Annotated in this window: 50 protein-coding genes and 1 riboswitch (2 of these 51 cut by a window edge); of the genes, 26 read left to right on the top strand and 24 right to left on the bottom strand. The window is 66.2% G+C overall.

Annotated elements, in window-relative coordinates; translation table 11 throughout:
• Positions 1 to 327: the final stretch of a cyclic peptide export ABC transporter gene (locus tag ACG0Z6_RS16360; RefSeq protein WP_394463365.1), read on the top strand. The gene continues 1284 nt to the left of window position 1, outside the view; 327 of the gene's 1611 nt are visible here — the last part of the coding sequence; its start codon lies beyond the left edge, outside the window; its stop codon occupies positions 325 to 327.
• A 59-nt stretch (positions 328 to 386) separates the two neighbouring features.
• Here the strand turns inward: ACG0Z6_RS16360 and ACG0Z6_RS16355 are convergent, their stop codons facing one another.
• Both ACG0Z6_RS16355 and ACG0Z6_RS16350 read right to left on the bottom strand, forming a co-directional pair.
• Positions 387 to 587, bottom strand: coding sequence for a hypothetical protein (locus ACG0Z6_RS16355; RefSeq protein WP_394463363.1), 201 nt, complete (start codon positions 585 to 587; stop codon positions 387 to 389).
• A gap of 417 nt (positions 588 to 1004) precedes the next feature.
• Complete coding sequence (locus ACG0Z6_RS16350; RefSeq protein ID WP_394463362.1) at positions 1005 to 2099, bottom strand: site-specific integrase; 1095 nt, start codon at positions 2097 to 2099, stop codon at positions 1005 to 1007.
• A 107-nt stretch (positions 2100 to 2206) separates the two neighbouring features.
• Between ACG0Z6_RS16350 and ACG0Z6_RS16345 the strand changes: the two genes are divergently transcribed.
• Entirely contained in the window at positions 2207 to 3181 is a 975-nt protein-coding gene (locus ACG0Z6_RS16345) for a DNA-binding protein (protein ID WP_394463360.1), read from the top strand.
• Between the two features lie 594 nt (positions 3182 to 3775).
• Here ACG0Z6_RS16345 and ACG0Z6_RS16340 read toward each other — a convergent pair.
• From ACG0Z6_RS16340 to ACG0Z6_RS16330, 3 genes are all read right to left on the bottom strand, one after another.
• Positions 3776 to 4411 carry a bifunctional 4-hydroxy-2-oxoglutarate aldolase/2-dehydro-3-deoxy-phosphogluconate aldolase gene (locus ACG0Z6_RS16340; protein WP_394463358.1) on the bottom strand — a complete coding sequence of 212 codons (636 nt, stop codon included), beginning with the start codon at positions 4409 to 4411 and terminating at the stop codon, positions 3776 to 3778.
• A 50-nt stretch (positions 4412 to 4461) separates the two neighbouring features.
• Entirely contained in the window at positions 4462 to 6282 is a 1821-nt protein-coding gene (gene edd, locus ACG0Z6_RS16335; protein WP_394463356.1) for a phosphogluconate dehydratase, read from the bottom strand.
• A 160-nt stretch (positions 6283 to 6442) separates the two neighbouring features.
• On the bottom strand, positions 6443 to 7132 hold the full coding sequence (locus tag ACG0Z6_RS16330) for a nucleotidyltransferase family protein (RefSeq protein WP_394463354.1): 690 nt from the start codon (positions 7130 to 7132) through the stop codon (positions 6443 to 6445).
• Between the two features lie 166 nt (positions 7133 to 7298).
• On the opposite strand from ACG0Z6_RS16330, the gene pdxH reads away from it, so the two are divergent.
• The gene (pdxH, locus tag ACG0Z6_RS16325; RefSeq protein ID WP_394463352.1) at positions 7299 to 7937 is read left to right on the top strand and encodes a pyridoxamine 5'-phosphate oxidase; all 639 of its coding nucleotides are present in this window, start codon (positions 7299 to 7301) and stop codon (positions 7935 to 7937) included.
• Between the two features lie 25 nt (positions 7938 to 7962).
• Here pdxH and ACG0Z6_RS16320 read toward each other — a convergent pair whose 3' ends face one another.
• From ACG0Z6_RS16320 to ubiD, 5 genes are all read right to left on the bottom strand, one after another.
• Positions 7963 to 8412: a DUF3299 domain-containing protein gene (locus tag ACG0Z6_RS16320; RefSeq protein ID WP_394463351.1), complete on the bottom strand. Its 450-nt coding sequence runs from the start codon at positions 8410 to 8412 to the stop codon at positions 7963 to 7965.
• Positions 8413 to 8578: 166 nt separating this feature from the next.
• Complete coding sequence (locus ACG0Z6_RS16315) at positions 8579 to 9799, bottom strand: ABC transporter permease (RefSeq protein ID WP_394463349.1); 1221 nt, start codon at positions 9797 to 9799, stop codon at positions 8579 to 8581.
• Positions 9796 to 10452 carry an ABC transporter ATP-binding protein gene (locus tag ACG0Z6_RS16310; RefSeq protein ID WP_394463347.1) on the bottom strand — a complete coding sequence of 219 codons (657 nt, stop codon included), beginning with the start codon at positions 10450 to 10452 and terminating at the stop codon, positions 9796 to 9798. The genes ACG0Z6_RS16315 and ACG0Z6_RS16310 overlap by 4 nt, the downstream gene beginning before the upstream one ends.
• Before the next feature lie 5 nt (positions 10453 to 10457).
• Positions 10458 to 11054: a peptide-methionine (S)-S-oxide reductase MsrA gene (gene msrA / locus ACG0Z6_RS16305; protein WP_394463345.1), complete on the bottom strand. Its 597-nt coding sequence runs from the start codon at positions 11052 to 11054 to the stop codon at positions 10458 to 10460.
• Between the two features lie 264 nt (positions 11055 to 11318).
• Positions 11319 to 12872, bottom strand: coding sequence for a 4-hydroxy-3-polyprenylbenzoate decarboxylase (gene ubiD, locus ACG0Z6_RS16300; RefSeq protein ID WP_394463343.1), 1554 nt, complete (start codon positions 12870 to 12872; stop codon positions 11319 to 11321).
• A gap of 317 nt (positions 12873 to 13189) precedes the next feature.
• Between ubiD and ACG0Z6_RS16295 the strand changes: the two genes are divergently transcribed.
• The 3 genes from ACG0Z6_RS16295 (at position 13190) to nrdR (ending at position 16064) form a co-directional block, all read left to right on the top strand.
• A complete protein-coding gene (locus ACG0Z6_RS16295; protein ID WP_394463341.1) occupies positions 13190 to 14110 on the top strand; it encodes a lytic transglycosylase domain-containing protein in 921 nt (306 codons plus the stop codon).
• A 57-nt stretch (positions 14111 to 14167) separates the two neighbouring features.
• A riboswitch (ZMP/ZTP riboswitch) is annotated at positions 14168 to 14289 on the top strand.
• 59 nt (positions 14290 to 14348) lie between these two features.
• Positions 14349 to 15599, top strand: coding sequence for a serine hydroxymethyltransferase (glyA, locus tag ACG0Z6_RS16290; protein ID WP_394463339.1), 1251 nt, complete (start codon positions 14349 to 14351; stop codon positions 15597 to 15599).
• 21 nt (positions 15600 to 15620) lie between these two features.
• A complete protein-coding gene (gene nrdR, locus ACG0Z6_RS16285; protein ID WP_394463337.1) occupies positions 15621 to 16064 on the top strand; it encodes a transcriptional regulator NrdR in 444 nt (147 codons plus the stop codon).
• Positions 16065 to 16081: 17 nt separating this feature from the next.
• On the opposite strand, the gene ACG0Z6_RS16280 is transcribed toward nrdR, so the two are convergent.
• From ACG0Z6_RS16280 to queG, 3 genes are read right to left on the bottom strand one after another with little or no spacing between them, the layout of a single operon-like run.
• Positions 16082 to 16681, bottom strand: coding sequence for a MarC family protein (locus ACG0Z6_RS16280; protein WP_394463335.1), 600 nt, complete (start codon positions 16679 to 16681; stop codon positions 16082 to 16084).
• Between the two features lie 24 nt (positions 16682 to 16705).
• Entirely contained in the window at positions 16706 to 17653 is a 948-nt protein-coding gene (xerD, locus tag ACG0Z6_RS16275; RefSeq protein ID WP_394463333.1) for a site-specific tyrosine recombinase XerD, read from the bottom strand.
• Positions 17654 to 17656: 3 nt separating this feature from the next.
• Positions 17657 to 18751, bottom strand: a complete 1095-nt coding sequence (gene queG / locus ACG0Z6_RS16270) for a tRNA epoxyqueuosine(34) reductase QueG (RefSeq protein WP_394463398.1) — start codon at positions 18749 to 18751, stop codon at positions 17657 to 17659.
• A 94-nt stretch (positions 18752 to 18845) separates the two neighbouring features.
• Here queG and tsaE point away from each other — a divergent pair, with 94 nt between their 5' ends.
• Entirely contained in the window at positions 18846 to 19382 is a 537-nt protein-coding gene (gene tsaE, locus ACG0Z6_RS16265; RefSeq protein ID WP_394463331.1) for a tRNA (adenosine(37)-N6)-threonylcarbamoyltransferase complex ATPase subunit type 1 TsaE, read from the top strand.
• Positions 19379 to 20821, top strand: a complete 1443-nt coding sequence (locus tag ACG0Z6_RS16260) for an N-acetylmuramoyl-L-alanine amidase (RefSeq protein ID WP_394463329.1) — start codon at positions 19379 to 19381, stop codon at positions 20819 to 20821. The genes tsaE and ACG0Z6_RS16260 overlap by 4 nt, the downstream gene beginning before the upstream one ends.
• 30 nt (positions 20822 to 20851) lie before the next feature.
• On the opposite strand, the gene ACG0Z6_RS16255 is transcribed toward ACG0Z6_RS16260, so the two are convergent.
• Positions 20852 to 21511 (bottom strand): DedA family protein, encoded by a 660-nt coding sequence (locus ACG0Z6_RS16255; protein WP_394463327.1) that lies wholly within the window; start codon positions 21509 to 21511, stop codon positions 20852 to 20854.
• A gap of 9 nt (positions 21512 to 21520) precedes the next feature.
• Complete coding sequence (locus ACG0Z6_RS16250) at positions 21521 to 22786, bottom strand: MFS transporter (protein WP_394463325.1); 1266 nt, start codon at positions 22784 to 22786, stop codon at positions 21521 to 21523.
• Positions 22787 to 22926: 140 nt separating this feature from the next.
• Between ACG0Z6_RS16250 and mutL the strand changes: the two genes are divergently transcribed.
• Genes mutL through miaA form a run of 3 tightly spaced genes read left to right on the top strand, consistent with a single transcriptional unit; the run spans position 22927 to position 27159 of the window.
• Positions 22927 to 24852 carry a DNA mismatch repair endonuclease MutL gene (mutL, locus tag ACG0Z6_RS16245; protein WP_394463324.1) on the top strand — a complete coding sequence of 642 codons (1926 nt, stop codon included), beginning with the start codon at positions 22927 to 22929 and terminating at the stop codon, positions 24850 to 24852.
• Between the two features lie 43 nt (positions 24853 to 24895).
• Positions 24896 to 26212: a pseudouridine synthase gene (locus tag ACG0Z6_RS16240; RefSeq protein WP_394463322.1), complete on the top strand. Its 1317-nt coding sequence runs from the start codon at positions 24896 to 24898 to the stop codon at positions 26210 to 26212.
• Positions 26209 to 27159 (top strand): tRNA (adenosine(37)-N6)-dimethylallyltransferase MiaA, encoded by a 951-nt coding sequence (gene miaA, locus ACG0Z6_RS16235; RefSeq protein WP_394463320.1) that lies wholly within the window; start codon positions 26209 to 26211, stop codon positions 27157 to 27159. Before ACG0Z6_RS16240 ends, miaA begins: the two co-directional genes overlap by 4 nt.
• 7 nt (positions 27160 to 27166) lie before the next feature.
• Here the strand turns inward: miaA and ACG0Z6_RS16230 are convergent, their stop codons facing one another.
• Positions 27167 to 27754 carry a nucleotidyl cyclase domain-containing protein gene (locus ACG0Z6_RS16230; protein WP_394463318.1) on the bottom strand — a complete coding sequence of 196 codons (588 nt, stop codon included), beginning with the start codon at positions 27752 to 27754 and terminating at the stop codon, positions 27167 to 27169.
• A gap of 497 nt (positions 27755 to 28251) precedes the next feature.
• On the opposite strand from ACG0Z6_RS16230, the gene ACG0Z6_RS16225 reads away from it, so the two are divergent.
• The 3 genes from ACG0Z6_RS16225 to ACG0Z6_RS16215 all read left to right on the top strand — a co-directional run bounded on the left by ACG0Z6_RS16225 (position 28252) and on the right by ACG0Z6_RS16215 (position 30706).
• Positions 28252 to 29070, top strand: a complete 819-nt coding sequence (locus ACG0Z6_RS16225; RefSeq protein WP_394463316.1) for a thymidylate synthase — start codon at positions 28252 to 28254, stop codon at positions 29068 to 29070.
• A gap of 10 nt (positions 29071 to 29080) precedes the next feature.
• Positions 29081 to 29587, top strand: coding sequence for a dihydrofolate reductase (locus ACG0Z6_RS16220; protein ID WP_394463315.1), 507 nt, complete (start codon positions 29081 to 29083; stop codon positions 29585 to 29587).
• Between the two features lie 168 nt (positions 29588 to 29755).
• Positions 29756 to 30706: a DUF2628 domain-containing protein gene (locus tag ACG0Z6_RS16215; protein WP_394463313.1), complete on the top strand. Its 951-nt coding sequence runs from the start codon at positions 29756 to 29758 to the stop codon at positions 30704 to 30706.
• Positions 30707 to 30713: 7 nt separating this feature from the next.
• On the opposite strand, the gene ACG0Z6_RS16210 is transcribed toward ACG0Z6_RS16215, so the two are convergent.
• From ACG0Z6_RS16210 to orn, 3 genes are all read right to left on the bottom strand, one after another.
• Positions 30714 to 33164, bottom strand: a complete 2451-nt coding sequence (locus ACG0Z6_RS16210; RefSeq protein WP_394463311.1) for a hypothetical protein — start codon at positions 33162 to 33164, stop codon at positions 30714 to 30716.
• Positions 33165 to 33257: 93 nt separating this feature from the next.
• Entirely contained in the window at positions 33258 to 35129 is a 1872-nt protein-coding gene (locus ACG0Z6_RS16205) for a chorismate-binding protein (protein ID WP_394463309.1), read from the bottom strand.
• Positions 35130 to 35144: 15 nt separating this feature from the next.
• Positions 35145 to 35726 (bottom strand): oligoribonuclease, encoded by a 582-nt coding sequence (gene orn, locus ACG0Z6_RS16200; RefSeq protein ID WP_394463306.1) that lies wholly within the window; start codon positions 35724 to 35726, stop codon positions 35145 to 35147.
• 92 nt (positions 35727 to 35818) lie between these two features.
• Here orn and ACG0Z6_RS16195 point away from each other — a divergent pair, with 92 nt between their 5' ends.
• Together ACG0Z6_RS16195 and rsgA are read left to right on the top strand one after the other, a co-directional pair.
• Positions 35819 to 37177 (top strand): M48 family metallopeptidase, encoded by a 1359-nt coding sequence (locus tag ACG0Z6_RS16195; RefSeq protein WP_394463304.1) that lies wholly within the window; start codon positions 35819 to 35821, stop codon positions 37175 to 37177.
• Positions 37178 to 37191: 14 nt separating this feature from the next.
• The gene (gene rsgA, locus ACG0Z6_RS16190) at positions 37192 to 38097 is read left to right on the top strand and encodes a ribosome small subunit-dependent GTPase A (RefSeq protein WP_394463302.1); all 906 of its coding nucleotides are present in this window, start codon (positions 37192 to 37194) and stop codon (positions 38095 to 38097) included.
• Between the two features lie 14 nt (positions 38098 to 38111).
• On the opposite strand, the gene ACG0Z6_RS16185 is transcribed toward rsgA, so the two are convergent.
• From ACG0Z6_RS16185 to ACG0Z6_RS16170, 4 genes are all read right to left on the bottom strand, one after another.
• On the bottom strand, positions 38112 to 38432 hold the full coding sequence (locus tag ACG0Z6_RS16185) for a hypothetical protein (protein WP_394463300.1): 321 nt from the start codon (positions 38430 to 38432) through the stop codon (positions 38112 to 38114).
• 106 nt (positions 38433 to 38538) lie between these two features.
• On the bottom strand, positions 38539 to 38892 hold the full coding sequence (locus tag ACG0Z6_RS16180; RefSeq protein WP_394463298.1) for a hypothetical protein: 354 nt from the start codon (positions 38890 to 38892) through the stop codon (positions 38539 to 38541).
• Between the two features lie 163 nt (positions 38893 to 39055).
• Positions 39056 to 41101 (bottom strand): M3 family metallopeptidase, encoded by a 2046-nt coding sequence (locus tag ACG0Z6_RS16175; RefSeq protein WP_394463296.1) that lies wholly within the window; start codon positions 41099 to 41101, stop codon positions 39056 to 39058.
• Between the two features lie 133 nt (positions 41102 to 41234).
• On the bottom strand, positions 41235 to 41909 hold the full coding sequence (locus ACG0Z6_RS16170) for a hypothetical protein (protein ID WP_394463293.1): 675 nt from the start codon (positions 41907 to 41909) through the stop codon (positions 41235 to 41237).
• A 140-nt stretch (positions 41910 to 42049) separates the two neighbouring features.
• On the opposite strand from ACG0Z6_RS16170, the gene ACG0Z6_RS16165 reads away from it, so the two are divergent.
• The 4 genes from ACG0Z6_RS16165 (at position 42050) to ACG0Z6_RS16150 (ending at position 49403) form a co-directional block, all read left to right on the top strand.
• On the top strand, positions 42050 to 42610 hold the full coding sequence (locus ACG0Z6_RS16165) for a YaeQ family protein (RefSeq protein WP_394463291.1): 561 nt from the start codon (positions 42050 to 42052) through the stop codon (positions 42608 to 42610).
• 86 nt (positions 42611 to 42696) lie between these two features.
• Positions 42697 to 44832, top strand: a complete 2136-nt coding sequence (locus ACG0Z6_RS16160) for a prolyl oligopeptidase family serine peptidase (protein ID WP_394463290.1) — start codon at positions 42697 to 42699, stop codon at positions 44830 to 44832.
• Between the two features lie 48 nt (positions 44833 to 44880).
• Positions 44881 to 48045 carry an amidohydrolase family protein gene (locus ACG0Z6_RS16155; RefSeq protein WP_394463288.1) on the top strand — a complete coding sequence of 1055 codons (3165 nt, stop codon included), beginning with the start codon at positions 44881 to 44883 and terminating at the stop codon, positions 48043 to 48045.
• Positions 48042 to 49403 (top strand): amidohydrolase family protein, encoded by a 1362-nt coding sequence (locus ACG0Z6_RS16150; RefSeq protein ID WP_394463286.1) that lies wholly within the window; start codon positions 48042 to 48044, stop codon positions 49401 to 49403. The genes ACG0Z6_RS16155 and ACG0Z6_RS16150 overlap by 4 nt, the downstream gene beginning before the upstream one ends.
• Before the next feature lie 21 nt (positions 49404 to 49424).
• Here ACG0Z6_RS16150 and murB read toward each other — a convergent pair whose 3' ends face one another.
• A complete protein-coding gene (gene murB / locus ACG0Z6_RS16145; protein WP_394463396.1) occupies positions 49425 to 50456 on the bottom strand; it encodes a UDP-N-acetylmuramate dehydrogenase in 1032 nt (343 codons plus the stop codon).
• A gap of 104 nt (positions 50457 to 50560) precedes the next feature.
• Between murB and ACG0Z6_RS16140 the strand changes: the two genes are divergently transcribed.
• The 6 genes from ACG0Z6_RS16140 to ileS all read left to right on the top strand — a co-directional run.
• Complete coding sequence (locus ACG0Z6_RS16140) at positions 50561 to 51055, top strand: YajQ family cyclic di-GMP-binding protein (RefSeq protein ID WP_394463284.1); 495 nt, start codon at positions 50561 to 50563, stop codon at positions 51053 to 51055.
• Positions 51052 to 51711, top strand: coding sequence for a retropepsin-like aspartic protease family protein (locus tag ACG0Z6_RS16135; RefSeq protein WP_394463282.1), 660 nt, complete (start codon positions 51052 to 51054; stop codon positions 51709 to 51711). Before ACG0Z6_RS16140 ends, ACG0Z6_RS16135 begins: the two co-directional genes overlap by 4 nt.
• A 6-nt stretch (positions 51712 to 51717) precedes the next feature.
• On the top strand, positions 51718 to 52455 hold the full coding sequence (locus ACG0Z6_RS16130; RefSeq protein WP_394463280.1) for a pseudouridine synthase: 738 nt from the start codon (positions 51718 to 51720) through the stop codon (positions 52453 to 52455).
• A 222-nt stretch (positions 52456 to 52677) separates the two neighbouring features.
• Positions 52678 to 54075, top strand: coding sequence for an ATP-binding protein (locus tag ACG0Z6_RS16125; protein WP_394463278.1), 1398 nt, complete (start codon positions 52678 to 52680; stop codon positions 54073 to 54075).
• 9 nt (positions 54076 to 54084) lie between these two features.
• Positions 54085 to 55119: a bifunctional riboflavin kinase/FAD synthetase gene (locus ACG0Z6_RS16120; protein ID WP_394463276.1), complete on the top strand. Its 1035-nt coding sequence runs from the start codon at positions 54085 to 54087 to the stop codon at positions 55117 to 55119.
• 118 nt (positions 55120 to 55237) lie between these two features.
• Positions 55238 to 56218 carry the 5' end (the start) of an isoleucine--tRNA ligase gene (gene ileS / locus ACG0Z6_RS16115; RefSeq protein WP_394463275.1) on the top strand. Its footprint extends 1869 nt past the window's final position, so 981 of the gene's 2850 nt are visible here — the first part of the coding sequence; its start codon is at positions 55238 to 55240; its stop codon lies beyond the right edge, outside the window.

Here is a 56218-nt window from a genome sequence, read left to right as displayed (position 1 = left end):
ATCGGCAATCGTCTGCTCGAGAAGCTGCACCTTCGGAACAAGGTCCAGGTGCGCGATGGTGCCTTCACGACGCGGGCGCTGTCGCAGGGGCAGCGCAAGCGCCTCGCGCTGGTGGTCTCGTATCTCGAGGACCGCCCATTCCTCGTGTTCGACGAATGGGCAGCGGACCAGGACCCAGTGTTCAAGGACGTTTTTTATCGGGAGCTATTACCCGAGCTCCGTGCGCAAGGGAAGACGGTACTCGTGATCAGCCATGATGATCGCTACTTCGATCTTGCCGACCAGGTGATCCGCATGGAGAACGGCAAGGTCGTGAATGTGGGGTAGAGGAGGGCGAGTTCGGTCGACGTCGGGCGGGCGACCTATGAGCATTCGAGCCTCGCCATTCACTCCGCGGAGAAGTCGCCGGGTGATGCTCGCGTCGCATCGGGCGAAAGTCGGAAGAGGCATTCGATGAATGGCCGGACCTCTTCCCACGGCGCCTGCCGGCCGTAGAACTCGGCCAGCGAACGACCGACCTCGACGGCCGTCGGTTTTCCCGAGGATCTCCGAAAGATGCTTTGCGAAGCACGCAGTACCGAGGCCATCGCGCTCGAATCCTTGGGGCAGTTACTGGAAGCGGTCAGGGAGCTCAACACTTTTGTCGAGCAAATGTCGATAGACACAAGCCACGAGACATCAGTTTGCCAACCGAGCCCGCCCGATATCCGCGCCGCATGATGTGCCGATGTGGTGATCCCTTGCGATCCGGCACTGGGCCTGTCTATCCCGGCACCGATAGGGCGCCACGGGAGTGGCTGGCCGCGTGGCCAACGAGGACCCGACGGGAGGTGGGCGAATTGGCCCCGTCGCCAATAACGCGTGAACGCGCGCCACTCCCCGAGATGTGATCCTGGCAACGCGCAGCCGGGGTACGAACTTGGACCGCGACATACTGACCAAGATCCAACGATTTCGTCAACATGTCGAGCTTGGTCTGCAGAGTGCGCACGGGAGGACAGCCATCACTCGAGAAGCCTGGCGCCTTTGGGCTCCGTTTGAACTGCTCGGAAGTATCCCGTGACCGAAGCGATCGACCGGTGTCCGGTCATGGCCATCGTCTCGCCTAGCGGCACACCTTGGCGTCCAGCTTCCGTCACGAAGCCCGACCGTAGCGAGTGAGCAGAAAACTTCTCGCTCAACCCCGCGAGCGCGCAGCGCTTCTTGACGATGTCGTTGACCGCTGCAGCGGCCAGCGGCTCGCCGATCTTGTCGCCGCGCCGCACGCGCCGGAAGAGGGCGCCCTCGCTGATCTGCGCGGCGGCCAGCCAGGCTGCGAGCGTGTGCGCTGCGCGACCGACGATGAGCTTGTCGTTCTCCGCGCGATCCTCGCCTGATTGGTTTGTCTTCGAGAACTGCAAAGTGAAAACGAAGCGATCGTCGGCTTCTCGCACCGTGTTCTCGATTGTCGCGCTCGTCACTTCAGAGCGCCGGCGACCGCCGCTCGAGAACGCAAACAGCAGCAGCGCGCGATCACGCAACCCCGTCAGCGAGTCATCGCAGGTCTCGAGCAACGCCTCGAGCGGCTCCTTGGTCAGCGCCGGTTTCTTGCGGGGAAGGGCGCCGCGCTTCGCATAGGCCCTTCTGGCTTTGGAGAGGAGTTCACGCACGCGCGGCTGTTCGCAAGGATTGGCCACGTCGCGTAACTGATGGACCTTTGACAGCACGGCCACGCGGTGGATCACGGTCGCCAGTGCCGGCGCACCGAGCTTCGCTTTGAAGCCCCCGTCGACCAGCGCTTGATCGAGGTCATCCGGTAGTTCATGGGCCAGCGCGCCGTTGCCATCCTGTCGCTGCGCATGGTCCACGACGAACTGGACGACCGTCGGCACGGACACGGGCAGGGCGATCGGGGTTCCATAGCGCAGCTGAAACCAGGCCGCCCAGTACCGCAGCGCCGTCCGGTAGCTGCGCAGCGTGTTTTCGCTTTCTCCCTCGCGCAGCAGCGCGGCTTCGGCGGCTTCGGCGACCTCGTCCAAAGCGGCTGGGTCCAGGGCTGCACGCCGCGCGGCGAGCTCGAGCGGATCCATTGTGGCGGGAAGGATTTCAGCAATTTGCATACATTGAATGTACGATATATAACGCAAATTAGAAACTAGTCTCGGTAAGCATCATTTATCGTGACTAGTCTACACCCGGGGCAGGGTTGAAATCAAGGAGTGCCAATATGCCGCGCGGAATCAGCCAAGAAGACGTCTGGAAGGCCTGTGACGCTCTGTTGCTCGAGGGCGCTCGGCCCACGATCGAGCGCGTGCGCCAGAAGGTCGGCAGCGGCTCGCCGAACACGGTGGGGCCGTTTCTGGATACCTGGTTCAAGCACCTCGGCGGCCGACTCAAAGATCCCGGATCGTTCTCGCCACCGCCGGAAGTCCCGGATCCCGTCATGCAGGCGGCCTCGCATTTCTGGGAGGTCGCCCAGGCTGAGGCCAGACGCGACGTCGAGATCCAGGTGCGGGAAGGGTTGGCCGCCGCAACGGCCAACGTCGAAGCCGGAATGGCGCGGGCAGCTGAGGCGGAAGCCGCGGCGCTCGCCGCCAACTTGAAGGTCTCCCACCTCCAGACGCAGCTGAGCGAACTGCAGGCGACGCTGGAAGCCGAACGCGTTCGGCATGCCGCCACGACGGCGCGTGCGGAAGCGGCGGACCGGCAATGCACTGAACTGCATGCCGCGGTCACGGAGGCCCGTCAAACCGCCGGCGCCGAGCGGGCGCGCGCAGACAACGCCATCACCATGGCGGACGAGCGCGCCCATGGTGCCGAGCGGCGCGCAGCGCTTGAGATCGATCGTGAGCGCGGGCTGCGCGCCAAGGCAGAAAAGGCCGTCGAGTCCATCGCGAAGCGCTTCGAGGCCTCGCTCAAGGCAGAGATCAGCGCGAATGAACAGCTGAACGCTGTGCAAGCCAAGCTCGGAGCGCAGCGGGCCGAGTCGGCGCAGCGTGAACAGGAGCTGCAGACGCGCCTGGCCCAACAGGAGGTGAAGTTGCAGGAACTGGAAGTCGCCCTGGCTCAAGCTCAACAGGCGGTCGCGCAAGCGACGGCTCAGGAGGCGCTGGTGAAGAAGATCGTTTCAGAATTGGGTCCCGCGCGCCGACAGCCGAGAAACCGCGCTGCGGCAGTCGCTTCCGACAAGGGGAAGCCTTAGGCTGACCGACACCGCCTATATCCGCACACTCGATCCGCAGACCCGGCTGCTTCAGATGTACAGCCTGCGCGCTTGAAGCATTCGCTTCAGTTGTAGAGCGGGCGCGCCTCAGACATGGGAAATGTTCAGCCTGTGCGCTGGAATCCAGCCAATTGTTCAGCCGATGCGCTCATTCTGTTACGGCGCACACGCTGAACATTCAGGCGGACGTGCTCGGAGGTCTCTCCGAACTGCCAGATGTACAACATATGCGCTGCAGTCCTGCCGACTCAGCCGATGAGCCTCAACACCGCCTCCGGGCTGATTCGCGAGATGACGAAGTCCTGGCTGGAGGAAGTCGGCGCCGCAGCCCCGCCATCTCCCGGCCCCTAATTCTCCAACCTGATAATTTTTTCACCGCTTAGATCAACACGGCTTAACGTACAGAATTTTCCGTTTCTTGTGGCCACCCCTTGTCGAGAGCCACAAAGCGTTCGGTGTAGATGCATGACAATGTGTATTATGTAAACCTTCGCTTTTCGCACGCCAAAGCCAGCCAATGATGAGGATTGACGTACAGGCCACCGAAATGGCCTGTCGCGGCGCCAGCATGACTCAGCGCGCGGTGCGCAGCGCGTGAGTCTGGCGAGCCAGCTGCCCAATGCGGGCCCAATCCCCCGCGTCCAAGGCGTCTTGCGGTGTCAGCCAGGAGCCGCCGCAGACCCGCACATTGGGCAGCGCCAGGAACTCGGGCGCGCTTTGCGGTGTGATGCCGCCCGTGGGGCAAAAGCTCACGTCTGGGAACGGGCCTTGCAGGGCTTTGAGCAAGGCGGTGCCGCCCACTGCCGTGGCGGGAAAGAGCTTGAGGAAGCGGTAGCCCGCCGCGTTGGCGCGCAGCACATCGCTGGGGGTAGCCACGCCGGGCAGCAGCGGCAGCTCGTGCATGCGAGCTGCCTCGCCCAGGGCCTCGGTAAAGCCAGGGCTCACGCCGAACTGGCAGCCCGCGTCGCGTGCGGACACCACGTCGGCCACGCTGCGCAGCGTGCCTGCACCGACGATAGCCTCGGGCACGGCGCGGGCAATGGCCTCCATGGCGCGCAGCGCCACGGGTGTGCGCAGCGTGACTTCGAGCACGCGCACACCACCGGCCACCAAGGCCTGTGCCAGCGGCACGGCGTGCTCCAGGCGGTTCACCACGATGACAGGAATCACCGGGCCGTGTTCAGCCAGGGTTTGGGTATCGAGAAGCATGTCGGTCCTTCACCAAGTTACCAAAGGTCTTGCTGTAAAAGGGGCGCACGTCACAGCCAGCTGACGGCGCCCTCTTCCGCGCTGCGCACATTGCGGCGCATGCCACTGAAGAGTTCGCGCCCCAGCCCGGCGGCGTTGTCGGCCACGGCTTCGGGGCGAATGGTTTGAACCTCGCGCTGCGCCCACTGGGCCGCATCCACGAGCGCCAGCAGCTGCCCGCTCTTGCCGTCCACGCGCACGATGTCGCCGTCACGCAGCCGCGCCAGCGGTCCTCCGGCCAAGGCCTCGGGGCTGACGTGGATGGCTGCGGGCACCTTGCCCGATGCGCCACTCATGCGCCCATCGGTGACCAAAGCCACGCGGTAGCCCTGCCCTTGCAGCACGGCCAGCGGCGGGGTGAGCTTGTGCAGCTCGGGCATGCCGTTGGCCTGCGGGCCTTGGAAGCGCACCACCACCACCACGTCCTGCGCCAGCTCGCCAGCCTTGAAAGCGGCTTGCATGGCTTCTTGGCTGTCGAACACGCGCGCTGGCGCTTCCACCACGTGCCTATCCTCAGGAACGGCGGAGATTTTGATCACCGCGCGGCCCAGATTGCCTTCCAGCAATTTGAGCCCACCTGTGGCCGAGAAGGGCTCTGCCGCGGTGCGCACCACGCTGGTGTCGCTGCTCTGCGCAGGCCAATCCTCCCAGCGCAAAGCCTCCTTGCCCCCGCCCGCGAGGCGCTGCCCATACGTCTGCAAGCTGGGCCCGGCGATGGTCAGCACATCCTCGTGCATCAGCCCTGCTCCCAGCAGCTCGCGAATCACAAAACTCGGGCCGCCTGCCTCTTGGAACTGGTTCACATCGGCGCTGCCGTTGGGGTAGACCCGCGCCAGCAGCGGCACGACGCTGGAGAGTTCGGCAAAGTCGCTCCAGTCGATCAAATGGCCCGCCGAACGCGCCACGGCCACCCAGTGGATGAGGTGGTTGGTCGAGCCCCCCGTGGCCAGCAAGGCCACCATGGCGTTGACGATACAGCGCTCGTCCACCACCTGCCCAATGGGCGCGCTTTGGGCTGAGCGTGCATGAATGCGCAGGGCCTGGCGCACGGCCTCGCGGGTGAGTTGCTCGCGCACATCGGTATTGGGCGGCACAAAGGCCGCGCCGGGCACGTGCAGGCCCATGGCTTCCAGCAGCATCTGGTTGCTGTTGGCTGTGCCGTAAAAGGTACAAGTGCCCGCGCCGTGGTAGGCCGCACTCTCGGCCTCCAACAACTCCTGGCGCCCTACTTTGCCTTGGGCATAGAGCTCGCGCACACGGGCTTTGTCGGAGTTGGACAGGCCCGACCCCATGGGCCCGGCGGGTACAAACACGCAGGGCAGATGGCCGAAGTGCAAAGCGCCAATCAAGAGCCCGGGCACGATCTTGTCGCAAATGCCCAGCAGCAGCGCGGCGTCAAACACATCGTGGCTCAGCGCGATGGCCGTGCTCATGGCAATCGTGTCGCGCGAGAACAGGCTCAACTCCATGCCCGGCGTACCTTGGGTGACGCCATCGCACATGGCCGGCACGCCGCCAGCCACCTGTACCGTGGCGCCCAGTGCGCGGGCTTGCTCCCGAATCAAGGCCGGGTAGCTTTCATAGGGCTGGTGGGCTGACAGCACATCGTTGTAGGCCGTGACCACCGCCAGGTGCGGGGCCTTTTCAGCAACCACGCGGAATTTGTCTTGCCCTGGCAAGGCAGCAAAGGCGTGTGCCACATTGGCGCAGCCCAGGCGCTGGGCCCCGGGCGGGCGCTGCGCGTGGTGCTGGAGTTGCTCCAGATACCGCGCGCGCAGCGCGGCACTGCGTGCGCGAATCCGCTCGGTGACGGTTTGGAGGGTCGTGTTCATGCTTGCTTCTGATGTAACTCAGCATGGTTAAAGTTGGTAACCATATTACATGACCCGAGGGAAAACGCGGTTACCAAAGGGGTACAGAAAGCCCCTCCGCTGGACGCGCGGGCGGTCTGCGCTCAGGTGCGGTTTTTGGGGCGCCCAAGGGCGCCGGGCATCAGGCGGCTGAAATGGTGCGTGCGGCTACGGGCAGCGTTTCAAATTCGCTGTGGCCAGACTCAGCAGCGGGGACTTGCTCGCTCAGCAGCGCGCGAACACGGGTGAGGTCGTCCAGGGTGTCAATGTCCAGCAGCACGCCGGGGTCGTCCAACTCCACGGCCTGCGCGGGGTAGCGCGCCAGCAAGCGCCGGGCGCCCAGGTCGCCGCGCAGAGCTGTCAGCTCGGAGTAGAGCTCAGTGCCAAACCCCACGGGGTGCCCCTGCCGACCGCGGTGCTGTGCATAGGCAATGGGATGGTGCAGCAGCGCGTCCGCCACGGCGTGCAGGCTGGACAAGCGCACCAGGGGCATGTCGGCGGGCAAGATGAGCCAGCCGTCGGCGTCACCCGTGGCGGCGACGCCGGCTGCGATGGAGTCGCCCATGCCAGGCCCGTTTGCGGACTCTCCAGACGGGCTTTGCGCCTCAGGCAGCAGCACCACGTCGCGCGCGGCAATGTGCTGGGTCACGACATCCGCCAAATCGACCGACGTCACCACCACCACCCTGGACTGCATGCCGATGGCCGTGCCCAGCACGCGCTCAATCACCGTGCTGTCACCAAGGCTTTGCGTGAGTTTGTGCCCCGTGCCCGCAAACCGATGCCCTCGCCCCGCCGCCAACACCACGACGGCAGGTCGCCGCTTGTCCATGTGTACCCCCGTGCCTTGCCAGTGACTCAGCCGCACCGGCTCCGTCTGGCCTGATTTTGGCGGCAGAATGCCTAAGCGACAGAGCCCGGCCTACCCGGACCTTCACTAACCGGGCAAGTGCCTAGGGCGAAACCTGTCGGGCACATTGATGACTTGGGGAGGTTGTATGAGTGAGCTGTCGCATCTGCGAAAGAGTTATGAGTTAGGCGAGTTGGAGGAAACCCAAGCGCTCAGTGAGCCCGTGCAACAGTTCCAGCAGTGGCTTCAGCAAGCCATGGATGCTGGTGTGCATGAGCCCAACGCCATGACCCTGGCCACCGTGGGGCCCAACGGCCGCCCGTCGACACGCATTGTGCTGATCAAGGGACTGGACGAGCGTGGCCTTGTTTGGTTCACGAACTACCACAGCCGCAAAGGGCAAGAGTTGGCCCAAAACCCCTGGGCCGCTCTGCAATTTCACTGGGTGGATATGGAGCGGGTGGTGCGTATCGAAGGCCGCGTGGAGCCCATCAGCGAGGCTGAATCAGACGCCTACTACCACTCGCGCCCCCTGGATTCGCGCCTGGGAGCCTGGGCCTCACCTCAGAGCGAGGTCATCCATTCCCGGGCCGTGCTGGTGGCGCAGGCCGCCAAGGCGGCTGCGCAGCATGGTCTGAATCCGCCGCGCCCACCGCACTGGGGCGGCTACCGCCTGCGGGCCGATTGCTGGGAGTTCTGGCAGGGTCGCCGCTCGCGCCTGCACGACCGGCTGCGCTACCGCCTGCAAGAAGACGGGCAGTGGTTGCGCGAGCGCCTGGCGCCCTGAGCTGCCGCGACAGCCCAAGTGCTCGTCAACGCACTTTGATTTCTTTGGCTTCGCCCATGCGGTAGAAAAGCCCGTAGGGGTCGTCCGGCAAAACGGCCAGCACCCCTTCGACCACCACAGGCTCCAAGGTGTAACGCACGGCGTTGAGGCTGCGCACTTCTACCAGCCCTTCGGGCCCGGCGGGAACACAAAAATTGCAGCTCGTGGGCACGGCAGAGAGCAGAAAGTGCCGCTGCTTGTCGCCCGGCTCCAGGGGCATCATGAAGCCCTGCACCCGCACCACCTTTTGGTGCAGCGCCTGTACCGCTGTGGGGAATTTGGGCGTCACGCGGGTTTTGTCCGCGATGGTGGTCACCGAAGAGAGCAGCTTCCAGCTCAACACGCCCTCGCGCTCCTGCAGTGGCTTGAAGGGGCTGCGCGGGTCGTGGTAGCCCGGTCCCTGCCCCAGCACGGGAGCCTGTGCCCACGCGGGCATTCCCCCCAAGACCCCGAGCAAGGCCAACAGACTCAGCTTGGGCCCGATACGCCGCCAAGAAGTATGGGTTCGCGTCAGGTCTGAAAGTTTCAAAAACATGGGCTTTGCCCTGGAACCGTTGACGGGTTGCGATTGTCTTGCAAACGGCCGTATGGCGTGCACCGCCTCACCGCGGCGCTTGCAGCAGTTCGGTCACGTCGAGTCTGTAGGCGCGCCATGCGGGCCATGCGCTGCTCAGCAGGGCCAGACCCAGCGCCAGCAGCGGCACACTCAGCTCCCAGGGGCTGAACCAAAGCCCCACCACACTCAGAGACTGCTGCTGCGCCAGAGCCCAGCCCAGCACGGCCGTCAAGCCGTGGCCCAGGGCCAAGCCCAGGGTGCTGGCCAGCAAAGCCAGCCACAGCGCCTCGGCGGCGATGAGCCCGGCCAAACGCTGCGGTGGGGCGCCGAGCATGCGTAGCATGGCCAAATCGGTCTGGCGTTCGCGCACAGCATGCAGCAGGGCCACGAAGACGGAGAGCGCAGCTGCCAGCAGCAACACCACGCCAAAGCCGCGCAGCACTTCGGTGCCCGCGCCCACCATGCGCAGCAGTCTGGCAGTCTCGAGGGCTGGGGACGCGGCCTGCAGCCCGTCCTGGGCATTGACCCAGCGTGGCAGGCTGACCGCCGCCAAGGGGCTGCGGTAGCGCACCAGCGCCAGGGTGATCTGGCGCGGAGTGGCCTCAGCATCATGGGCGTGGTGGTCGTCCTCCTCATGGCCATGCATGTCTTCGTGCACTGCCCATATGGAGGCCAGATCGGTGAGCACCAGCCGGTCCAGCACACTGCCGCTGCCCGCCAGCACGCCCACCACGCGATAGCGCTGCTCCTCATGCTCATGGCCGCCCTCGCCCAGGCCATGGCTGCCGGCAAAGGTGTCGCCCAGGCCCAGGCCGCTGGCGCGGGCCACTTCGGCGCCCAGCACGGCTTCCAGTGGCGCTTGCCACAGCCGACCTTGGGTCAGGCGAGCTTGGTAGAGCGCCGGGTAGTCATGGGTGCTGCCAACGATGCGGTAGCCCTTGAAGCTATCCCCCAGCGACAGCGGCACGGCGCTGGCCACCAGGGGCTGAGCGCGCAGCTGCTCGAGCGCCGCCAGAGGAATGTTGCCGGTGGGCGTGTCCAGATGGAACAAACCGGCCAGCATGATTTGCATGGGGCTGCCCTTGGCGCCCACCACGAGGTCGACCCCAGCCAAGTCGCGACGCACCCCGGATTCAATCTGCTCGCTGACCAGCAGCACAAAGCTCATGGCTGCCAGCCCCAGGCTGAGCAACAAGAGATTCAGACCCGACACCAACGGGTTGGCCCACAGATAGCGCCAAGCCAGGCGCCACAGGCTGGTTTTCATGGCGCGTACTCCAGCTTTGCCAAGCTGAGGCTGGGCAGCACGGCGCCCAGGCGCTGCATCACGCGGCTGTCGTGCGTGGCCAGCACCAGCACGGCACCGTGTTGGGCGGCGGCTTGCTGCAGCAAGTCCAGAGTGGCCGCGGCATGGTCGTCGTCCAGACTGGCGGTGGGCTCGTCAGCCAGCAGCAGGCGTGGGCGGCGCAGCAGCGCACGGGCCAGGGCCACGCGCTGGGCTTGGCCTTGGCTGAGCTGGTGGGGCCGCCGCGCCGCCAGGCTCTGCAAACCCAGGGTGCTCAGTAGTTCCTCCACGCGCGCGCCGTCCACCGCCAAGCCTGCGGCCAGATAGGGCAGGCACAGGTTGTCACGCACGCTCAGGGCCGCGCTGAGGTGTAGGCGTTGCGGCACAAAGCCCAGGTTGGCACCGCGCCAGGCATCGCGCTGGCGCGGGTTCATGGCAGACAAGTCGCTGCCGGCCATGCGCAGTACACCGCCCGTGGCGCTGAGCAGCCCTGCCATGAGGGCCAGCAAGGTGGACTTGCCACTGCCCGACGCGCCGCGCAGCAGCACGCCGGGAGCCGGGCCGAGTTGAAAGTCGGGGAAGTGGAGGTTCGGGCCTTGCGCGTAGCGGTAGTGCAGCCCCTGCAGTTCGATCATGGGGCCTAGCGGGATTGCGACTCGCGCATCAGGCGCTGAAAGGCGGCCTCGAATTTCTTGACCTTGGCCGCCACCACGAACACGCAATAGCCCTGCTCCGGGTTGCGGGCGAAGTAGTGCCGGTGGTAGGCCTCGGCGGGGTGGTAGTTGCGCTCGGGCAGCAGCTCGGTGACCACGCGGCCGCCCAGCGCGCTCTGCGCTTGGGCCAGCACCTCACGTGCCAGCGCCTCTTGTTCGGGGCTGTGGGTGTAAATGCCTGAACGGTATTGCGTGCCCACATCGGCCCCCTGGCGGTTCAGCGAGGTGGGGTCGTGGATGGCGAAAAACACCGCCAGCAGCTCCTGCAGGCTGACTTGTGCCGGGTCAAAGCGCACGCGCACCACTTCGGCGTGGCCGGTCTGGCCTGAGCACACTTGCTCGTAACTGGGCGACGGGGTTTGCCCGTTGCAGTAGCCGGACTCCACATCCAGCACGCCCCGAACCCGTTCGAACACGGCCTCAAGACACCAGAAACAACCGCCCCCCAGTGTGATGAGGGCTTCTGTGCTGGGGGCTGTGGCGGGCAGCCCAATGGGCGTGGCCGAGGGGGAGTTTTCGTTCATGTGCTGGGCCTGCAGAGGCTGGGGTGGCCTGATTATGGGCCGGGCTTCAGCAAAGCCCATTGCGCCACCCGCACATGAGAAACCCCCAGGGTGGTTTGCAGTCCCTCCCTGGGGGCGGCTGCGGCACTGGGGCCCGCAGCGGCGCCGGATCCGGCCCTGCCGGGATCAGGCGGCTTGCGCAGCGACTGCGCAATCGAGTGTGCCTGTAGAGGCAATGAAAGAATAGGCGCTCAGCCGCTGCGAATCAAGCTCCGAGCTCAAGCATCAAGCACCAAAAATGCGTTCATACAGCGCTTGTGTGCGGGCTTTCACATCGGCGGGCATGTCGATCACTCGGCCCCACTCGCGCTGCGTCTCGCCGGGCCATTTGTTGGTGGCATCCAAGCCCATCTTGCCTCCCAGACCGCTCACGGGCGAGGCAAAGTCCAGGTAGTCGATGGGCGTGTTTTCCACCAAGGTGGTGTCGCGCACGGGGTCCATGCGCGTGGTGATGGCCCAGATCACTTCTTGCCAGTCGCGCACATTCACATCCTCGTCCACGACCACGATGAACTTGGTGTACATGAACTGCCGCAAATAGCTCCACAGCCCAAACATCAAACGCTTGGCGTGGCCGGGGTAGGCCTTCTTGATGGAGATCACCGCCATGCGGTAGCTGCAGCCTTCGGGAGGCAGGTAGAAGTCGACGATCTCGGGGAACTGCTTTTGCAGAATGGGGATGAAGACTTCGTTCAGCGCCACGCCCAGCACGGCGGGCTCGTCCGGTGGTTTGCCCGTGTAGGTGGAGTGGTAGATGGCGTTGCGCCGCTGGGTCAGGCGTTGCACCTCGAAGACCGGGAACCAGTCTTGCTCGTTGTAGTAGCCCGTGTGGTCGCCATAGGGGCCTTCGAGGGCGTGCAAATAGCCGCCCTTCTCTTTGAGCGGCACGCCGTCTTCGCTCAAGCCCTCGAACCCGGGCGCGGCGGGCGGAATATGGCCTTCCAGCACCATCTCTGCCGAGGCCGGTACTTGCAGCAGCACACCGCCCTCGCCCACCTGGGTGTCTACCACCTCGGTGCGTGAGCCGCGCAGCAAGCCCGCGAATTGGTATTCCGAGAGGCTGTCGGGCACGGGTGTGACGGCGCCAAGAATGGTGGCTGGGTCGGCCCCCAGCGCCACGGCAATGGGGAAAGGCTGACCCGGGTTGGCCAGGGCGAAGTCTCTGAAGTCCAAGGCCCCGCCACGGTGCGCCAGCCAGCGCATGATGAGCTGGCGCTTGCCGATGAGCTGCTGGCGGTAAATCCCCAGGTTCTGGCGCGCACGCGGTGCGGCCACGCTCTGCGGTCCGCGTGTGACCACCAGACCCCATGTGAGCAGCGGCGCCACATCGCCCGGCCAGCAGTGCTGAATGGGCAAGGCGTGCAGGTCGACCTCGTTGCCATTCAAGACCTCTTCCTGGCAAGGGGCTGAGCGCACCTTGGCAGGCTTCATGTCCCACAGAGCCTTGGCCATGTGCAGCAAGCGGCCGGTGTCTTTGAGCCCGCGCGGCGGCTCGGGCTCTTTGAGGCTGGCCAGCAGCCGCCCTACATCGCGCAGCTCGCCCACCGACTCGGCGCCCATGCCCAGCGCCACACGGCGCGGTGTACCGAATAGATTGGCCAGTACAGGCCGTTGCTGCGGCATGGGGCGCTCAAACAGCAGCGCCGGGCCCTGTGCCCGCAACACCTTGTCGGACAAAGCGGTCATGTCCAAGACCACGGAGACGGGTTCGCTGATGCGTCGCAGCTCGCCCTGTGCTTCCAGCCCGCTGATGAACTCGCGCAAGTCCCTGTATTTCATAACTTGAAGTAATTTGCCAGCCAGGCTATCAGCTTGACTGGTTATTTTTGATCCCTAGAATGCCGGATTTGCCGCGCCCCCCAAGAGCTAGGGCGCTGGCTCAAAAACACTCATCTGTGCGGCCGCGGGCACCAAGACCCGACCGACCGCCGGTTCCTTGCAGGACGCTGGCCCAAAGAGGACCCAGCCTGAAGCAGCGCCGCAAACCTCTGCCTTGCTGAAGGCTTGTTGGAACTGCACAGAGCATTATCGACGCCAGGCTTCGCCCCCGCTGCAATTGGCAGCCCGCGGCCAAGCCTGCGCATGAAAGGAGTTGGATGACTGCACGTCAGAACCTGCGCTCCCTGGTTGAGCACACGCATCGCGTTGTATTGCTGGTGGGGCGCGATATTGCGCACGGTCTGCTGATCGTGAGCCACAACACCCTGGCCCTGGTGGGTTTGGCTGTGTTGGGCTTGGCCCTTTTGGTGGTGAGCCAAGCCTCACTGCGCCAGGAGGTGGAGCGCGAAGTGCTGGGCTGGTTGAACCAGCGCCATGAAGCCCGTGCCGAAGTGACTGGGGACTTCCTGGGCGTGCTGGCGGAACCCGAGGCCGTGTCCCGCGCCACGGCAGCCGACCCCAAGGCACTCACGCGCCAGCAGTCCTTGCTGACGCAATACATCTCGCGCAAATACCGCGTGGCGCCAGAGCCTGTGGCCCGCTTGGTCAAAGAGGCCTGGGATGTGGGGCAGCGCGCACGCCTGGAGCCTTCGCTGATTCTGGCCATCATGGCCATCGAGTCGGGCTTCAACCCCTTTGCACAAAGTCCTGTGGGTGCACAGGGGCTCATGCAGGTGATGACGCGTGTGCATGACGATAAATACCAGGCCTTTGGCGGACAGCTGGCTGCTTTTGACCCTGTGACGAATTTGCGCGTGGGCGTGCAGGTGCTCAAGGAGTGCATTCAGCGCGCGGGCAGCCTGGAAGAGGGGCTGCGCTACTACGTGGGAGCCGCCAATTTGCCCGACGACGCGGGCTATACCGCCAAGGTGCTGGCCGAGCAGGAGCTGTTCCGCGCAGCAGCGGCTGGTTTGAATCCCCCGCTGACCTCGCCCACCCCCGCTGCGGCGCCTGCAGCCACGCCGCCGGCCAATGCAGCGTCGCCGGCCAACCCCGGCACGCCTGCCTCCATGCCCACAGCCGCCCTGCCCTCGACCACACAAGCGGCAGGCACCGAGCAAATCGCCTCGATTCGCTGAAACCGTCCGTCTCCCGCACGCCCTGCCACGGTTGGGCCTCAGGCAGCCGCTACACTGGCTTGGTTGCGCAACTGGCGATCAGGGCTGACGTTCTCAGCTCAAGGTGGGCCACCACCGGGAAGCGCAACCGGGCCCGCCTACCGCAGGTTCGAACCTTGCCGTTCGCCTGGGCCGCCGACATCTGCTCGACTTTTGTTGGGACGGCAGCGGCCCGGCGTCACTTGAGTGCTGACACATCATGTTTGACCGCAACACCTCTATCCTTGCCAACGTCGACCCCGAACTGTGGACTGCCATCCAGTCAGAAAACCAGCGGCAGGAAGATCACATCGAGCTGATCGCCTCTGAAAACTACACCTCGCCCGCTGTGATGCAGGCCCAAGGCAGCCAGCTCACCAACAAATACGCCGAAGGCTACCCCGGCAAGCGCTATTACGGCGGCTGTGAAAACGTCGACGTGGTAGAGCAGCTGGCCATCGACCGCCTCAAGCAGCTCTACGGCGCCCAGTTCGCCAACGTGCAGCCCAACAGCGGCTCGCAAGCCAACCAGGGTGTGTTCTTCGCCCTGCTGCAGCCCGGCGACACCATCATGGGCATGAGCCTGGCCGAAGGCGGCCACCTCACCCACGGCATGGCGCTGAACATGTCGGGCAAGTGGTTCAAGGTCGTCTCCTACGGCCTGAACGAGAAGGAAGAAATCGATTACGACGCGATGGAGCGCATCGCTCGTGAGCACAAGCCCAAGCTCATCATCGCGGGTGCTTCGGCCTACTCGCTGCACATTGATTTCGAGCGTTTTGCCAAGGTGGCCAAGGAAATCGGTGCCTACTTCATGGTGGACATGGCCCACTACGCGGGCCTGATTGCCGCGGGCGTCTACCCCAACCCGGTGCCCCACGCCGATGTGGTGACTTCCACCACGCACAAGAGCCTGCGCGGCCCGCGTGGCGGCATCATCTTGACGAACAACGAAGACATCGCCAAGAAGGTCAACTCCGCCATCTTCCCGGGCATCCAGGGCGGCCCGCTGATGCACGTCATCGCGGGCAAGGCCGTGGCCTTCAAAGAAGCGCTGAGCCCCGAGTTCAAGGCTTACCAAACCCAGGTGGTGAAGAACGCCAAGGTGCTGGCTGAGACGCTCATCGAGCGCGGCCTGCGCATCGTCTCGGGCGGCTCGCAAAGCCATGTGATGTTGGTTGATCTGCGCCCCAAGGGCCTGACCGGTAAGGAAGCCGAGGCGATTCTGGGTGCAGCCCACATGACCTGCAACAAGAACGGCATTCCCAACGACCCGCAAAAGCCCATGGTCACCAGCGGCATCCGTCTGGGCACACCGGCCATGACGACGCGTGGTTTCAAGGAAGAGGAAGTGCGGGCCACCGCGCACCTGATTGCCGACGTGCTGGACAAGCCTCATGACGAGGCCAACTTGGCCACCGTGCGCGAGAAGGTGGCGGCGCTGACCCGCCGCTTCCCGGTCTACCGCTGATCAGGCCCAGCCCCAGCCCTTATGCGCTGCCCGTTTTGCGCCCACCACGAAACCCAGGTTGTCGAAACTCGCGAGTCCGACGAGGGGGACGTGGTGCGGCGGCGGCGGCGCTGCCAGGGCTGCGACAAGCGCTTCACCACGTACGAGCGCTCTGACATCGCACTGCCTGCGGTGGTGAAAAAAGACGGCACGCGTGCCGAGATGGACCTGAGCAAGCTGCGCGCGTCCATGACGCTGGCGCTGCGCAAGCGGCCCGTGTCCATCGAGCAAGTCGATGGCGCCATGGAGCGCATCCAGGAAAAGCTGCTCAACAGCGGCGAGCGCGAAGTGGCCACCACCAAGCTCGGCGAGCTGGTGATGCGCGAGCTCAAGCGCATCGACAAAGTGGCCTATGTGCGCTTTGCCTCGGTCTACCGCAGCTTTGAAGACGTGGATGAGTTCCGAAAACTCATCCGCGACATCTGACCCAGACGACTAGCGGGCTAAATGCCCACAAAGTAGCGCTTGAGGCCGGCGAGCACCATCTCGCAGGCAATGGCCGTCAGCACCAGGCCCATGAGCTTTTCAAGCGCAGAGACCACCGAGTCCCCGAGCAGCTTGCGGATGCGGTCAGCCATGACCAGCACCACACCTGAGATCACCATGGCTGCCAGCAGCGCGCCAATCCAGTCCCAGATGCGTTCGGGCTGGCGCGAGGACAGCAGCAGCACCGTGGCCATGGCCGATGGGCCCGCCAGCAGGGGCACGGCCAAGGGGAAGATGAGCGGTTCTTTGCCGGGCTCAGCACCATAGGCGCTATCGCTGCTCGTGGAGAAGATCATGCGGATGGCGATGATGAGCAGAATCACCCCACCTGCGACTTCGAGCGAGCGCTCTGACAGGTGCATGGTCTCCAGGAATACGTCGCCCAGGAACATAAAGGCCAGCAGCACAAAGAAAGCAATGCTGACTTCGCGCAGGGCCACACGGGCGCGGCGCTCCTTGGGCACACCGCGCATGATGGGAATGAAGATGGGAAGACTGCCCAGCGGGTCTAAGACCAAGAGCAGCAGGATGAGTGCGGAAACAAAGGTGTGATCCATACCGGGCATTTTGCCGGTATAGGCTCATGCGCGGGGGTGATGCTGCTCATGCAGTTGGCGTAAACGTTCACGTGCCACATGGGTGTAGATCTGCGTGGTCGACAAATCAGCGTGCCCCAGCAGCAGCTGCACCACGCGCAAATCGGCGCCGTGGTTGAGCAAATGCGTGGCAAAGGCGTGACGCAGCGTGTGCGGCGACAGCGGTGCGCTCACGCCGGCAAGCTGCGCGTACTTCTTGACCAGCTTCCAAAACATCTGGCGTGACATGGCCGCTCCGGCGCGCGTCAGGAACAGCGCTTCGGGCGAGCGCCCACCTGCCAGTTCGCTGCGCGCTTGTTGGATGTAGCGCCCCAGCCACTCGCGCGCGGCTTCGCCAAAAGGCACCAGGCGTTGTTTATCGCCCTTGCCGGTGATGTTGAGCACGCCCTCGTTCCAGCCCAGCTGCACGCTGCGCAGCTCGACGAGCTCGCTCACCCGCAACCCACTGGCGTACATGAGCTCCAGCATGGCGCGGTCGCGCAGGCCCAGCGCGGTGAGCACATCGGGGGCATTGAGCAAGGCTTCGACTTGCGCTTCGGTCAGTGTCTTGGGGTGGCGCAGGGCTTGGCGGCCGGCCACCATGCGCAGCGTGGGGTCGGCCTGCACGCGGCGCTCGCGCAGCGCCCAGCGGAAGTAGCGCTTGAAGACCGACAGCCGCCGGTTGGCGCTGGTGGCTTTGCTGCTGGCATGGCGGTGGCTGGCGTAGGCCATGAGCTGCGTTTCGCTGCAGGCATCCAGCACGCTGGGCGCTTGCTGGCAGGCCAGCCAGTGGGCCAGCAGCGTGAGGTCACGGCCATAGGCTTGCTGGGTGTTGCGGCTGAGGCCCTCCTCCACCCACAGGGACTGCACGAAGAGCGCAATGCCCTCGCGGCTGCGCTGCAAGGTGTTTTGGCAGGGCTGGGGCGGCTGCGGTGGAGCTGTTGGTGCGGTCATGGATTAGCGATTGTCAGCACTGCGCGCTGCGGGCCCGCCGTGCTGTGCCAAGGCCCAGCTGATGTGCTCGGCCAGCAGGGCCTCGGCGCTGGGCAGGCGCTGCTCTAGGGCGCAGACGATGCGCGCTTGCTCTGCCGCACTCAAAGCCGCAGCCCCCTTAGCGGCCAGGGCATTGCCCATGGCCACGGCCAGATTGCGTTGCCAGCGGGCATGGCCAATACGCCGGATGGCGGAGCCCTCAGTGCGGCGCAAAAACTCGGCCTCGTCCCAGGTCCAAAGGGACAGCAAGTGGGCCTGACCCAGCGGCGCTCGCTCGTCAAAATCAGGCAGGCGGCTGACTTTTGCAAACTTGTTCCAGGGGCAGGCCAGCTGGCAGTCGTCGCAGCCATAGATGCGGTTGCCCAGGGCCGGGCGCAGCGCTTCGGGGATGGGCCCGTCGTGCTCGATGGTCAGGTAGGAGATGCAGCGCCGGGCGTCGAGTCGGTACGGCGCCACGATGGCTTGCGTGGGGCAGACGTCCACACAGGCGCGGCACTGCCCGCAGTGGGCCGGTGCTGCGGGTGTGGGTGGAAGCGGGAGATCAAGGTAAATCTCGCCCAGAAAGAACATGGAGCCACCCTCGCGTGAGAGGGTCAGCGTGTGTTTACCCCGCCAGCCCTGGCCGCTGCGGCTGGCCAGTTCGACTTCCAGCACCGGCGCTGAATCTGTGAATACGCGAAACCCCAGCGGCCCCACGGTCTGGGCCAGACGCTCGGCCAGCTGTTGCAGGCGCTGGCGCAGCACCTTGTGATAGTCCCGCCCCCGGGCGTAGAGCGAGATCTGCGCCCGCGCTGGGTCGTCCAGCGCGGCCCACTCGCGCGCTTGCCAGTCAGCGGGGGTGTTGCTGGGCAGGTAGTCCATGCGTGCGGTCAGCACGCTGACGGTGCCTGGCACCAGCTCGGCGGGCCGCGCGCGCTTCATGCCATGCGCAGCCATGTAGTGCATCTGACCGTGGAAACCCGCTTCCAGCCAGGCCTGCAAGCCGGGTTCTGCGCTGCTGAGGTCAATATCCGCCACGCCAATCTGAGAAAATCCCAGCTCGTGTGCCCAGCGCTGCACCTCGCGCAGCAAGGCGCTCGCGTCCAAAGGGGCAGGTGCGGACGGCGTGGCGGTGCTGGCGGACGAAGCAGGTTGTTTGTTGGAAAGATTCACATTGACGATTTTAGAAACCCAACACCATCTCTGGCCCGATGAAGAGGCTTGCGCGCACTTTGCGCAGGCTCTGGCACAGTGCCCGCAGCTGCAGAACCTCAGCATAGAGCTGCATGGCGAGCTGGGTGCCGGTAAAACAACTTTTGTGCGCCACCTCTTGCGCGCCCTGGGCGTGCAAGGCCGCATCAAAAGCCCCAGCTACGCGGTGGTGGAGCCCTACCAGCCGCCGCTGCTGCAGGGCTTGAGCGCCCACCACTTTGACTTCTACCGCTTCAGCGACCCGCGCGAGTGGGAAGACGCCGGCTTTCGCGACATCTTCGCCGCCCCGGGCCTGAAGCTGTGCGAGTGGCCGCAAAAAGCTGCCGGTGTGCTGCCCACGCCAGACCTGAAGCTCGTGCTCACGCTGGACCTCAACGATGCCCGCCTCGTGCGCCTGCAAGCCCACAGCGCCCAGGGCCAGCAGGTGCTGGCGCAGCTGGAGGCTTTGCTCAGCCGCTACGCCACACCCCCCTCAGACCCACAGGAGCCCCCGTTATGAGCGGCAACGCACCGCGCCCGCCCGCCACGCCCGATGTGGACACTGACCCGACCCGCGCACGCCGCCGCGCGCTGCTGCGCATGGGCGCACTCGTGCTCACGCTGCCGGTGCTGCGCCCGGGCTGGGCGGGCGTGAGCATCGTCGCTGTGCGGGTCTGGCCCGCGGCGGACTACACGCGGGTGACGCTGGAGTCCGATCAGCCTCTGCAGGCGCGCCATCAAATGGTGCCCGCGCCGCAGCGCTTGGTCATCGACATCGACAACCTAGAGCTGAGCCCGGGCTTGCGCGAGCTGCTGGCCAAGATCAAGCCCGACGACCCCTATATTGCCGGCGTGCGCGTGGGCCAGTACCAACCGCGCGTGGTGCGCATCGTGCTGGACCTCAAGCAGGAAGTGGCGCCGCAAATCTTCACCATTGCCCCGGTGGCCAGCTACAAAAACCGGCTGGTGTTTGACCTCTACCCTGCCCAGGCGCGGGACCCCTTGCTGGAACTGCTGCGCGAGAAAGAAGCGGCCGAACAAGCCGCCGCGCAGTCGGTGCAGGACGCGCTGGGCGAGCTCATCGGCAAGATCGAGCGCCCCACCAGCGTGATCGCTCCTGCTGCTGCCTCTGGCGCCGCGGTGGTGGCCAGCACCGCGGCCAGCGCGGCACCTCTGCCGCCAGCGCAAACACCCGCGCCGCCGCCGCCTAAGCCCGCACCGCACACCAGTGCAAATGCGCTCAACCGGCTCATCGTCATTGCCATCGACCCCGGTCATGGCGGAGAAGACCCCGGTGCCATCGGGCCCACGGGCTTGAGGGAAAAAGACGTGGTGCTGGAGATCGGCCTCAAGCTGCGGGAGCGGCTCAACGCCAACCCCAATATCCGTGTGCTCATGACCCGCGATGGCGACTACTTCGTGCCCCTGCACGAGCGCGTGCGCAAGGCACAGCGCGTGCAGGCGGACTTGCTGGTGTCCATCCACGCCGATGCCTTCACCAACCCGCAGGCGCGGGGTGGTTCGGTTTATGCGCTGTCCACCTCTGGGGCCAGTTCAGCGGCGGCGCGTTGGATGGCGCAAAAGGAAAACGACGCCGATGCCATTGGTGGCGTGAACCTGGCCAAGGTCGGGGACGCACAAGTGATGCGTGCCATGCTGGAGATGAGCACCGCGGCGCAAATCAAAGACAGCCTCAAGCTCGGAAGCGAAGTGTTGCAGCAAATCGGCCGTGTCGGGCGATTGCACAAACGCCAGGTGGAGCAAGCGGGCTTTGCCGTGCTCAAAGCGCCGGACATCCCTTCCATCCTGGTGGAGACGGCCTTCATCTCCAACCCCGACGAAGAAGCCAAGCTGCGCGACGACGACTTCCAAGACCGCCTGGTGCAGGCCGTGGCCACGGGCATTGCCCGCTACTTCGCCAAAAACCCGCCGCTGGCTCAGCGCAGCCGCACGCTTTGAGCGCGTGCCGGGCTGCGCCTTGGCCGGGCCTCAGCCCGCTGCGTTGAGGTCTGCGCTTTGGCGCGAGGCGCGCCAGCCGCCATACAAGGCCACCAAGCCGGGCAAGATGATCATGGCCCAGATGATCTTGCTCAGGTGGGTTTGCACCCAGGGGATGTTGCCAAACAGATAGCCCGCACCCGTCACGCCCACCACCCACAGCAGCGCACCGCCCACGTTGTAAGCCGTGAAGCGCGAGCGCGACATGGCCGCCACACCCGCCACAAAGGGCGCGAAGGTGCGGATGAAGGGCATGAAGCGCGCAATCACGATGGTGATGCCGCCATGGCGCTCGTAAAAGGTGTGGGCTGAGTCAAACGCGGCTTTGTTGAAAAAGCGCGAGTTCTCCCAGCGAAACACCTTGGGTCCAAAGTAGCGACCAATGCTGTAGTTGCTCTGGTCGCCCAAGATGGCCGCCACCACGAGCACGACCAAAGCCAGGGGCAGGTTCATGACCTGTGCGCCGCACAGCGCGCCCACCACGAACAGCAGCGAGTCGCCGGGCAGAAAAGGCATCACCACCAAACCTGTTTCCACGAAGACGATGGCGAACAAAAGCGCATACACCCACAAGCCATAGAGGGCCACGAACTCGGCAATGTGCCGGTCCACGTGCAGGATGAAGTCGATCAAGAAGCTAAGGATTTCCATGGCGCACGATTATGCGGGCAGCCCATCCACGCGCTCTTGCCGCTGGCACAGCCTCAGCACCAGCGGCAGCAAGACCAGCCCGACCGCAATCACCAAGCTTGAAGCCATGTAGAGCGCCAGAGTGCCGTGCTGGCTGAACACCCAGGCACCCGCAAACGGCCCCAGCAGCAGGCAGCTGTTTTGCGTGGCCTGCACGGCTGCGCTGGCCCGCCCCAGCTGCGGCGCGTGATGCTGCACCATGAAGCGGTTTTGAGCGATGAGATAGGTCGCCATACCCATGGAGCTCAAGACCGCCCAAAACAGCAAGCCCCAGCGCATGTGGGGGCTGTCCCAAGTGAACATGGCGCCATAGCCCAGCGTGCAAACGCCGACCCAAGCCGCGGGCAAGGCCAGCGACATCCAGCCCTGGGCCACTTTGCGCCGCCGCACCATCCAGGCGCTGGCCAGCACATTGCCCAGCCCCGAGACACCGGCCACGATGCCCAGCCAATGCGAGCCCAGCCCCGCCTTGTGCAGCACTGCGGGACTGAGGTTGTTGTAAACCGCCGCTGCCATCCACTCCGTGCCCACCATCCACAGCAGGGCCAGCAAGCTGCCCGAGGCCAGCACCGGCTTGGCGCTGCCACTTTGCTGCGCCGTGGCTATGGCGGGCGCTGTGGGGTGTGGCTGTGATTGGGCAGGCGCGGGCTCAGCCTCCTGCTGCGGCACGCTGCGCAGGGCCAGCAGCGCCATGCCGCTGGCAAGCGCGGCCAAGAGCAAGGCCCAGCGCTCGCCCCACAGGGCCGCACAGGCCGCACCGAGCAAGGGCGCCAAAACCTTGGCTGTGCTCATCACCAGCGTGAGCTGGGCCTGAAAGCGGTCGCGCAGCGCCACAGGCACGGTGCGCACCCCCATCACTTGAATGGCGGGCTGGTAGACCGAAAACAGCAGCGAGCGCAGGGCCAGCAGCACCAGGAACACATCAAACTGCGTGCAGACCAGCAAGCCCAGCGTCATGGCCCCGCGCAGCCACAGCGAAGTGCGCAGCAGTGCGCGGGCGTGCCCGGCGTCGCACCAACGCCCCACCCAGCGCGACGCCACGATGCCTGGCAGCAGCATGCACACGGAAATCATCACCAGCCCTTGCGCACCGGCTTGGAACTGCCACACGGCCAGCCCCAGAATGGCCAAAAAATCAATCCAGCCCCCCAGCGCCGCCCAAGCTTCCACATGCAGGAGTTGACGCAGTGGCGTGGGTGGCAAATGGGCGCGCAGGCGCTGGGCAACAGGGCTCATGGTTTGGCAGTGGTGGCGGTGTGCGGGCACGGTAGCACGGCACTGCGTCACGCCCGCGACACATGCGACAAAGCACGCTGGGCGGGGAATCAATGGCCGAGCCCCCGCGCTGGCAGCCCCGTCACTACAATCGAGGGCGTATGTCCTCCCCCTCGCCCTCCTCCTTCCCTGACGTTTCGGGGCAGACGCGCCGCAGCATTCAAGAGCTGCCTGATGAGCTGATCAGCCAAATTGCCGCAGGCGAGGTGGTGGAGCGCCCAGCCTCGGCCGTGCGCGAGCTGGTGGACAACGCGCTGGACGCCGGTGCCACGCAAATTCAACTCAAGCTCACCGCAGGCGGCGTGCGTGCCCTGGTGGTGGAGGACGACGGCTGCGGCATTCCCAAGGAAGAGCTGCCGCTGGCTCTCAAGCGCCACGCCACCAGCAAGATTCGCAACCTCGACGAGCTGGAGTCCGTGGCCACCATGGGCTTTCGAGGTGAGGCGCTGGCCGCGCTGAGTGCTGTGGCCGAATTGAGCCTGGCCTCGCGCCTGGGCGACGCACCCCACGCCTGGCGGCTCGATGCGCGCAGCGGCGAACTCGTGCCCGCAGCACGCGCTCGCGGCACCAGCGTGGAAGTGCGCGAACTCTTTTTCAACACCCCCGCGCGCCGCAAATTTCTGAAGACTGAGGCCACCGAGCTGGCGCACTGCCTTGAGGCCTTGCGCCGCCATGCCCTGGCTCGGCCCGATGTGGGCTTTGCCGTGTGGCACGAGGGCAAGCTGCTGGAGCAATGGCGCGCGGCCAGCAGCAGCCAGCGCATGGCCGAGGTGCTGGGTGAGGACTTCATTGCCCACAGCCGCGCGCTGGAACACAGCGCTGGCCCGCTGCGCATCCACGGCCGCGTGGGCCTGCCCGAAGCCGCACGCAGCCGCGCGGACATGCAGTACGTCTACGTCAATGGCCGCTATGTGCGCGACAAGCTCATCGCCCACGCCATACGCAGCGCTTTTGACGACCAGCTCCACGGCAGCCGCCAGCCCAGCTATGTGCTGTTCATCGACATCGCGCCGGAGCTGGTGGATGTCAACGTTCACCCCACCAAGATTGAGGTGCGCTTTCGCGATGGGCGCGAGGTGCACCAGCAAGTGCGCCGCGGCGTGCAGCAGGCGCTGGCCGCCTCGCGCGTGCAGCCCGACGAGGCCCGGGACACGAGTGCCGAGGACGCACTGCAAGCCCCCGCCCGCGTGGCACCGCACAAGCTGGAGCGCCACGGCCTGCCGGCCTGGGAGCACCCCGTCGCCCAGCGCGCACCCGAACCCACCTGGCACGCCGCCGAAGCGGCCGCCCCCAGCAGCTGGCGGCCGCCCACGCCCAACAGCGCCCAGGTCGGTCTGGCGCTGGAACAGGCTCGCGTGCTCTACACCCCGGCTGAAGCCACCCAGCCCCGCACAGCGCCCGTGGCGAGCGAGGACCCCGGCCAGTGGCCGCTGGGCCGCGCCCTGGCCCAGGTGCAAGGCGTTTACATCCTGGCGGAGAACCGCCACGGGCTGATCATCGTGGACATGCACGCGGCCCATGAGCGCGTGGTCTACGAGCGGCTCAAAACCGCGCTGGCGCAGCGCGCTGCTGCGGGTGGTCCGGGTTTGATTGAGGCCCAGCCCCTGCTCATTCCCGTGACCTTTGCGGCCACGCCCACCGAAATCGCCACGGCTGAAGCCCACACCGACACCCTGCGCCGGCTGGGGCTGGACATTGCGCCGCTGTCGGCCAAGGTCTTGGCCGTACGCGAGCGCCCGGCGCTGCTCAGCGGCGGCGACGTCACCGCGCTGGCACGCAGCGTGCTGGCCGAGCTGGCCCAATACGACGCCAGCCACGCGGTGGAGCGCGCTCAGCATGAAATCCTGGCCACCATGGCCTGCCACGGCGCGGTGCGCGCCAACCGCCAACTCACCCTGGACGAAATGAACGCGCTGCTGCGCGACATGGAACGCACGGAACGCGCCGACCAGTGCAACCATGGCCGCCCCACCTGGCGTCAGCTCACCATGCGTGAGCTGGACCAACTCTTTTTGCGCGGCCGCTAAAGCCTCTCGCGCCGCCCTCGCCCCTTGCCGGATTCATTGCTGTATGGCCACCATCACCCTCAAAAACAAAGCGCCTGCCGCACGCAAGAGCAGCTCCGACCGAGCGCCGCTGCGTGGCAAAGGCGTGGCTCGCCCCCGCCAGACGCTGGAGCAAGCCCAAGCCGAGCGGGCTGAACGCGCCCAGCGCCTGCAGCGCGAAGCGCAAGGGCCAGCGCCGCGCTACCGTGACGATGCGCCACCTCGCGGCGGCGGCCGCCCGGGAGATCGACGCTCAGACCGTCCCATGGATCGCCCCCTGGATCGTCCCTTTGACCGATCAGCAGACCACTCCCATGGGCGCGACACAGGCCGCGCCCAGCCGCAACGCTTTGACCCACGCGGCGAAGCGCCCCGGCGCAGGGACGACAACGCCGCCCCCTGGCGGGAGCAGCGCGGACCGCAGGATCGGCAAGAGCGCTATGAGCCGCGCGGCGCACGCCCTCAAGGACCTGGCAATGGGTCGGGGCCGGGGCCGCGCCACCCCGCCAACCCCACACGCGAGCCCGCTGGCTGGAGCGAGCGCGCGCCCCAGCAGCGCCCCGCCGCGGCGCCCAGCGCCCAGGGCGAGCGCCTCTCCAAGCGCATGAGCGAGTTGGGCTTGGCCTCACGGCGTGAGGCGGATGAATGGATTGCCGCGGGCTGGGTGCGTGTGAACGGGCGCATGGCCGAGCTGGGCCAGCGCGTGCTGCCCGATGTGCGCATTGACATCGACCCCGCTGCGCGCCAACAGCAGGCGCAGCGCGTCACCATCTTGCTGCACAAGCCCATTGGCTATGTCTCCGGCCAGGCTGAAGACGGCTACGAGCCTGCTTCAGTGCTGGTGCAAGCCGCCAACCACTGGGGCGAAGACGCCTCGGGTCTGCAATGGGCGCCTGGCCATGGGCGCGGTCTGGCGCCTGCGGGGCGCCTTGATATCGACTCCACGGGCCTGCTCGTGCTCACGCAAGACGGGCGCGTGGCCAAGGCCTTGATCGGCGAAGACTCGCCGGTTGAAAAAGAGTATTTGGTGCGTGTGGCCCCGGCGCACAACGACGACGGCAGCCCGGCTCAACACCAAATGCCGCCGCAAACCCTGCGCCTGCTCAACCACGGGCTGGAACTGGACGGCGTGAAGCTGCGCCCCGCCAAAGTCTCCTGGGCCAATGAAGACCAGCTGCGCTTTGTGCTGCGCGAGGGGCGCAAGCGACAGATCCGCCGCATGTGCGAGCTGGTGGGGCTGAAGGTGCTGGCGCTCAAGCGCGTGCGCATCGGCCGCATTCCCTTGGGGGCCTTGCCGCCAGGCCAGTGGCGCTACCTGGCGCCGTGGGAGCGTTTCGATTGAGCACGGCAGACCTCGCCGCGCTGCAACCTCTGTGTCTGGTGGGCCCCACGGGCTGCGGCAAAACCGCCGCGGCCCTGGCGCTGGCGCAGCACTGCCGCGTGGAGATCATCAGCGTCGACTCCGCCCTGGTCTACCGCGGCATGGACATCGGCACGGCCAAGCCCAGTGCCGTTGAGCTGGCCGCCGTGCCGCACCACCTCATCGACATCATCGAGCCCACCGAGGCCTACAGCGCCGCACAGCTGCTGCGCGATGTGGCCGCGCTGGTGCCCGCCATTCAGGCGCGCGGTGCGCGCCCGCTGCTCGTGGGCGGCACCATGCTCTACATCAAGGCGCTCCGAGAAGGGCTCTCGCCCCTGCCGCAGGCCGACCCCGAGTTGCGCCAGGAGTTGGACGCCCGCGCCGCGCGTGAGGGCTGGCCAGCCATGCACGCTTGGCTGGCCACGCTGGACCCCGCCACGGCTGCGCGCTTGGCGCCCCTGGATGCGCAGCGCGTTCAGCGCGCGCTGGAGGTTTGCCTGCTGGCGCAGCGCCCCATGTCTGAACTGCTGGCCGAGCAGCCGGCGCTGGAAGGCCCCGGTGCGCACTGGCCGCTGTGGTCTCTGGAGCCGCCCGACACCCCTGCGGGCCGCGCTTGGCTGCATGCTCGCTTGGCCCAGCGTTTTGATCAGATGCTGGAAGCCGGTTTGCTGGACGAAGTGCGCACCCTGCGCGCGCGTGGCGACTTGCGGCCCGAGCTGCCGGCCATGCGCTGCGTAGGCTACCGCCAGGCTTGGGAGGCGCTGGAGACCGAGCCGTTGCATCTGGCGCAGCTGCGCGAGCGCGGCATTGCCGCAACGCGCCAGCTGGCCAAGCGTCAAATCACCTGGCTGCGCAGCATGCCGCAGCGTCAAGTGCTCAATGCCCAAGACCCGCAGAGTTGGCGCGCGCTGCTGGCGCAGGTGTAAAGCGCGACTAGCGCCCGCGGCTGCCTGCGCGCGTGCTGCTGATGGCGCGCACGCAGTTGCGCCCGGCAGCTCGCGCCAGCACCAGGGACTGCTGCACCCGCGCCCACAGCTGCTGGGCCGCCACTTGGTCTTCCACATCGGTGCTGGGGCCGCTGCGCCCTGCATCGGACTGGGCCAGCGCCGGATAGCCGCGCTCTGACCAAATCGCCACACCCACGCTGGCACTGAGCTGCAGCGGGCTGGCTTCGAGCTGTGCCACCGCGTCGCGCAAACGGTCGGCCGCGTCAATGGCGCCCAGCGCGTCGGTCTGCGGCAAATAACAGGCGTATTGGTCAGCCGCCAGCACGCAGCATTGGTCTGCCCCGCGCAACTGGCGCTGCAACAAACCCGGGATCAAGGCCGCCGTGCGCGCCCAGGTCTCGGGGTGCTCATGGCGCGAGGCATGCATGTCCAACTCCAGCAGCAGCAAGGCGCCACCACCGCCATAGCGCGAGGCGCGCGCGGCTTCCCGCGCCAGCAAGGCCAGCAGCTGCGCTGGGCTGAGGTCCAGCACCGCAGGCTCTTGGGCCAGCGGCACCGCTGAAGACGAGCCCAAAGCCTGGTCCTGCATCCCGCCACGCTTGGGCAGGCATGCGGCAAGGCCATGTCGCAAAGCCCGCCAAAGTTTGGCGACCCAACCGATGTGAGTGCTCTGCGCCACCCCAAGTTCAGGCGCCAGAGCATCTGGCCCCGGCGTCGAACCCAAGGCGCCAGCCTTGCCCTGCGCTGCCAAGGCGTCACCCGCCGAAGGCTCAGAGGCTGTGGTCATGGAATGGACCGAGGAGGGTCTGGCGGAGGCAGACATGGTGCAAGGAATTGAGGCTGGTGCTGCGAAATGCAGACAGATTGCAGCACAGAAGACCGCCGGTGGCTCCCCCTTATCCGGGTTGCGGTGTGACACATGCCCTGGGTGCGCGACGCCAGTCACACTGTGCGCCCTCGTGCAGGGGCATCAAGCGCTGGTGAGCGCCGTCAAGGGGGCGACGCCCCCACCTAGAATGGGCAGCTTATGTGCAGTTTTGCACTGCCGCCACACGTTCATCCGCCCTGCCCATGACCACCCCACAACGCCCTGTGCGCCACCAATTCGAAGACTTCATGCGCCACGTCTACGAGCAGGGCGTGAACAAAACCGACCGCACGGGCACAGGCACGCGCTCGGTGTTTGGGCACCAAATGCGTTTTGACTTGAGCGAGGGCTTTCCTCTGGTCACCACCAAAAAGGTGCACCTCAAGTCCATCGTCCTGGAGCTGCTGTGGTTTTTGCGCGGCGACAGCAACGTGAAGTGGCTGCAAGAGCGCGGCTGCACCATCTGGGACGAATGGGCCCGCAGCGACGGCAGCCTGGGCCCGGTCTACGGCGTGCAATGGCGCTCCTGGCCTAAGGCCGATGGCACGCACATCGACCAGATCGCGCAAGTGGTGCAGCAGCTGCGCGAGCAGCCCGATTCGCGGCGCATCATCGTCTCGGCCTGGAATGTGGCCGAGCTCGACCAGATGGCCCTCATGCCCTGCCACGCTTTCTTCCAGTTCTATGTGGCCCAGGGCCGCTTGTCCTGCCAGCTCTACCAGCGCAGCGCCGACATCTTTTTGGGCGTGCCCTTCAACATCGCCAGCTACGCGCTGCTGACCCTGATGTTGGCTCAGCAATGCGATCTGGAGCCGGGCGAATTCATCTGGACCGGCGGCGACTGCCACATCTACAGCAACCACCTTGAGCAGGTGCAAACCCAGCTCTCGCGCCAGCCCTACCCCTACCCCACCATGACACTGGCACGCCGTCCGGCCTCCATCTTCGACTACGAGCTGGAAGACTTTGTGCTGCAGGACTACCAACATCACCCGCTCATCAAAGCGCCGGTGGCGGTGTGAGGGGGCAGCCGTGAGCATCCTGACCCTGATTGCTGCGCTGGACCGCGCCCGCGGCATTGGCCGCGACAACGAGCTGCTGGTGCGCCTGCCCGAAGACATGGCGCGCTTCAAAGCCCTGACCCTGGGGCACACCGTCATCATGGGGCGGCGCACCTGGGACTCGCTGCCCGAGCGTTTTCGCCCCTTGCCGCAGCGGCGCAATGTGGTGCTGTCACGTCAAACAGGCCTGAGCCTGCCTGGTGCAGAGGTGTTTACCTCGCTGGACGAAGCGCTGGCCGCCTGCGAGGACGATGCACAGGTCTTTGTGATCGGCGGCGCACAGATCTATGCTCAGGCGATGGAGCTGGCGCAAGTGCTGGAACTGACCGAGATTGACGCTGAGTTCCCGGCTGATGCGCACTTCCCGGCCGTAGACCCTCAGCAGTGGCGCGAGGTCAGCCGTCAACGCCAGCACAGCCCCGCAGACCGGGGGCACGGCTGGGGCTACGATTTTGTACGCTACCACCGCAAAGTCTGAAATCGCGCAGCCCCCTTCTGTCTTTGCCTCAAGCCTTGTCCGGTCCTGCCGCAAAACCCTTCCAAATCTGCGATGACGATCTCTAACCCTCCCCGCATGATTGGCTGCCCGCGTTGCGGAACCAGCACTGCTTGGCCTGCCCAACAGTGTGCCCAATGTGGCGCACCCGTGCTTGCGCTGCGCCAGGCGCCCAATGTCGGCGCGCAAGCGGCTGAGCCCAATGCCTGGGCCGACACCATGGCTGTGCTACCGCTGGCGGGCTCCAACGCAGCGCTGCTCATGCAGCAGGCTGCCAAGGCCAGAGCCGCTGCGGCTCAGACACTGGAATTTGACGTGCAGGCCTGGCGTGCGTTGGTTGGCTCGCAAAATACGGAGTCCTACCTGCAAGCCATGCGCAGCTTCCACGAGAGGCAAAGCGCTTGGCGTTGGCATTGGCCAGCGAGTTTGGCCACCTTGCCCTGGCTGCTCTACCGCAAGCTGTGGTGGCAGGCTTTGGCCTATGCGCTGATGCTTGTGGTGGTATTGGGAGGCTTGGCATGGTGGTGGAGCCACCATCAGGGTCAGACGGCGGTGCTGGGTGTGGGCTTGGCGCTGGGTTTGGCCACCGTGGTGCTGCCTGGTCTGCTGGCCTACCGCTGCTACTACTGGCATGGTCGCGCTTGCATACGGGCCGAGGAACAGCGCCAGCTGCGCCGCCATGGCGCCATCAATGCGCTGGCACGGCGCGGCGGTACGAACATTGGTGTAGCGGTGGGAGTCTGCCTCTCGCTGTGCGTGTTGGTGGGGGTCGCGGCGGAATGGCACAGCGCACAGCTGCGCCACAAGGACCGCGACGACTTGACCGCAGCGCGTGCCTTGGCGCCGGCACTACTGAGCAAGGCCTTGCTGGATGCCAAGGCGCTGGCCGCACCCGGGGCCCTGGATCAACTGCCGCTGCCGACAGGTTGGCCCAAAGAGGTACGCGTGCGGCGCCTAGATCCTTACAGCGGCGAGTTGACGCTGGAGCTGCCCGGCCGCGGGCACCTGTATGTGCAGCCCGTGCCGGGTGGCCCCAACACCGCGCTGCTGTGCCACTCACCGGATATTGAAGAGTCGCTGCTGCCCGCGGCCTGCCGCTGAAGCAAGCTCACGCCAGCAAGGGCGCCAGCGCAGGCATGAGGGTGGCGAGTTGAGCTTCGTCCAGCCAGGGCGTGGGTTCATCCAGCCACTGCGGCATGGCCAGCGCGCCGTCGTGCAGCCGCTCGTCCAGCGAATCTGCCACCAAGATGCGCAGCACCGGCAAGCCGCGCTGTGCACCAGCAGCGGCCTCGGCGCGCTGCTCCAGCTGCGCGGCAGACCAAGGCTGATCGGCGTGCACCAGCGCGAGGGCTGCCCCCATGGCACCCACACCCACGGCACGCACGGCCTGAGCATGGCGCTGCAAGGCTGCGTCGCTGAGCAAGAGCGGGCGCTTGGGCTGGGCGCGCCAGAGCTGCAGCAGCTCTTCCAGCTGGGCGGCGCTGGCGCCAGGGGCCAGGCGCAGCGGCGCACAAGCACGCAGCGCAGCCGCGGCAGCCAGGCTGTCGAGCAGCGTTTCAGAGCGGGCGCAGACCAGCAGCCGCGCGGCCATGGGCACGGGGCTGTTGAAGCACTCGCCGTGCAGCTCGGCCAGGGCTTGAGCCTTGGCGGCCAGCACTTGGCGTGAGGACGGTGGCAGCAGCGAGAGCGCATCGAGCAACTGGCGCTGTTGGGCGCTGTCCAGCCAGCCGCTTTGCTGCCAGCGTGCGGCCAGCAGGCGCAGCTGTGCCAGGGCCGCTGCTGGCATTTCCACATGCTTGGCCGGGAGCTTGAGCCAGCGCTGCTGGGTGATTTGCGCGGGCAGCTGCGCCACCAACTCGCGCCGGGGGCGGGTCAGCAGCACGGTCTCCAGCGCCTCGCGCTGAGCTCGCTTGCCAGCGTTGGCCTCCAGCGCCTGCAAGCGTGCCCAGGGGCCGCGCTTGGCGTGGTCCAGCCACTGCACCCAATCGGCCAGCTCGGGCTTGCCCAGCGGGTCCTGCGCGGCCAGCAGCATGAGGTGGGGCACCTCCAGCTGGCGCAGGGCCTCGCGCTGTGCGGGTGCGAACAACTCGGGACTGTCCACAATCAGCAGCATCGGTGCCTCAGCCGTGCCAGCAGCGGGCAGTTCGCTCAGCAGCTGGTGGGTGGGCGCTTGGTCGCCCCACCAGCGCTGCATGTCGCGCTGCCATGCGGCATGAGCAGCAGCGGGAGCCACGATCCAAATGCCCTCCAGACCGAAGAGCCGCGTCCACAGCGTGGCGGCCGCCAGGGCTGCGGGGCGTTGGCCCAGGCCCAAATCGTCGGCCAGCAAGGCGCGCCCTGCGGCCACGGCAAACTGCGCGGCTTCCCACTGGTAGACGGGCACGGCGTCTTGCAAGCCATGCAAAGGGGCTTGCCACTGCGGGTCTTGCTCCAAGGCTTGTTCAAGCTTGGCGGCACGCGCAGCGGTGTCGCGCGACCAGGCCAGCTGCGCCCACACCGCGGGCTCGACGCGCACCAGCACGCCCAGCGCATGGGCTGTTTGCAGCAGCTCCTGCAGCCAGGGGAAGGCCCATTCGGCGTCGCAGCGCTGCGCTTCATCCAAGGCCGCTTGGGCTTGGGCTTGCAGCGCTTCGGGCAGGTCGCGCCCAGCCACCCATTGCAACTGGCGCACTGGGCCGGGGCGCAGCCACAGCTCGGCCGCGGCGCCGGGCCAGCCCTCGTCCAGGGTGGTTTGCTCGTCGGGGCTGAGCAAGGCCAGCAAAGCAGCACCATGCTCGCACTGGCCTTGGGCTTGGAAGTCAGCGCAGTCGCAGCGCCAGGCGTGCTGTCCCATCAGCTGTACCGTCACCACGCCAGCCGCCGCAGCACCCAGGGCGCGCAAGCGGTGGCTGGTGAACACGCGCTCGGGCAGGCTCAAGCTCTGGTCTTCTTCCGAGAGCAAGCGTTCAAAGCGCGGGGCCTCTGGCAGCGGCAAGGCTTCGCGGGGGGCTGCTGCTTCGGCCTGGTCATTGCTTGGTGCGGCAAGGGGGCTGGGCTCGGGGGCACCATCGGTTTGAGCTTGGGCTTTCGCCAAGGCTTCGGCTTGAGCGGCCTGGGCCGCAGCCACCATGGCCGCGGCCTCACCCGCCAGAGCCGCTAACACGGCCTGCGTGGCTTCGCTGCGGGCACGGCGCTTTTGGCGTGCGCTGGGGGCTGCGGGCGCAGGCGCTGCATCTTGGGGCGCAGCGCTATCAGGGTTTGGTTCGGCAGCTGTGGCCGGGTCCGCTGACTTGCGGCGGCGGCGTGCGGGCGCTTTGGCTGCTTCAGCAGGCTGGGCCTCAGCATGGGGTTCAGGCGCGGTTTCAACAGCTTGCGCGGCTTCAACGCTTTGGGTCGGGCGTTTGCGCCGGGGCTTGGGCGGCACGGCGGGTGCAGCGTCGGCTGCCACTTCCTGCACGGGCGCGGCTTGGGCAGGCTTGGGCTTGCTACTGCTGCGGCGGCGTTTGGTGGGCGCGGGCGCTGCGGCGGCTTCGTCGCCCTCAGCCAGTGCTGAGGCGGAATTTTTGGAGGTTTGACTCATGGGTAAATGCGGTCGGGGTCGCAGCACGCACGTACCGGCATGGGGCTCCTGCACAAGGCAAAGCGCCGGTGGGCGGCTGGGTGGAAATGGGTGTCAGCGGCTTGGGCCGCTTGCTGGGGAATTCTGGGTTGGTGCTGTGTCAACAAGCTGCGCCTTGCACCAGCCGCGCACGCTGTTGAAAACAGCCATCGCGCTGGCGCGCTGCAAGTCCTGGGGGCGTAAGACCTGTTCGAGGATGCGCCCTTGTTCCAGCAGCTCTTGCCGCATCACACCGGCCAGCAGGCCAGCGCTCAGTGGCGGGGTGAGCCATTGTCCGTCAATACAGAGGGCAAGATTGGTCAAACAGCCCTCGGTCAACTCGCCTTGCGCGTTGACCAGCAGCACATCCAGCGCTTGCGCGGGCTTGTGCTGCAAGCGCTGCTCGTAATGCTCGCGCCGCGTGGTCTTGTGGCGCACAAATTCAGCGGCCGCGCCCTGGGTGTCCAGGCGCTGATCGCACAGGGCCACGGGCACGGTCTCGGGCCACTCCTGCAGTGCTGTGGCCTGGCTGGACCAGAGGCCCTGGGCGTTGAGCGTCAAGCGCACGCGCCAGGCCCCTTGCGGGTGCGCTGCGACCAGCGACTGCAGCTGGCTGCGCCAGGCAGTGTCTGACCAGGGCAGACCGAACTGACGCGCGCAGCGCTGCATGCGTGCGCGGTGGCGGGCCTCGCGTTGAAACACGCCGTCTTGCAGGCGCAGGGTTTCCAGCGCCGCCACCGGGGCTTGGGCGCGCCACAAAAAGCGCGCTTTGGCGCGCCATTCCGCCAGCTCCGCGCTGGGTTCGGAGTCAAGCGTGATGCCGCTGCCAATGCCGCACAGCGCCGCTTGTTCGGGCTGTGCTTGCACGGTGCGTATAGGCACGTTGAAGGTGAGCGCGCCGCCGGGCTGCATCAGACCTAGAGCGCCACAGTACCAGCCCCGCGCTTGGGTTTCGAGTTCGGTGATGACTTGCATGGCGCGGCGCTTGGGTGCGCCCGTCACCGAGCCGCAGGGAAAGAGCGCGGCCATCACCTCGTCCAAGCCCAGACCTGGGCGCGACAAGGCCGTGACGGTGGAGGTCATCTGCCACACAGTGCTCAGGGCGTGCAGCTCAAACAGGCGCGGCACCCGCACCGTGCCTGTGCGCGCCACGCGCGACAAGTCGTTGCGCAGCAAGTCCACGATCATGAGGTTCTCGGCCCGCTCTTTCGCGCTGGTGTGCAGGTATTGCTGCGCGGCCTCGTCGGCGGCGGCATCAGCGCCACGCGGCGCCGTGCCCTTCATGGGCTGCGCGGCCAGCAACCAGGGAGTGTCGCCCGCCGTGGTTTGTGCGGGCAGCGGTCGCCAGTCGAAAAAGAGCTCGGGCGAGACGCTGGCCACATCGCCCGAGCGCATGCCCCGCAGGTAGAGCGCAAACCCGCCGGGCTGGGCCGCACGCAGCGCCCAAAACAGGGCATCCAGCGCCTCAACCGGTTGCTGGGCCTGCAGCCGCGTGGTGAGGTTGATTTGGTAGCAGTCGCCCGCGCGGATGTAGTCGCGAATGCGCTCTATCGCGCTGGCGGACTGGGCCTCAGGCTCCGTGGGCAGCCAGTCGCCGCAGCCCGGCGCAGGCGTGGGGCCAGGCTCGGGCCAGGGCGCCGGGGCCTCAGTCCAGATGTGAAATTCCGCCAGCGGCACGGTGGCCGGCGCGGGATGGGTGCTCAGGCTTGGGTCCAGCGCCGCGGCGGCCTCGTAGCGCAGCCCTCCCAGCACCCAGGCCCCGGCCAGCGCCGCGGCATGGGCTTGCTGCAGCACGGTGCGCAGACTCTGCGCATCCCAGGCGCACAGCTGCTGGGCCGCAGGCTGCCAGAAGGTGCCGCGCAGACGCTGACCATCTTCCCGCGACAGCGGGTGCAGCGGGAAATCAAACGCCGCCCACAGCGTGGGCGAAACAGGCAATGCGCCCACGACCACGCGCCCCGTTCAGTCCAGCTTCAGGAAATGCTCGCGGTAGTGCAGCAATTCGTCGATGGACTCATGGATATCGGCCAGCGCGGTGTGCTTTTGCGCTTTCTTGAAACCCTCCATGGCCGCGGGCTTCCAGCGCCGCGCCAGCTCCTTGAGGGTCGAGACATCGAGGTTGCGGTAGTGAAAGAAGGCCTCCAGCTCGGGCATGTAGTTGACCAGGAAGCGGCGGTCCTGACCGATGGAGTTGCCGCACATGGGCGACTTGCCCGCGGGCACATAGCGCTTGAGAAAGGCGATGACTTCGGCCTGCGCATGGGCTTCGTCGATGGTCGAGGCTTTGACACGGTCGATCAGGCCGCTCTTGCCATGCGTGCCCTTGTTCCAGGCGTCCATGGCGTCGAGCTGTGCGTCGCTTTGGTGCACGGCAAACACAGGGCCTTCCACACGCACGGTGAGCTGCGGGTCGGTCACCACCACGGCGATCTCGATGATGCGATCGCGGTCCGGGTACAAGCCAGTCATTTCCAGATCGATCCAGATCAGATTGCTTTCGTGGCAGGCCAGCTGGGGCGCTGCGCTGGAGGTGTCCGTGCTCATGCGGTGGGTCCTTGGAGGGGGATGTCGGCAGCGGGTGCAAACCCGCCTTCGAGTGTTGGATCGCGATTGTCGCCCACCTACACTTGCACCCCATGCAAACACCCCACATCGCGGCGCCCCAAGGCGCCCTGCCCCACGCTCAGTGGCTGTTGGATGCCACCCCCAGCGGCTTTGAGCCTTTGACGCTGAGCCTGTGCTTCGCGGCCGCTGTGCTGCTGTCTTTCGTGCTGAAGCTCTGGCTGGCGGGCCGCCAGGTGCGCCATGTGGTGCAGCACCGTGCGGCCGTGCCAGAGGCTTTTGCGCACAAAGTGCCGCTGGCCGCACACCAAAAGGCCGCCGATTACACCGTGGCCAAGCACCGCGTGGGCCTGTGGCACCTGATGTGGGACACCGGCTTGCTGTTGGGCTGGACGCTGCTGGGCGGCCTGCACCTGCTCAACCAAGCGGTGCTGGAGCTGGTGCCGCACTGGGGGCCCATGGCCTACCAGTTGACGCTGCTGGGCGGTTTTGCCCTGCTGTCCGGGCTGCTGGATTTGCCCTGGTCGCTCTACCAGACTTTTGTGGTGGAGGAGCGCTTTGGCTTCAACCGCAGCACGCTCAAGCTCTTCGTCATGGACAGTCTCAAAGGCCTCTTGGTGGGCGCCTTGCTGGGCCTACCCCTGGCTGCGCTGGTGCTGTGGTTGATGGCCAGCGCTGGTGGGCTGTGGTGGCTGTGGGCCTGGGGCGTGTGGATGGGTTTTAACGTGCTCATGCTGGTGCTCTACCCCACGCTCATTGCCCCCTTGTTCAACCGCTTTGAGCCGCTGTCAGACACCGCGCTGCAAGCGCGTGTGCAGGCCCTCATGCAACGCTGCGGTTTTGCCGCGCGGGGCCTGTTTGTGATGGACGGCAGCCGCCGCTCGGCCCATGGCAACGCCTACTTCACGGGCATGGGCAGCGCCAAGCGGGTGGTGTTTTTCGACACCTTGCTGCAGCGCCTCAACGCCGAGGAGGTGGAGGCCGTGCTGGCGCATGAGCTGGGGCATTTCAAGCGCCGCCATGTGACGCAGCGCCTGGTGCTGGGCTGCCTCATGAGCTTGGCGGGCTTTGCCCTGCTGGGCTGGCTGAGCCAGCAAATGTCCTTCTACCTGGGCCTGGGCGTGCGCCCTGCGCTCGGTGCCCCCAACGACGCACTGGCCTTGCTGCTGTTTGTGCTGGCCCTGCCGCCCTTTACCTTTTTGCTGACCCCGCTGATGGCGCATTGGTCGCGCAAGCATGAGTTCGAGGCTGACGCCTTTGCCTGCGCCCACGCCAGTGGCGCAGACCTGAGCCAGGCGCTTTTGAAGCTGCACGAAGACAACGCCGGCACGCTCACGCCCGACCCCTTGTTTGCGCGCTTTTACTACTCCCACCCACCCGCTAGCGAGCGGCTGGGTGCCATTGCCCTGCTCAGCGCACGGCCAGCCCGTTGAAAGAGGCGCACAGCATGAGCAGTGAAGTACATATCGGTTTGGTGGTTCGTGGTCATGGCCGCCACTACGTGGTCGAACGCGAAGACGGCACGCGCCTGAATTGCCTGACACGCGGCAAGAAAAGCGAAGCCGTGGTGGGCGACCGGGTGCGCTGGGCGCGCAGCAGTGAGCATGAAGGGGTGATCGAAGGTCTGCAGCCCCGGCGCAACCTGCTCTACCGCCAGGATGAATGGAAGACCAAGAGCTTTGCCGCCAACCTGGACCAGCTGCTGATTCTGGTGGCGGCCGACCCGGTGTTCAGCGAGTCGCAGCTCACACGCGCCCTCATTGCCGCGGACAGCGCCGGCATTGACGCGCGCATCGTGCTGAACAAAACCGACCTGCCCGGTGCCGCCGCAGCGCGCCAGCGCCTTGAGCCCTATCGCGACATGGGGCATGAGGTGTTGGAGCTCAGCTTGAAAGCGCAGCCCCAGGCCTCGCGCGATGTGCTGCAGCCCTATTTGCAAGACCGCGCCACGCTGGTGCTGGGGCCCAGCGGAACGGGCAAGAGCACGCTCATCAACCTCTTGATCCCGGACGCGCAGGCCCAGGTGGGTGAAATCTCGGTGGCCCTGAACTCAGGCCGCCACACCACCACGACCACGCAGTGGTACTGGCTCGACGCCGCGCGGCGCAGCGCCTTGATCGACTCACCAGGGTTTCAGGAATTTGGCATTCGGCAAATCGGGGCTGCCGAGCTGGCCAGCCGCATGGCGGACTTTCGCCCGCTGCTGGGGCAATGCCGCTTTGCCAACTGCAGCCACCGCCATGAGCCGGGCTGCCGCGTACTGGACGCCGTGCAAAGCGGCGTCATCAGCGCCTCGCGCTACCGCATCTACGACGAGCTCTGGCAAGAGCTCAACAGCACCCCGCACTGGTGAGTGCGGGTGGGCGCTCAGCCCTCCAGCCGGTGCCCGCCGGGTGGGGGCGTGTGACGGGGTGAAGGCTGCTGGGTGCCGACTTCACGGAAGTCGGCGTCTTGCACATCGGCCGCGGGCGCGGGGCGGCTCCAGCCCTTGGCCCCAAAGGCGCGGGCTTGTTGCCAGGCGCGAATATTCAGGTTCGGACGACGGCGGCGCAGCAGGCTCCACACCAGCACGCCGCAGAGCACGGCAAAGCCCACGCCCAGCAGCACCAGCACGCCCAATAAAGACACCACGATCAGCAGCAGGCGCTTGAGCAGCAAACCCACCGCACTCAACACAGAAGCAAACAAAACAGTCCCCTCAAAGACCCATGCCAGCCGCATTTGGGGGCGCTGACAGACATTTCAAGCGTACGCAGCTTCTTTGCTCAAAACAACACTGAGGTGGCAGCACGTCTCAGAGCTGCGCAAACAGGCTGGGCTTGCTGGAATCTGCGGCCGGTGCGGCGCTGGCTTGCGCGCGCAGGCGCTCGCCTTCCAGCGTGGCTTGGCTCTTGCCCACCAGGTAGACCGTGGGCAGATGTTTGGCGGCGGCCTCGCGCGCCTGTGTGGCCTGGCTCTTGCCCACCACATAGACCACAGGCAGATGCTGGGGCTGTGCGCCATCGTGCGCCGCAAGGGTTTGTGAGGAAGGCAGACTCAGCGCAACCGCCGCTGCCAACCCGACCAAGGCTGCGGCCAAGCCCAGGCTTTTGCCAAGACCCTGGTCACGGGTGGTGCTTGTGGTGCGGATGGTGGTCGAAGTGTTCACGTTCATCTCCTTGCTGCCGAAACTCGGCATGGAGACAACTGTGCCGGGTCATCCCGGTGCCAGCCAGCGCCGTGCGATCAAACGTCAGCCCGCGCGCTTGAGCTGCAAGCAGGGCCGATCAACGCCGTGTGAGCGTTGTCGGCCCCGAGGGACGCTCAGCCCCTCAGCACAGGCCCCGCCCGCGCAGCATGGGGGTGACTTCGGCGTCACGGCCCCGGAAGGCGCGGTAGGTGGCCGCTGGCTCGCGGCTGTTGCCCACAGCCAGCACATGCTCGACCAAGCGCGCGGCGGTGGTCGGGTCAAACACATCACCCGCTTCGACAAAGGCTTCGAAGGCGTCGCAGTCCAGCACTTCGGCCCACAGATAGACGTAGTAGCCCGAGGCGTAGCTGCTGCCAGAGAAAAGGTGCTGGAAGTGCACCAGGCGGTGGTTCATGCCCACTTCCGCAGGCAGGCCCAGGGCCGCCAGGGTTTGCGCTTCAAAAGCCACGGGGTCTGGGGCTTGGGCGTCGGTGCGGGCGTGCACGGCCAAGTCCACCAGGGCCGAGGCGCAGTAGCGCAGGGTTTCGTAGCCCTGGTTGAAGTGGGCAGCAGCCTTGAGCTTGGCCAGCAGCGCGTCGCTGATGGGCTCACCCGTTTGCGCATGGCGCGCGTGGCGGCGCAGTACCTCGGGCTCGGCCATCCAGTGCTCCATGAGCTGCGAGGGCAGCTCGACAAAATCGCGCAGCACCTGGGTGCCGGAGAGCCGCTCGAACGCCACGTCCGACAACAGGCCGTGCAGCGCGTGGCCAAACTCATGGAACAGCGTGCGCACGTCGTCGAAGGACAGGAGCGTGCCCTCGCCCGTCGCGCCTTTGGCGAAGTTGTTGTTGTTCAGGATGATGGGCAAGGCATCGATGCCGTTGCGCGCTTGCCAGCGCAGTGCGTTCATCCAGGCACCGCTGCGCTTGTTGGGGCGGGCAAAGTTGTCATGCAAAAACAGCCCGCGCAGCCGGCCTTGGGCGTCTTGCACCTCGTAGACCTGCACGTCCGGGTGGTAAGCCGCCACCGTGGGCTGGTGCACAAAACGCAGGCCGTAGAGGCGCTGCGCGCAATCAAAGGCGGCTTGCACCATCGCGCCCAGTGCAAAGTGAGGCTTGATCTGTGCCTCGTCCAGCGCGTAGTGCTGCTGGCGCACTTTCTCGGCGTAATAGCGCCAGTCCCAGGCCTGCAGGGGGTGCGTGTCACCGCACTGGCGCTGTGCGGCCAGCAGTTGTTCGCGCTCGCGCTGCACGGCTTGTTGGGCAGGCGCCCACACCTGCTGCAGCAGCGCTTGCACGGCGCCTTGCGAGCCCGCCATGGTGTCGGCCAACGCGTAGTCGGCATAGCAGGCGTAGCCCAGCAGCTGCGCTTGTTCGTGGCGCAGGGTCAGGATGTCTTGCACGATGGCGCGGTTGTCTGTCTCGCCCGCATGCTCGCCGCGCGCCACCCAGGCCTCGTAGGCCTGCTGGCGCAAGTCGCGGCGCTGCGAAAAGGTCAGAAAAGGCACGATGAGCGAGCGCGACAGCGTCACGATGTGGCTGCCCTCAGGCAGGCCCCGCTGCGCGGCCGCCTGGCGTGCGGAGGCACGCAGGTAGTCGGGCAGCCCGGCCATATCGGCCTCGCCCTGCAGCAGCAGCTGGTAGCTGCATTCGTCGGCCAGCACGTTTTGCGCAAACTGCGTGTGCAGCTGCGCCAGGCGCTCCATGATGTGGGCGTAGCGCTGCCTTGCCTCGCCTTGGAGCTGAGCGCCCGCGCGCACAAAGTCCAGCTGGATGCGCTCGAGCAAGCGCAGCTGCTCGGCCGTCAATCCGAGCTGTGCGCGCTGCGCATGCAGGGCGTCGACGCGCGCAAACAAAGCGGCGTCCAGGTAGATGGCGTTGCTGTGCGCGGCCAGCGGTGCGGCCATGGCGCGTTGCACGGCTTGCAGCGGCTCGGAGCTGACCGAGGCGTTGAGCGTGTCAAAGAGCTGGCGCAGGGCTTTGAGCCGCCGCCCGCTGCGGTCTAGCGCGGCAATGGTGTTGTCAAAGCTCGGGGCTGCTGGGTTGTGGGCCAGGGCTTGCAGCTCGGCACGGTGCTCGGCCAGGGCTTGCTCAAAGGCTGGCATGAAGTGCTCAGCGGCAATGGCTTCAAAAGGCGGCAGGCCATAGGGGCCGTCCCAGGTTTGCAGCAAGGGGTTGGTGGCAGTCATGATGGATGGGGCGCCGGGCTCAGGCCCGCGTCAACAGGGGCAGCACAAACAACAATGCGCCGGCACTCGGGGTGGAGGGCTCGGCGCATACAAATGACCAGGGCGACGACTGCCGCCCCCAAGGGTCTAGGGCTTACTTGCCCGCAGCTTTGGCAGCGGCGAGTTCCTTCTTGATGGCGATCTCGTCGGCCTCGTCGTAGTCCTTGTTGGAGCACTCGAGCTTCCACTCGTTGAGCTTATCGGTGTGCTCTTCCAGGCGGGTGCTCAGGCCGTCTTTGCGCTTGTTGTAAGCCTCGGCCTTGGCGTCAAAGCCCTTGGAGGCTTCAAAGTAGGCGTCTTTGACTTTGTTGAAGGCGTCAATGCGGGCGTCCAGCGCCGTGGCACGGGCCTGGTAAGTCTCCTGCATGGCCTTGACTTCGCTGCGGCTGAGTTCCTTGGCCTTGGCTTTGACTTCTTCGCCGTACTTCAGGATGTCGTCGCGCTCGGCCTTGATGCCGTCGGCCGTGGCGGTGAGCTCAGCGCCTTGCTTGGTCAGGCGGTCTTTTTCGGCGGCAAGCTCGGTGCGCTCGCTATTGAGCTTGGCGTCTTCGGCCTTGATGGCCAAGCCTTCGGCTTCGTTGGCGTCCACCGCGGTCATGCAGTGGCGCAGCTGGTCACGCGTGAGCAGCACTTTCTTGGGCTTTTCCACCACGGGGCGGCTGACCTTGTTGTTCTTTGGGTCAACCTTGGCCTTGGGGTTGACCGTCTGGGCCTGTACCAAACCGGCAAGCAACACGCCCACCGCTACCAGAGCAACACACTTCTTCATCGTCAGGACCTCCGCATCACAGCTGGGATGCGTCTTGGGGGATCAAACAGAAGCGGCCATGCGAGCCGCCAACTCAAGGCGCCATCATGCCATGACCGGGATAATCCGAGCTTTTGCACCCCGCACACTGCGTCGCTCTTATGGCCCTCAAGGCAAGCATTCACAAAGCCCTGCTCAACGTCGCTGACATGGACCGCCATGTCTACGGCGAGCACAACCTCACCATTGCCAGACACCCCTCCGAAACCGAAGAGCGCATGATGCTGCGGGTGCTGGCCTACGCGCTGCTGCAGCCCTCTGACGACGTGCGCGGCAAGCTGGAATTCACCAAGGGGCTCTCAGACGTTGACGAACCCGACCTGTGGCAGCTGGACCTGACCGGCGAGGTGGTGCACTGGGTCGACTTGGGCCAACCCGACGAGCGCCGCATCATGAAAGCCCATGGCCGTGCCGAACGCATGACCGTGTTGAGCTACGCCGCCAGCACCCCGATCTGGTGGGCAGGCCTGGAGAACAAGCTCACGCGCACCCCCAAGCTGGAGGTGCTGCAAATCCCGGCCGAGCAGTCCCAAGCCCTGGCACGCCTGTGCGACCGCTCCATGGTCTTGCAAATCAGCATCCAGGACGGGCACATCTACGTCAGCAGCAACCAAGACCCTGTGGAAATCACACCCCTGGTGCTGAGGGCCCGCAAGAGCTGAAGCACTGGCCCCGAGTCTCTCTACACTGCGCCTACCGCAAATCTTTCAAATTTAAGATGACGCCGCCCTTTGCCCTGAACCGCCGCATGTTCACTGCCACTGCCCTCGGAGCCTGCGCTGCCGGTGTGCCTGCCTGGGCAACCCAGGCGCCCGCTGAAGACCCCCACTTGTGGCTGGAAGAGGTGCAAAGCCCGCAGGCGCTGGCCTGGGTGGCGCAGCGCAACAAGGCCACTTTGTCTGAGCTGCAGGCCGACCCGCTCTACACACCCTTGCGCGAACAGGCCCTGGAACTGCTGACCACACAGGACCGCATTCCAGGCGTATCCCGCGTGGGCCAAGACCTCTACAACCTCTGGACCGATGAGGCCAACCCCAGAGGGCTGTGGCGGCGCACCACGCTGGAGCAGTTCCGCCAAGACAAGCCGCAGTGGGAAGTGGTGCTGGACATCGACGCACTGGGCCGCGCAGAGGGCAAGAGCTGGGTGTTCCACGGCGCCAGTTTTGCCGGGCCCGACAACCGACGGGCCCTGTTGTGGCTCTCGCCCGGGGGCTCGGATGCGAGCGTCATGCGCGAGTTCGACTGCGTGGACAAGCAGTTCGTCAAAGCAGGTTTTGAGCTGCCTGAAGCCAAGAGCCAAGCCAGCTGGGTGGATGCCGACACGTTGCTGGTGGGCACGGACACCGGCGTGGGCAGCCTCACCGACTCGGGCTACCCCCGCACCGTGCGCCTGTGGCGCCGAGGCACACCGCTGAGCGAGGCCCCTGTTGTTTACGAGGGCCAGGCCAGCGATGTCTCGGCCGGCGCTTCGGTTGAAGAACGCCACGGCCACGCCCCGCGCATCTCGTTTTACCGGGCGCTGGACTTCTACAACAGCGAGCTCTGCGTGTGGCAGGGCACGGTGCAAGAGCTGCACGCGCTGCGCCCCGCACAGCTCAAGCCGCTGGAGATCCCCAGCGATGTGCAGGTCAGTTTGTGGGGCGACTGGCTGCTGCTGCGCCCGCGCAAGGACTGGAAGCTGCCCGGGCAGACGCTGCGCTCGGGCAGCTTGGCCAGCATTGGGCTGAAGGCCTTTGAGCGCGGTGAGCGCCGCTTTACGCGCTTGTTCGAGCCCAGCGCCACGCGCTCACTCGAAGCCCTGGCGCTGACTGCCAGCTGCGTGCTGCTGCAGCTCAACGACATGGTGGCCAGCCGGGTTCAGGAATGGCGCTTTGGCCCCAAAGGGCCGTTGCGCCGCCGCGAGGTCAAACTCCCCTACCCCGGCAGCCTGAGCCTGCAAGCGCTGCACGACCCCGCGCTGGCCCAAGACCCGTTGGCCGAGCACTACGTGGTGTATTACAACGACTTCCTCACCCCAGCATCCCTGATGCTGTGCCGCACGGGCAGCGACCAGCGCGAGCTGCTCAAGCGCCGCGCGCCGCAGTTCGACAGCAGCGGCATGCAAGTGCGCCAATACCTGGCGCGCAGCAAAGACGGCACCCGCGTGCCCTACTTCGTGGTGAGCGCCAAGCAGATGCAGCGCGACGGGAAAAACCCCTGCCTGCTCTACGGCTACGGCGGTTTTGAAGCCTCCATGCTGCCGGGCTACTCGGGCGTCTTGGGTCGCGGCTGGCTGGCGCGCGGTGGTGTGTATGTGCTGGCCAATATCCGTGGCGGTGGCGAGTTCGGTCCGGCCTGGCACCGCGCAGCGCTCAGGGAAAACCGTCAGCGCGCCTATGACGACTTCATCGCCGTGGCCGAAGACCTCATCCAGCGGCGCATCACCAGTGCGCGCCACCTGGGCATCCAGGGTGGCAGCAACGGTGGGCTGCTGACAGGGGCTACCTTTGTGCAGCGCCCCGAGCTCTTCAATGCCGTGCTGTGCCAGGTGCCGCTCTTGGACATGAAGCGCTACCACCGCTTGCTGGCGGGGGCCTCGTGGATGGCCGAGTACGGCGACCCGGATCAGCCCGAAGACTGGGCCTATTTGCAGCGCTACAGCCCCTATCACAACGTGAAGAAGGGCAAGCACTACCCGCGCGTGTTCTTCACCACCTCCACCAAGGACGACCGCGTCCACCCCGGTCATGCCCGCAAGATGGTGGCGCGCATGACCGAGCAAGGCCACGAGGTGCTGTACTACGAAAACACCGAAGGCGGGCACGGCGGCGCTGCGGACAACGACCAGCGCGCCACCTTGCTGGCCCTGGAATACACCTATCTCTGGCGACAGCTGGGCCGCTGAAGCAGCGCCGACGCAACGGCACAATGGCCGCCTTCGGAGGAGGACGGCATGAAGCAGCTCAAGCCTGGGCGGCCGCTTTGGCGGCAATGGATGGTGGCCGGCGCGGCGCTCGGCGCCGTGGCGCTGGGCTGGGCGCAAAGCGCCCCTCAGCCGCCCATCAACGGCCTGCGTGAACAGCCCCAGCAATGGCACGCGCTGACCCAGGCGCGCGTGGTGGTGGCGCCGGGCCAGGTGCTGGACAACGCCACGGTGCTCTTGCGCGACGGGCGCATCAGCGCCGTCGGCACGCAGCTGGCCATCCCGCCGGGTGCGCGCGTGTGGGCCTTGCCCGGGCGTACCGTCTACGCGGGCTTTATCGAACTCAACAGCCACGCTGGGCAGACCACGCCGGACAAAGACGCCGCCCTGCCCAGCCAGCACGCCTTGGTGCGGCCCGAGCGCTCGGCCGCTGCCCAAGGGTCCGGCGCAGCCGATGCCCTGCAAGGCTTGCGTGAGCTGGGCTTTACCGCTGTGCTCAGCAGCCCGGCGCAAGGCCTGTTTCGCGGCCAGGGTGTGTTGCTGGCCACTGGTGGCGACGCCGATGCGCGCCAGCGCGTGCTGGTCGCTGACGTGAGCCAGCACCTGGGCCTGCAGTGGTACCGCGGGCACAACGCCACCGCCTACCCGAATTCCCTCATGGGCGCGGTAGCGCTGACGCGCCAAACCCTGTGGGACGCCCGCTGGTGGGGCCGTGCTGGGGCAGATGCTGCCCCCAATGCCGCGCTGGCCGCCCTGCAAGCACCGCTGCAGGGGCGCCAAGCCGTGTTCATGGCCCTCAACGATGAGCAAGACATCGGGCGCGCCACACGGCTGCGCGACGAGTTCAAGCTGCGCATGACGCTGCTGGGCCAGGGGCATGAGTACCGCCAGCTCGCCCAACTCAAAGCCAGCGCCATGGGCGTGGTGCTGCCGCTGAACTTCCCTGCGGCGCCCGAAGTCGAAGACCCCGATTTGGCGCAAGACATCCCCCTGCAGCAGCTGCAGCACTGGCAGCTTGCGCCCTCCAACCCCGCTTTGGTGGCGCAGCAAGGCATTGCGCTGGCGCTCACCAGCCAGGGCACTGCGGCGCGTGACTTCTGGCCCCATCTGCGCCTGGCTGTGCGCCGTGGCCTCAAACCCGAAGCCGCCTTGGCGGCGCTGACCACCACGCCCGCCGCCTGGCTGGGGCAGGACAAACGCCTGGGCCGCATTGCGCCGGGGCAGCTGGCGCATTTGGTGGTGGCGCGTGGCGATTTGTTCGTGGACGAGCAAGCCGACATCGAGCTGACTTTTGTGGCCGGCATCGCCCACAGCACGGAGGCCTGGCAGCGGCCCGACGCGCGCGGGCGCTGGCAGCTGCAAGCCGGGGGTGAACTCATCATCAGCGGCAGCCCGCGCCAGCCCCAGGCACGCTTGGCCCAGGGCGGGCGCTGCGAGCTGGTGCAGCGCGGAGATCTGCTGCAGCTGCGCTGGCCCTGTGCCGCCGCCGAACCCGGCGCGGGCAGCGACAAGGCGGCTGACAAAATCATGTCTTGGCTGGCCCTGCGCCTGCAAGGGGACGGCCTGCACAGCGCGGCAGAACCCGACGCCCCGCGCTGGGCGCAGCGTCTGGGTGCCGCCTCAGCCACTGAGGCGCAGACGGCCAAAACCGAGGCCAAAACCGAGGCCAAAACCGATAGCGCCCCCGACCTCAGCGTCCTCAAGCGCTACCCGGCTGGCGCCTATGGCTCGGCGGAATTCAGCGCCGCGCCCCCTACCGTGCTCTTGCGCGGCGCCACGCTGTGGACCAGCACCACGGCAGGTCGCCTGCCAGAGCACGACCTGCTGCTGCGCGACGGCAAGATTGCCGCCATCGGCAAAAACCTGCCCGCCCCCAACGGTGCGCAGGTGGTGGACGCACGCGGGCTGCACATCACGCCGGGCTTGATTGACGCGCACAGCCATGTGGCCATCAACGGCGGCGTGAACGAGGCCTCCAACAGCGTCACGGCCGAGGTCCGTATTGGCGACGTGATCGACGCCACCGACGTCAACCTCTACCGCCAGCTCGCGGGCGGGCTGACCACCGCCAACGTGCTGCACGGCTCGGCCAACACCATTGGCGGGCAAAGCCAAGTCATCAAGCTGCGGTGGGGCCAAGATGCCGAAGGCCTGAAATTTGTTGGCGCCGAGCCCGGCATCAAGTTCGCCCTGGGTGAAAACGTCAAACAGTCGAACTGGGGTGACAACAGCAAGCGCTACCCCAAGAGCCGCATGGGCGTGGAGCAGCTGCTGCGCGACGCCTTCCGCCAGGCCGAGCAATACCGCAGCCAATGGGCCGAATGGCGCCAGGGCAAGCGCAAGGTCGAGCCGCGCAAAGACCTGCAACTCGACACCCTGGTGGAGCTGCTGGAGCGCCGCCGCGCCATCCACATCCACGCCTATCGCGCTGACGAGATGCTGATGTTCATCCGCCTGGCGCAAGAGTTCGGGCTCAAGGTCGCGGCCTTCCAGCACGTGCTCGAGGGCTACAAAGTGGCGCCCGAAATCGCGCAGCTCGGCGCGGGCGCTTCGACCTTCTCGGATTGGTGGGCCTATAAGATGGAAGTCAAAGACGCCATCCCCTACAACGCCGCCATGATGAGCCGTGCAGGCGTGCTGACGAGCTTCAACTCCGACAGCAACGAGCTGGCTCGGCGCCTCAACACCGAGGCCGCCAAGGCCGTGCGCTGGGGCGGCATGGCCGAGGAAGACGCGCTGGCGCTGGTCACCATCAACCCCGCACGGCAACTGGGTGTGGCGCTGCGCACCGGTTCGCTGGAAGTGGGCAAAGACGCCGACGTGGTGCTGTGGAGCGGCCACCCCCTGGCCACCTCCAGCAAGACCCTGCAAACCTGGGTGGATGGCCGCAAGCTCTACGACCATGAGACCGACCAGCGCCTGCAGCAACAAGCCAAGGCGCAGCGCAGCGCCCTGCTGGCTCAAGCCCTGCCCGCCCGCTTGGCCGCCCTGGGCCGCGACGCCGGGGCCGCTGATGGCCAGAAAAACGCCAACCCACGCGGCAGCGCCAAGGCGCCTGGCGCGGACGACGACAACGCCTTGGCGCTGGCGCTGGCCGAGCTGCGCTTGCGGCAATGGCTGCATGAGCAAGCACGCTGGCGCAGCAGCTACAGCGACGCTGAAGGACACCAATGCACCGCGGAGCTCCAGCCATGAGTCTGCCCACCGTCCCATCCGTAACCCGCTCGCGCCGTGCGCTGCTCAAACAGCTCGGGGCGCTCGGCGGCAGCGCCTGGCTTGGGTCCTTGGCCACGAGTCCAGCCGCAGCCGCGCCCACGCTGATGTTGAGCAATGCGCTGCTGCATCCGCTGGTGCAAGCGCCCATACCGAACGGTCGGCTGCTGATTGAAAACGGCCGCATTGCCGCCATTGGCGGGCCGCAGCTGCAAGCCCCAAGCCATGCCAAGCTGCTGGACCTGCAGGGGCAGCATGTTTATCCGGGCTTGATTTCCCCCATCAGCGCGTTGGGATTGGTGGAAATCAATGCCGTGCAGGCCACGGTGGACAGCAGCGAGGTGGGTGAACTCAACCCCAATGCGCGGGCCGTGGTGGCCGTCAACGCCGACAGCGAGCTGATTGCCGTGGCCCGCAGCGGCGGCGTGCTGACGGTTCACACCGCACCGCGCACCGCGCCTGGCGGGCTGATGGCGGGCACCTCAGCGCTGTTGCAGCTCGACGGCTGGCACTGGGAGCAAATGGCTCTGGTGCCCGAGCTGGCGCTGCACATTCACATGCCGGCGGCGCGCACGCCCGAGAGCATGTTTGGCGACAACAGCGCGCCGCGCGCCCAGCAGCAGCGTGTGGCGCAGCAGCGCCTGCGCCAGCTCGACGAAGCCTTTGCCCTGGCCCGGGCCTACGCACAGGCGCGCGCAGTCGACCCCAAGCTGCCCATAGACAGCCGCTGGGAAGCCCTGCGCAGCTGCTTTGCGGCCGACCCCCAAGCGCGCCGCCCCGTGTGGGCGCGGGCCGACGACAGGCTGCAAATCCGTCATGCGCTGGAACTGGCGCAGCGCCACGAGCTGCGTTTGGTGCTGGTGGGTGGGGCGGAGGCCGCGCTCTTTGCCAGCACGCTGCGCACGCGCCAAATTCCCGTGGTGGTGGCCCAGGTCAACCGCCTGCCCTTGCGCCGGGACGACCCGGTCGACACCCTCTGGCGCCTGCCCGCCAGTCTGGCCGAGGCTGGGGTGTCGTTCTGCATTGGCATGAGTGGCAGCGAAGGCCATGCGGCCAACGAACGCAATCTGGCCTTTGAAGCCGGTCGCGCCACGGCCCATGGGCTCAGTGCCGACGAGGCGCTCAAGGCCATCACGCTCTACCCCGCACAAATCCTGGGCGTGAGCGACCGCCTGGGCAGCTTGCAAGTCGGGTGCCTGGCCAGCTTGTTTGTCAGCAGTGGCAGCCCGCTGGACATCCGCTCCGAGGTGCTGCGCACCTTTGTGCAAGGGCGCGAGTTGCCCATGGACAACCGCCACACCCGGCTGCGCGATCGCTACGAGGAGCGGCTGCGGCGCTAGCGCGTCTGATGCCGCTGGGGTTCAAACCACCAGCGGCTCGGGCTCCAGGCGAATGCCAAAACGGCCGTAAACGCTTTCCTGAATGGCCCGCGCCAGCGTCACCACCTCGGCGCCTGTGGCCCCGCCGCGGTTGACCAGCACCAGCGCCTGCTTGTCGTACACCGCCGCACCGCCCACGGCTTTGCCCTTCCAGCCGCAGGCGTCAATCAGCCAACCTGCAGCCAGTTTGAAGCTGCCATCGGGCATGGGGTAGTGCACCACATGCGGGTCGCGGGCAATGATGTCGCGGCACTGTTCGGGCGTGACCACCGGGTTTTTGAAAAAGCTGCCCGCATTGCCTAGCACGGCTGGGTCGGGCAGCTTGGCGCGCCGAATGGCGCAGACCCAATCGAACACCTGGCGCGCATCCGGCGAGTGGATGCCGGTTTGCTCCATCTTGCGCTCCAAGTCGTAGTAGCCCAGCTGCGGCTGCCAGGGCTTGGGGCAGCGCAGGCGCACATGGGTGATGACGCACTTGCCCGCCAGCCCGCCCTCAGTGCTGCTGCGCTTGAAGACGCTGTCGCGGTAGCCAAAAGCACAGGTGCGGGCGTCCAGCGTGACGGCGCGGCCAGTCACCAAGTCCACCACATCCAGGCTTTCAAAGCGGTCTTTGAGCTCCACGCCATAGGCCCCGATGTTTTGCACCGGTGCGGCCCCCACGGTGCCGGGAATCAGCGCCATGTTCTCCAGCCCCGGAATGCCTTGGTCGAGCGTCCAGGCCACCACCTCGTGCCAGAGCACGCCTGCACCAGCTTCGACAATCCAGGCATCCTCACGCTCGGCCACCAAGCGTATGCCAGGGATTTCCACCTTCAGCACCACGGCTTCAATGTCTTTGGTCAGCACCAAATTGGAGCCACCACCCAGCACAAACTTGGGCGCGCGGCCCCATTGCGGGTGGTCCACCACGCGGCGCACATCGGCTTGAGAGCGCACGCGCAAGAGCACGCGGCCTTGCGCGGGCAGGCCAAAGCTGTTGTAGTCCTTCAGCTTGACGTCGTGCTCCGGCACAATGCCGCCCTGGCCTGTCGAGGCCTGATCCAATTTTTCCTGCATGGCAGGAATTCTCCCTGAAACGGCGGCCGCACACGGCGCCCTCACCGAACCCGAGCACACCCATGGCCAGTTTTGACGCCAAACTCGAACCCGATATGGTCAAGCTTCGCAACAGTGTCGAAGCCAGCGCCAAAGAAATTGCCACACGCTTTGACTTCAAAGGCACCAGCGCCGCCATTGAGTTCAAGCCCAAGGAAAACGAGATCCACAGCGTCGGCGACGCAGAGTTCCAGCTCGAGCAAATCGAAGCCGTGCTCTACGCCAAGCTGAGCAAGCAAGGCGTGGTGCTGGGCTTTATCGACAAGCAAGAAAAGATTGAAAAGCTCGGCGGCGACCGCGTGCGCCAGGTCTACAAGGTCAAGGCCGGCTTGGAATCGGCCGAAGCCAAGAAGCTGGTGGCCGCCATCAAGAACAGCAAGCTCAAAGTCACCGCAGCCATTGAGGGCGATGTGGTGCGCATCACTGGCAAGGCGCTGGACGACTTGCAAGCCGCGCAGGCCGTGTTGCGCAAAGACTTGCCTGATCTGCCCCTGACCTTCGACAACTACCGCAAATGACCCGCCGCGGCCTGGCGCTGTTGCTGTGGGGAACACTGAGCCTCTGCTGTGCGTCAGCCTGGCCTCAAGCTGCCGCATTGGGCGGGCCGCACATCACCTTCAACGGCAGTCTGGGCAAACACGCAGCGCTGCTGCTCATCGATGGCCAAGCATTGACTTTGCAGCTGGGGCAAAGCGCCCGGGGCGTGCGCCTCTTGGCCATTCAAGATGATCACGCTGAGGTGGAAGTGTTGGGGCAGCGGCGCCGCTTGCAGCTGGGCGAATCGCCCGCGCAGCTAGGCGTGGAGCCCAAGGGCACGCTCACGGCCCAGGGGCAAAACGGTCACTTCTATTTGGATGGCAGCATCAACGGCACCGCCACCCGATTTTTGGTGGATACCGGCGCCTCATTGTTGACCCTGGGCTTACCTGAGGCACAGCGCCTGGGCCTGGCGCTGCATGCGGCACGCAAGGTCACGGCGCAAACCGCCAACGGTGCGGTTGAAGGTCAGCTGGTGACGATCAAGAGCCTGCGCTTGGGTGGCATAGAGCTCACGCAGGTGGAGGCCATGGTGCTGCCAGCCGCCATGCCCCATGTTTTGCTGGGTAACAGCGTGTTGAGCCGTTTCCAGATGCGGCGCGATGCCGATCAAATGGTGCTGACGCACCGCAACTGAGCAGTTATGAAACCAGCCAAGTCCGAGGCCTTGCCCCTGGGGCAGATCCTCTTTTCCCAAGGCTTTGGCACACGGCGCCAATGTCAGGCCCTCCTCACCAAAGGCGGCGTGGCCTACCAAGGCCAAATCTTGCGTGATGCCGACCACGTCCTGCCCCTGGCAGGCTTGGTGCTGCATGTGAATGGTGAGCCCTGGCCCTACCACGCCCAGGCGCTCATCATGCTGCACAAGCCCTCGGGCTACGAGTGCTCGCGCCAGCCGCTGCACCACCCCAGCGTGCTGAGCCTGCTGCCCGAGCCGCTGCGCCAGCGCGGCGTGCAGCCTGTGGGGCGCCTGGACGAAGACACCACGGGGCTGCTGCTGCTGACCGACGACGGCCAGCTGCTACACCAGCTCACCAGCCCACGTCATCACGTGCCCAAGGTCTACCACGTGCAGTGCAAACACCCGCTGGCCGAGAGCGCACTGCAGCAGTTGTGCGAGGGCGTGCTGCTGCAAGAGCGCGACCCGCGCCTGGCCGAACGCCCGGCGCGTGCCGACGCCGCGCATTTGCTCGATTCCGGTCTCTTGAGTCTGACCTTGACCGAGGGCCGCTACCACCAGGTCAAGCGCATGATTGCCGCGGTGGGCAACCGGGTGTCAGGCCTGCACCGTGCGCAAGTGGGTCGGCTTGTCCTGCCCCCCGATCTGGCGCCCGGTCAATGGTGTTGGGTCGAGCAAGGGCGCCAGGCCGTGCTGAATTGACGCCAAGGTCGGTTAGACGCAACACTCGACGCCTCGCAGGGTAGATACCCAGTTATTCTGTCATCAACTTTGTGTACAAAGATTGCTGGATTCGCGTGACTCAAGGCCAAACACGCAGTAGGGCCAGCCTTGGATGGTTCGCTGCCTTGATGGGAATGCATGCCAAATAGCGTCGCGTCAGCACTGGGAACGACACACCGATACTGGGCGGGAACCATTCCCTTGTTGGGGCTGGGCTGCGCGGGCCTGATTGGCATGGGGTGGTGGGCTGACCATCAAACAGCGGTGCTGATCGGTTGGCTGCTCACAGTCGTCTTGGCCTTGCTGGCCACCTACAGCCAACATCGGCTGCACCGCATCAGCCGCGAGCTGCAGCTCAGCTTGGCCCAGCAGCGCGAGCGCCAACGTGTCGCGTTGCAAACGGTGGAGCTCAACAGCCGCTCCCGCAGCCATTTTGTGGCCATGATGAGCCACGAGATCCGCACCCCACTCAGCGGCATTCTGGGCATGACCCAGCTGCTGTCGCAGACGGAGATGAACCCCCAGCAGCGCGAACACCTGGAGCTGGTGCGCCGCTGCGGACGCCACTTGCTGACGGTGGTGAACGACATCCTGGAGCTGGCCCGCATTGAGTCCGGGCGCCTGCACATTGATCACGTGCCCCTTGTGCTGCGGGATGTGGTGGACGATGTCTGCCGACTGCTGGGGGACAGCGCGCAGCGCAAAGGCTTGCGCCTGCACTACGACATTGCCCACGACCTGCCCACCACGGTATTGGGCGACCCTTCGCGCCTGCAGCAGGTGCTGCACAACCTGATCGGCAACGCCATCAAATTTACGCAGCGTGGTGAAGTGCATTTGCAGCTCTTGTGCCAAGTCGATAGGGGTCAGGGCGCGCGCTTGGTCTTCCAGGTGCGTGACACTGGTCCGGGGCTGGCTGCCGACCAAATTGAGCGCATCTTTGTGCCTTTTGAGCGCCTACACAGTGAGCAAGGGCAGTCTGAGGGCTCAGGCCTTGGGCTGACGATTGCACGCGAACTCGTTCACGCCATGGGCGGCCAACTCAGCTGCCGCTCTGAAGTGGGCATGGGCTCGACCTTTTCTGTCCATCTGCCCTTAGCACCCGCGCACATGGTACGTAGCGACCCGGCCACGCCAACTGCCACGGTACGCGCCAAGCTCCCCCGCTTGCAGGGCACCGTGCTGCTGGTGGACGACAACCCGGTCAACCTGCTGGTGGCATGCAGCGCGCTGGAGCGCTGCGGGCTGCAAGTGCTGCAAGCCACCAATGGACTGCAGGCCCTGCAAATGCTGCAGGAGCGCCGTTTCGATTTGGTGTTGATGGACTGCGTGATGCCGCAGCTCGACGGCTTTGAAACCACGCGGCTGTGGCGCGAACGCGAACAGGCCGAGGGTCTGGCGCGCACACCGGTTGTGGCCTTGACGGCCAGCGCCGTCAACGGCGATCGGGGCCGCTGCCTGGAGGCCGGCATGGATGACTACCTGGTCAAGCCCTTTGAGCTGGAGGAGCTCATGCGCTTGGTAGAGCGCCACTTGCCCCCTCAAGCGCAGGTCACCGTCCCCGGTCAACTCCTGAGCGTCAGCGTGCAGCGCGGATAATCCGCGTCCATGCAGGTCTTTCGCGGCTTTAACCACCCCGGTATTGCGCCCGCCACGGCGCTGACCATTGGGAACTTCGACGGCGTTCACCGCGGCCATCAGGCCATGCTGGCGTTGCTCAAATCGGAAGCAAGCCACCGCGGCTTGCCCGCCACAGTGCTCACGTTCGAGCCGCACCCGCGGGACTACTTCTCGCAAGTGCTGCAGCGCCCCGAGCTGGCCCCACGGCGTATTGCCACGCTGCGCGACAAGCTCGGCGAGTTGCAGCGCTGCGGCATCGACCAGGTCGTGGTGCTGCGCTTCGACGCCGCCCTGGCAGCGCTCTCCCCTCAAGGCTTTATCGAGCAAGTGCTCAACCAAGGCCTGGGCGCGCGCTACGTGCTGGTGGGCGACGACTTCCGCTTCGGCGCCAAGCGCTTGGGCGACTACGCCACGCTGGACGCCGCCGGGCAGCGCGACGGCTTTGATGTGGCACGCATGATGAGCTACGAGGTGCACGGCTTGCGCGTCTCCAGCTCGGCCGTGCGCGAAGCCCTGGCCAGCGGTGATATGGCGCGCACCGAGCGGCTGCTCGGGCGGCCCTACGCCATCAGCGGGCGCGTGGTGCATGGTCTCAAGCTGGGGCGGGAGTTGTCCGCCTCGCGTCCTGGCGCGGGCGATGGCTTTCGCACCCTGAACCTGCGCTTCACCCACCCCAAACCGGCCGCGCAGGGCATATTTGTCGTGCGCACCTGGGGGCTGGGCGAGGCGCCGCTAGACGGTGTGGCCTCGCTGGGCAGCCGCCCCACGGTGGACGATTCCGGGCGCGTGCTCTTGGAAGTGCACTGTCTGGAGTGGCCGCAGACCCTGCAAGCGCAGCTGGGTCCCAAGGAGGCCTACGGTAAACTCGTGCGCGTGGAACTCCTGCACAAACTGCGTGACGAGGCGCATTTCGACAGCCTCAGCGCCCTGACCCAAGCCATTGCCTGCGATGTCGCCCAGGCTCGTGCATGGCTGGCGGCCCACGCTGCGGTGCGCCGTCAAACCACCCGCGACCGAATTTGACCCCGGCGCTCGCACCACAGCCGGCTGCGGTGCCGACCCCGAACCCCCACCCTGTTTCGACTTTTTGCCACCCGACTTGTGCCCGCCACACATCGGGTTCATTCACCCGATTGCCGCCATGACCGACGCCACCGACACCCCAGGCCGCGACTACCGCGCCACCCTGAATCTGCCCGACACCCCCTTCCCCATGCGCGGCGACCTGCCCAAGCGCGAACCGGGCTGGGTGAAGGAGTGGGAAGAGCAAGGCATCTACCAAAAGCTGCGCGCTGCGCGCTGCGGAGCGCCCAAGTTCGTGCTGCACGACGGCCCGCCCTACGCCAATGGCCAGATCCACATGGGCCATGCGGTGAACAAGATCTTGAAAGACATGATCGTCAAAGCCCGCCAGCTCGCGGGCTTTGACGCGGCCTACATCCCAGGCTGGGACTGCCACGGCTTGCCCATCGAAAACCAAATCGAGAAGACCTTTGGCCGTGGCCTGCCGCGCGACGAGGTGCAGGCCAAGAGCCGGGCCTATGCGGGCGAGCAAATCGACCAGCAGCGCGCCGACTTCAAGCGCCTGGGCGTGCTGGGCGACTGGGACCGCCCCTACCGCACCATGGACTTCAAGAACGAGGCTGGCGAGATCCGCGTTCTGAAGCGCCTGTTCGAGCGCGGCTTTGTCTACCGAGGCTTGAAGCCCGTGTACTGGTGCTTTGACTGCGGCAGCTCGCTGGCCGAGTTCGAAATCGAATACGCCGACAAGCAAAGTCCGGCTGTGGATGTGGCATTTTTGTGCGCCGAGCCCGCCAAGCTGGCCGCGGCCTTTGGCCTGCCTGGGCTGGACGCCGAGGCCTTCACCGTCATCTGGACCACCACGCCCTGGACCATCCCGGCCAACCAGGCTTTGAACCTCAACCCCGAGCTGCCCTACGCCCTGGTCAAGACCGAGCGCGGCTACTTCCTCGTGGCCGAGGCCTTGGTGGAGAAATGCCTGGCCCGCTGGGGGCTGGAAGGCCAGACCGTGGCTGTGACCCAAGGCCGCAAGCTGGAGCTGCTCAAGTTCAAGCACCCGCTGGCCCATGTGGACGCGGGCTATGACCGCGAAAGCCCGGTC

The sequence above is a fragment of the Roseateles rivi genome, from assembly GCF_043555845.1.
GTDB lineage: Bacteria > Pseudomonadota > Gammaproteobacteria > Burkholderiales > Burkholderiaceae_C > Roseateles > Roseateles rivi.
The sequence above is the reverse complement of the archived record's forward strand: the minus strand, read 5'-3'. Positions and strand labels throughout refer to the sequence as shown.

What these genes read in the sequence shown, in the direction of transcription:
- ACG0Z6_RS16295 (WP_394463341.1), top strand. Translation starts at nt 13,190, where the DNA reads ATGACTGCACGTCAGAACCTGCGCTCCCTGGTTGAGCACACGCATCGC.
- ACG0Z6_RS16280 (WP_394463335.1), bottom strand. Translation starts at nt 16,681, where the DNA reads ATGGATCACACCTTTGTTTCCGCACTCATCCTGCTGCTCTTGGTCTTA.
- ACG0Z6_RS16135 (WP_394463282.1), top strand. Translation starts at nt 51,052, where the DNA reads ATGACCCGCCGCGGCCTGGCGCTGTTGCTGTGGGGAACACTGAGCCTC.
- ACG0Z6_RS16140 (WP_394463284.1), top strand. Translation starts at nt 50,561, where the DNA reads ATGGCCAGTTTTGACGCCAAACTCGAACCCGATATGGTCAAGCTTCGC.
- ACG0Z6_RS16320 (WP_394463351.1), bottom strand. Translation starts at nt 8,412, where the DNA reads ATGCCCGCGTGGGCACAGGCTCCCGTGCTGGGGCAGGGACCGGGCTAC.
- ACG0Z6_RS16170 (WP_394463293.1), bottom strand. Translation starts at nt 41,909, where the DNA reads ATGAAGAAGTGTGTTGCTCTGGTAGCGGTGGGCGTGTTGCTTGCCGGT.
- ACG0Z6_RS16255 (WP_394463327.1), bottom strand. Translation starts at nt 21,511, where the DNA reads ATGGAAATCCTTAGCTTCTTGATCGACTTCATCCTGCACGTGGACCGG.
- edd (WP_394463356.1), bottom strand. Translation starts at nt 6,282, where the DNA reads ATGAACACGACCCTCCAAACCGTCACCGAGCGGATTCGCGCACGCAGT.
- msrA (WP_394463345.1), bottom strand. Translation starts at nt 11,054, where the DNA reads ATGAACGAAAACTCCCCCTCGGCCACGCCCATTGGGCTGCCCGCCACA.
- ACG0Z6_RS16350 (WP_394463362.1), bottom strand. Translation starts at nt 2,099, where the DNA reads ATGCAAATTGCTGAAATCCTTCCCGCCACAATGGATCCGCTCGAGCTC.
- ACG0Z6_RS16310 (WP_394463347.1), bottom strand. Translation starts at nt 10,452, where the DNA reads ATGATCGAACTGCAGGGGCTGCACTACCGCTACGCGCAAGGCCCGAAC.
- ACG0Z6_RS16130 (WP_394463280.1), top strand. Translation starts at nt 51,718, where the DNA reads ATGAAACCAGCCAAGTCCGAGGCCTTGCCCCTGGGGCAGATCCTCTTT.
- pdxH (WP_394463352.1), top strand. Translation starts at nt 7,299, where the DNA reads ATGAGTGAGCTGTCGCATCTGCGAAAGAGTTATGAGTTAGGCGAGTTG.
- ACG0Z6_RS16120 (WP_394463276.1), top strand. Translation starts at nt 54,085, where the DNA reads ATGCAGGTCTTTCGCGGCTTTAACCACCCCGGTATTGCGCCCGCCACG.
- ACG0Z6_RS16175 (WP_394463296.1), bottom strand. Translation starts at nt 41,101, where the DNA reads ATGACTGCCACCAACCCCTTGCTGCAAACCTGGGACGGCCCCTATGGC.
- orn (WP_394463306.1), bottom strand. Translation starts at nt 35,726, where the DNA reads ATGAGCACGGACACCTCCAGCGCAGCGCCCCAGCTGGCCTGCCACGAA.
- nrdR (WP_394463337.1), top strand. Translation starts at nt 15,621, where the DNA reads ATGCGCTGCCCGTTTTGCGCCCACCACGAAACCCAGGTTGTCGAAACT.
- ACG0Z6_RS16150 (WP_394463286.1), top strand. Translation starts at nt 48,042, where the DNA reads ATGAGTCTGCCCACCGTCCCATCCGTAACCCGCTCGCGCCGTGCGCTG.
- ACG0Z6_RS16160 (WP_394463290.1), top strand. Translation starts at nt 42,697, where the DNA reads ATGTTCACTGCCACTGCCCTCGGAGCCTGCGCTGCCGGTGTGCCTGCC.
- ACG0Z6_RS16340 (WP_394463358.1), bottom strand. Translation starts at nt 4,411, where the DNA reads ATGCTTCTCGATACCCAAACCCTGGCTGAACACGGCCCGGTGATTCCT.
- ACG0Z6_RS16345 (WP_394463360.1), top strand. Translation starts at nt 2,207, where the DNA reads ATGCCGCGCGGAATCAGCCAAGAAGACGTCTGGAAGGCCTGTGACGCT.
- ACG0Z6_RS16260 (WP_394463329.1), top strand. Translation starts at nt 19,379, where the DNA reads ATGAGCGGCAACGCACCGCGCCCGCCCGCCACGCCCGATGTGGACACT.
- ACG0Z6_RS16225 (WP_394463316.1), top strand. Translation starts at nt 28,252, where the DNA reads ATGACCACCCCACAACGCCCTGTGCGCCACCAATTCGAAGACTTCATG.
- rsgA (WP_394463302.1), top strand. Translation starts at nt 37,192, where the DNA reads ATGAGCAGTGAAGTACATATCGGTTTGGTGGTTCGTGGTCATGGCCGC.
- mutL (WP_394463324.1), top strand. Translation starts at nt 22,927, where the DNA reads ATGTCCTCCCCCTCGCCCTCCTCCTTCCCTGACGTTTCGGGGCAGACG.
- ACG0Z6_RS16155 (WP_394463288.1), top strand. Translation starts at nt 44,881, where the DNA reads ATGAAGCAGCTCAAGCCTGGGCGGCCGCTTTGGCGGCAATGGATGGTG.
- ACG0Z6_RS16250 (WP_394463325.1), bottom strand. Translation starts at nt 22,786, where the DNA reads ATGAGCCCTGTTGCCCAGCGCCTGCGCGCCCATTTGCCACCCACGCCA.
- ACG0Z6_RS16240 (WP_394463322.1), top strand. Translation starts at nt 24,896, where the DNA reads ATGGCCACCATCACCCTCAAAAACAAAGCGCCTGCCGCACGCAAGAGC.
- ACG0Z6_RS16355 (WP_394463363.1), bottom strand. Translation starts at nt 587, where the DNA reads ATGGCCTCGGTACTGCGTGCTTCGCAAAGCATCTTTCGGAGATCCTCG.
- xerD (WP_394463333.1), bottom strand. Translation starts at nt 17,653, where the DNA reads ATGACCGCACCAACAGCTCCACCGCAGCCGCCCCAGCCCTGCCAAAAC.
- ACG0Z6_RS16165 (WP_394463291.1), top strand. Translation starts at nt 42,050, where the DNA reads ATGGCCCTCAAGGCAAGCATTCACAAAGCCCTGCTCAACGTCGCTGAC.
- glyA (WP_394463339.1), top strand. Translation starts at nt 14,349, where the DNA reads ATGTTTGACCGCAACACCTCTATCCTTGCCAACGTCGACCCCGAACTG.
- ACG0Z6_RS16210 (WP_394463311.1), bottom strand. Translation starts at nt 33,164, where the DNA reads ATGAGTCAAACCTCCAAAAATTCCGCCTCAGCACTGGCTGAGGGCGAC.
- ACG0Z6_RS16195 (WP_394463304.1), top strand. Translation starts at nt 35,819, where the DNA reads ATGCAAACACCCCACATCGCGGCGCCCCAAGGCGCCCTGCCCCACGCT.
- ubiD (WP_394463343.1), bottom strand. Translation starts at nt 12,872, where the DNA reads ATGAAATACAGGGACTTGCGCGAGTTCATCAGCGGGCTGGAAGCACAG.
- ACG0Z6_RS16330 (WP_394463354.1), bottom strand. Translation starts at nt 7,132, where the DNA reads ATGGACAAGCGGCGACCTGCCGTCGTGGTGTTGGCGGCGGGGCGAGGG.
- ACG0Z6_RS16315 (WP_394463349.1), bottom strand. Translation starts at nt 9,799, where the DNA reads ATGAAAACCAGCCTGTGGCGCCTGGCTTGGCGCTATCTGTGGGCCAAC.